The organism is Massilia sp. Leaf139 (assembly GCF_001424165.1).
Taxonomy (GTDB): Bacteria; Pseudomonadota; Gammaproteobacteria; order Burkholderiales; family Burkholderiaceae_D; genus Telluria.
On sequence record NZ_LMOJ01000023.1, the window covers coordinates 1 to 57,458 of the forward strand.

51 protein-coding genes and 1 tRNA gene (1 of these 52 running past the window's edge) are annotated in these 57,458 nt (G+C 64.3%); 28 read left to right on the forward strand and 24 right to left on the reverse strand.

Features of this window, described 5'->3' with window-relative positions:
- Positions 1-527: 527 nt before the first annotated feature.
- Positions 528-603, reverse strand: a tRNA-Arg gene (locus ASF77_RS14115).
- 232 nt (positions 604-835) lie between these two features.
- Between ASF77_RS14115 and ASF77_RS14120 the strand changes: the two genes are divergently transcribed.
- Both ASF77_RS14120 and ASF77_RS14125 read left to right on the forward strand, forming a co-directional pair.
- Positions 836-1,786, forward strand: coding sequence for a cytochrome c5 family protein (locus ASF77_RS14120; RefSeq protein WP_056340503.1), 951 nt, complete (start codon positions 836-838; stop codon positions 1,784-1,786).
- 290 nt (positions 1,787-2,076) lie between these two features.
- The gene (locus tag ASF77_RS14125) at positions 2,077-4,395 is read left to right on the forward strand and encodes a hypothetical protein (RefSeq protein WP_229445449.1); all 2,319 of its coding nucleotides are present in this window, start codon (positions 2,077-2,079) and stop codon (positions 4,393-4,395) included.
- 147 nt (positions 4,396-4,542) lie between these two features.
- Here the strand turns inward: ASF77_RS14125 and ASF77_RS14130 are convergent, their stop codons facing one another.
- Both ASF77_RS14130 and ASF77_RS14135 read right to left on the reverse strand, forming a co-directional pair.
- Positions 4,543-6,609: a M13 family metallopeptidase gene (locus ASF77_RS14130; protein WP_056340508.1), complete on the reverse strand. Its 2,067-nt coding sequence runs from the start codon at positions 6,607-6,609 to the stop codon at positions 4,543-4,545.
- A gap of 154 nt (positions 6,610-6,763) precedes the next feature.
- Positions 6,764-8,848, reverse strand: a complete 2,085-nt coding sequence (locus ASF77_RS14135) for a M13 family metallopeptidase (protein ID WP_056340510.1) — start codon at positions 8,846-8,848, stop codon at positions 6,764-6,766.
- Positions 8,849-9,370: 522 nt separating this feature from the next.
- Between ASF77_RS14135 and ASF77_RS14140 the strand changes: the two genes are divergently transcribed.
- The 3 genes from ASF77_RS14140 to ASF77_RS14150 all read left to right on the forward strand — a co-directional run bounded on the left by ASF77_RS14140 (position 9,371) and on the right by ASF77_RS14150 (position 12,954).
- Positions 9,371-10,807, forward strand: a complete 1,437-nt coding sequence (locus ASF77_RS14140) for a S41 family peptidase (RefSeq protein ID WP_056340513.1) — start codon at positions 9,371-9,373, stop codon at positions 10,805-10,807.
- A gap of 95 nt (positions 10,808-10,902) precedes the next feature.
- A complete protein-coding gene (locus ASF77_RS14145; RefSeq protein WP_056340515.1) occupies positions 10,903-12,024 on the forward strand; it encodes a beta-ketoacyl-ACP synthase III in 1,122 nt (373 codons plus the stop codon).
- A 171-nt stretch (positions 12,025-12,195) separates the two neighbouring features.
- Positions 12,196-12,954, forward strand: coding sequence for a hypothetical protein (locus tag ASF77_RS14150; protein WP_056340519.1), 759 nt, complete (start codon positions 12,196-12,198; stop codon positions 12,952-12,954).
- Between the two features lie 7 nt (positions 12,955-12,961).
- On the opposite strand, the gene ASF77_RS14155 is transcribed toward ASF77_RS14150, so the two are convergent.
- From ASF77_RS14155 to ASF77_RS14190, 8 genes are all read right to left on the reverse strand, one after another.
- Entirely contained in the window at positions 12,962-14,992 is a 2,031-nt protein-coding gene (locus tag ASF77_RS14155; RefSeq protein ID WP_056340522.1) for an NADPH-dependent 2,4-dienoyl-CoA reductase, read from the reverse strand.
- Between the two features lie 115 nt (positions 14,993-15,107).
- Entirely contained in the window at positions 15,108-15,563 is a 456-nt protein-coding gene (locus tag ASF77_RS14160) for a hypothetical protein (RefSeq protein WP_056340525.1), read from the reverse strand.
- A gap of 25 nt (positions 15,564-15,588) precedes the next feature.
- Complete coding sequence (locus ASF77_RS14165) at positions 15,589-16,047, reverse strand: DUF2721 domain-containing protein (RefSeq protein WP_056340528.1); 459 nt, start codon at positions 16,045-16,047, stop codon at positions 15,589-15,591.
- A 74-nt stretch (positions 16,048-16,121) separates the two neighbouring features.
- Positions 16,122-17,078, reverse strand: coding sequence for a prolyl aminopeptidase (gene pip, locus ASF77_RS14170; protein ID WP_056340532.1), 957 nt, complete (start codon positions 17,076-17,078; stop codon positions 16,122-16,124).
- Positions 17,079-17,128: 50 nt separating this feature from the next.
- The gene (locus tag ASF77_RS14175) at positions 17,129-18,445 is read right to left on the reverse strand and encodes an amino acid deaminase (protein WP_056340534.1); all 1,317 of its coding nucleotides are present in this window, start codon (positions 18,443-18,445) and stop codon (positions 17,129-17,131) included.
- Between the two features lie 33 nt (positions 18,446-18,478).
- Positions 18,479-18,883 (reverse strand): DUF2750 domain-containing protein, encoded by a 405-nt coding sequence (locus tag ASF77_RS14180; RefSeq protein ID WP_056340537.1) that lies wholly within the window; start codon positions 18,881-18,883, stop codon positions 18,479-18,481.
- 175 nt (positions 18,884-19,058) lie between these two features.
- The gene (phbB, locus tag ASF77_RS14185) at positions 19,059-19,799 is read right to left on the reverse strand and encodes an acetoacetyl-CoA reductase (RefSeq protein ID WP_056340541.1); all 741 of its coding nucleotides are present in this window, start codon (positions 19,797-19,799) and stop codon (positions 19,059-19,061) included.
- Between the two features lie 53 nt (positions 19,800-19,852).
- The gene (locus ASF77_RS14190; protein WP_056340544.1) at positions 19,853-21,031 is read right to left on the reverse strand and encodes an acetyl-CoA C-acetyltransferase; all 1,179 of its coding nucleotides are present in this window, start codon (positions 21,029-21,031) and stop codon (positions 19,853-19,855) included.
- Between the two features lie 359 nt (positions 21,032-21,390).
- Here ASF77_RS14190 and minC point away from each other — a divergent pair, with 359 nt between their 5' ends.
- The 12 genes from minC to ASF77_RS14250 all read left to right on the forward strand — a co-directional run bounded on the left by minC (position 21,391) and on the right by ASF77_RS14250 (position 33,869).
- The gene (minC, locus tag ASF77_RS14195) at positions 21,391-22,173 is read left to right on the forward strand and encodes a septum site-determining protein MinC (protein WP_056340547.1); all 783 of its coding nucleotides are present in this window, start codon (positions 21,391-21,393) and stop codon (positions 22,171-22,173) included.
- Between the two features lie 59 nt (positions 22,174-22,232).
- On the forward strand, positions 22,233-23,048 hold the full coding sequence (minD, locus tag ASF77_RS14200) for a septum site-determining protein MinD (RefSeq protein WP_056340551.1): 816 nt from the start codon (positions 22,233-22,235) through the stop codon (positions 23,046-23,048).
- Between the two features lies 1 nt (position 23,049).
- The gene (gene minE, locus ASF77_RS14205) at positions 23,050-23,301 is read left to right on the forward strand and encodes a cell division topological specificity factor MinE (RefSeq protein ID WP_056340553.1); all 252 of its coding nucleotides are present in this window, start codon (positions 23,050-23,052) and stop codon (positions 23,299-23,301) included.
- Between the two features lie 400 nt (positions 23,302-23,701).
- Positions 23,702-24,394: a response regulator transcription factor gene (locus tag ASF77_RS14210; RefSeq protein WP_056340556.1), complete on the forward strand. Its 693-nt coding sequence runs from the start codon at positions 23,702-23,704 to the stop codon at positions 24,392-24,394.
- 214 nt (positions 24,395-24,608) lie between these two features.
- Positions 24,609-25,892 (forward strand): glutamyl-tRNA reductase, encoded by a 1,284-nt coding sequence (hemA, locus tag ASF77_RS14215; protein ID WP_056340560.1) that lies wholly within the window; start codon positions 24,609-24,611, stop codon positions 25,890-25,892.
- Positions 25,893-25,981: 89 nt separating this feature from the next.
- On the forward strand, positions 25,982-27,058 hold the full coding sequence (gene prfA, locus ASF77_RS14220; RefSeq protein ID WP_056340562.1) for a peptide chain release factor 1: 1,077 nt from the start codon (positions 25,982-25,984) through the stop codon (positions 27,056-27,058).
- 139 nt (positions 27,059-27,197) lie between these two features.
- Positions 27,198-27,674, forward strand: coding sequence for a disulfide bond formation protein B (locus tag ASF77_RS14225; RefSeq protein WP_056340565.1), 477 nt, complete (start codon positions 27,198-27,200; stop codon positions 27,672-27,674).
- A complete protein-coding gene (gene prmC, locus ASF77_RS14230) occupies positions 27,671-28,492 on the forward strand; it encodes a peptide chain release factor N(5)-glutamine methyltransferase (RefSeq protein WP_056340570.1) in 822 nt (273 codons plus the stop codon). The genes ASF77_RS14225 and prmC overlap by 4 nt, the downstream gene beginning before the upstream one ends.
- A 72-nt stretch (positions 28,493-28,564) precedes the next feature.
- Entirely contained in the window at positions 28,565-30,571 is a 2,007-nt protein-coding gene (locus ASF77_RS14235) for a DUF885 family protein (RefSeq protein WP_082493785.1), read from the forward strand.
- Positions 30,572-30,732: 161 nt separating this feature from the next.
- Positions 30,733-32,331, forward strand: a complete 1,599-nt coding sequence (gene gshA / locus ASF77_RS14240) for a glutamate--cysteine ligase (protein ID WP_056340573.1) — start codon at positions 30,733-30,735, stop codon at positions 32,329-32,331.
- A gap of 13 nt (positions 32,332-32,344) precedes the next feature.
- Entirely contained in the window at positions 32,345-33,400 is a 1,056-nt protein-coding gene (locus ASF77_RS14245) for a histone deacetylase family protein (protein ID WP_056340576.1), read from the forward strand.
- Between the two features lie 16 nt (positions 33,401-33,416).
- Positions 33,417-33,869, forward strand: coding sequence for a GNAT family N-acetyltransferase (locus ASF77_RS14250; RefSeq protein ID WP_056340579.1), 453 nt, complete (start codon positions 33,417-33,419; stop codon positions 33,867-33,869).
- Positions 33,870-33,901: 32 nt separating this feature from the next.
- Here ASF77_RS14250 and ASF77_RS14255 read toward each other — a convergent pair whose 3' ends face one another.
- The 3 genes from ASF77_RS14255 to ASF77_RS14265 all read right to left on the reverse strand — a co-directional run bounded on the left by ASF77_RS14255 (position 33,902) and on the right by ASF77_RS14265 (position 37,527).
- On the reverse strand, positions 33,902-35,014 hold the full coding sequence (locus tag ASF77_RS14255) for an HAF repeat-containing protein (protein ID WP_056340582.1): 1,113 nt from the start codon (positions 35,012-35,014) through the stop codon (positions 33,902-33,904).
- Between the two features lie 100 nt (positions 35,015-35,114).
- On the reverse strand, positions 35,115-35,564 hold the full coding sequence (locus ASF77_RS14260; protein ID WP_056340585.1) for an FKBP-type peptidyl-prolyl cis-trans isomerase: 450 nt from the start codon (positions 35,562-35,564) through the stop codon (positions 35,115-35,117).
- An 85-nt stretch (positions 35,565-35,649) separates the two neighbouring features.
- On the reverse strand, positions 35,650-37,527 hold the full coding sequence (locus ASF77_RS14265) for a potassium transporter Kup (protein ID WP_056340586.1): 1,878 nt from the start codon (positions 37,525-37,527) through the stop codon (positions 35,650-35,652).
- Positions 37,528-37,693: 166 nt separating this feature from the next.
- On the opposite strand from ASF77_RS14265, the gene rarD reads away from it, so the two are divergent.
- The 3 genes from rarD (at position 37,694) to ASF77_RS14280 (ending at position 41,046) form a co-directional block, all read left to right on the forward strand.
- A complete protein-coding gene (gene rarD, locus ASF77_RS14270) occupies positions 37,694-38,584 on the forward strand; it encodes an EamA family transporter RarD (RefSeq protein WP_056340589.1) in 891 nt (296 codons plus the stop codon).
- A gap of 65 nt (positions 38,585-38,649) precedes the next feature.
- Positions 38,650-40,317 carry an energy-dependent translational throttle protein EttA gene (ettA, locus tag ASF77_RS14275; protein WP_056340592.1) on the forward strand — a complete coding sequence of 556 codons (1,668 nt, stop codon included), beginning with the start codon at positions 38,650-38,652 and terminating at the stop codon, positions 40,315-40,317.
- Positions 40,318-40,467: 150 nt separating this feature from the next.
- On the forward strand, positions 40,468-41,046 hold the full coding sequence (locus ASF77_RS14280; RefSeq protein WP_056340595.1) for a transposase: 579 nt from the start codon (positions 40,468-40,470) through the stop codon (positions 41,044-41,046).
- A gap of 46 nt (positions 41,047-41,092) precedes the next feature.
- Here the strand turns inward: ASF77_RS14280 and ASF77_RS14285 are convergent, their stop codons facing one another.
- On the reverse strand, positions 41,093-41,668 hold the full coding sequence (locus ASF77_RS14285) for an outer membrane beta-barrel protein (RefSeq protein WP_056340597.1): 576 nt from the start codon (positions 41,666-41,668) through the stop codon (positions 41,093-41,095).
- Positions 41,669-41,849: 181 nt separating this feature from the next.
- Entirely contained in the window at positions 41,850-42,446 is a 597-nt protein-coding gene (locus ASF77_RS14290; protein ID WP_056340601.1) for an alpha-ketoglutarate-dependent dioxygenase AlkB, read from the reverse strand.
- 51 nt (positions 42,447-42,497) lie between these two features.
- On the opposite strand from ASF77_RS14290, the gene ASF77_RS14295 reads away from it, so the two are divergent.
- Entirely contained in the window at positions 42,498-43,076 is a 579-nt protein-coding gene (locus ASF77_RS14295) for a hypothetical protein (RefSeq protein ID WP_056340604.1), read from the forward strand.
- A gap of 45 nt (positions 43,077-43,121) precedes the next feature.
- Here the strand turns inward: ASF77_RS14295 and ASF77_RS14300 are convergent, their stop codons facing one another.
- From ASF77_RS14300 to ASF77_RS14330, 7 genes are all read right to left on the reverse strand, one after another.
- Positions 43,122-43,484, reverse strand: a complete 363-nt coding sequence (locus tag ASF77_RS14300) for a hypothetical protein (RefSeq protein ID WP_056340607.1) — start codon at positions 43,482-43,484, stop codon at positions 43,122-43,124.
- Positions 43,485-43,607: 123 nt separating this feature from the next.
- On the reverse strand, positions 43,608-43,985 hold the full coding sequence (locus ASF77_RS14305; RefSeq protein ID WP_056340610.1) for an MAPEG family protein: 378 nt from the start codon (positions 43,983-43,985) through the stop codon (positions 43,608-43,610).
- Positions 43,986-44,010: 25 nt separating this feature from the next.
- Positions 44,011-44,844: a Rossmann-like and DUF2520 domain-containing protein gene (locus ASF77_RS14310; protein WP_056340614.1), complete on the reverse strand. Its 834-nt coding sequence runs from the start codon at positions 44,842-44,844 to the stop codon at positions 44,011-44,013.
- Positions 44,844-45,425, reverse strand: coding sequence for a DUF924 family protein (locus ASF77_RS14315; protein WP_056340617.1), 582 nt, complete (start codon positions 45,423-45,425; stop codon positions 44,844-44,846). The genes ASF77_RS14310 and ASF77_RS14315 overlap by 1 nt, the downstream gene beginning before the upstream one ends.
- A 31-nt stretch (positions 45,426-45,456) precedes the next feature.
- Entirely contained in the window at positions 45,457-46,200 is a 744-nt protein-coding gene (locus tag ASF77_RS14320; RefSeq protein WP_056340619.1) for an MgtC/SapB family protein, read from the reverse strand.
- Positions 46,201-46,227: 27 nt separating this feature from the next.
- Positions 46,228-46,491, reverse strand: a complete 264-nt coding sequence (locus ASF77_RS14325; protein WP_056340622.1) for a hypothetical protein — start codon at positions 46,489-46,491, stop codon at positions 46,228-46,230.
- The gene (locus ASF77_RS14330; RefSeq protein ID WP_056340626.1) at positions 46,491-48,308 is read right to left on the reverse strand and encodes an aminopeptidase P family protein; all 1,818 of its coding nucleotides are present in this window, start codon (positions 48,306-48,308) and stop codon (positions 46,491-46,493) included. The genes ASF77_RS14325 and ASF77_RS14330 overlap by 1 nt, the downstream gene beginning before the upstream one ends.
- Positions 48,309-48,581: 273 nt before the next feature.
- Here ASF77_RS14330 and ASF77_RS14335 point away from each other — a divergent pair, with 273 nt between their 5' ends.
- Positions 48,582-49,718, forward strand: coding sequence for an IS481 family transposase (locus ASF77_RS14335; protein ID WP_056340628.1), 1,137 nt, complete (start codon positions 48,582-48,584; stop codon positions 49,716-49,718).
- A gap of 79 nt (positions 49,719-49,797) precedes the next feature.
- On the opposite strand, the gene ASF77_RS14340 is transcribed toward ASF77_RS14335, so the two are convergent.
- Positions 49,798-50,478: a Crp/Fnr family transcriptional regulator gene (locus ASF77_RS14340; RefSeq protein ID WP_056340632.1), complete on the reverse strand. Its 681-nt coding sequence runs from the start codon at positions 50,476-50,478 to the stop codon at positions 49,798-49,800.
- 164 nt (positions 50,479-50,642) lie between these two features.
- On the opposite strand from ASF77_RS14340, the gene ASF77_RS14345 reads away from it, so the two are divergent.
- The 6 genes in view from ASF77_RS14345 to ASF77_RS14370 are tightly spaced (at most 50 nt apart) and all read left to right on the forward strand, a layout consistent with a single transcriptional unit that may run on beyond the window.
- A complete protein-coding gene (locus ASF77_RS14345) occupies positions 50,643-52,607 on the forward strand; it encodes a long-chain fatty acid--CoA ligase (protein ID WP_056340636.1) in 1,965 nt (654 codons plus the stop codon).
- Complete coding sequence (locus ASF77_RS14350) at positions 52,607-53,437, forward strand: ABC transporter ATP-binding protein (RefSeq protein ID WP_056340640.1); 831 nt, start codon at positions 52,607-52,609, stop codon at positions 53,435-53,437. Before ASF77_RS14345 ends, ASF77_RS14350 begins: the two co-directional genes overlap by 1 nt.
- Entirely contained in the window at positions 53,434-54,330 is an 897-nt protein-coding gene (locus ASF77_RS14355) for a branched-chain amino acid ABC transporter permease (protein ID WP_056340643.1), read from the forward strand. Before ASF77_RS14350 ends, ASF77_RS14355 begins: the two co-directional genes overlap by 4 nt.
- Positions 54,331-54,333: 3 nt before the next feature.
- Positions 54,334-55,392, forward strand: a complete 1,059-nt coding sequence (locus ASF77_RS14360) for a branched-chain amino acid ABC transporter permease (protein WP_056340646.1) — start codon at positions 54,334-54,336, stop codon at positions 55,390-55,392.
- Positions 55,393-55,434: 42 nt separating this feature from the next.
- Positions 55,435-56,736, forward strand: coding sequence for an ABC transporter substrate-binding protein (locus ASF77_RS14365; protein WP_056340648.1), 1,302 nt, complete (start codon positions 55,435-55,437; stop codon positions 56,734-56,736).
- Between the two features lie 50 nt (positions 56,737-56,786).
- Positions 56,787-57,458: the 5' portion of an ABC transporter ATP-binding protein gene (locus ASF77_RS14370; RefSeq protein ID WP_056340651.1), read on the forward strand. The gene runs 168 nt beyond the window's last position; 672 of the gene's 840 nt are visible here — the first part of the coding sequence; it begins with the start codon at positions 56,787-56,789; its stop codon lies off the right edge, out of view.

A 57,458-nucleotide genomic window follows, 5' to 3' on the forward strand; every position in this document is an offset into this window, starting at 1 on the left:
AAGCGCCGGCACAGCTTCAGCAATGACATGTCGCCGGCCGAGTATGAAAAGCAGTATTTTCAGCGGCTCTCGAGTGTCTAGAAAAGCCGTGGCGATTCATCCTGTACCTAAACTCTAGGCTCACACCCGCCGGCAAGGGCGCTATAGACGGACTTGTGTTACACAGCTGAACGTCCGCAGTCGATAGCGGATGTACACGTCCACTGTCGCGCATTAAGATGGCGGCGGGCCGAAACTTGGCTGATCGTGGCAAGCTTTGCTGCAGACACCATGTGCTGAGATAAGGTGGGCTGCCTTTAGTGCCCGGACCCCAAGCGCGGAAGTGCACGCTTCACGGCGGCTGATACCGCTCGCAGAGTCGATCCCAGCCTTTAAAGGGAGGTCAGGCCGGGTACGCAAACGTCATGCCGCTACACAGGCGAAGTTAAATTGGCTGAATCGGGGTACACGGTGGGTACACCGAGCAATAGTAGTGATGAACTTCAAGAAGCCTACGCTTGGAAAATCACGTAACCTTTTGATTTTAATGGTGCGGCTGGCTGGGATCGAACCAGCGACCCTTGGCTTCGGAGGCCAATACTCTATCCACTGAGCTACAGCCGCACGGGAGGCGCGTCAGAAGTGTCGCGTGAAAAAAGCTGCGCGATAACGCCTGAGCGATGCGAAGGATACATTCTTTCGCGCCCCCCGTCCATGGAAAGTAGAAGTTGCAAACGAGGCATGTGCCATGCGGCATCTTTTGAGACTATAATCGCCGATTGGCGGCCTTTGCAAAAAGTCATGCAGGAAGAACAAACGCCGGATAGCAGGTTTTTTTAATCGTATTAAGGAAATCATGAGCGACGCACACAATGAACAATCGTTTATCCGGACACCCAAGCAGCTGATCGGGGTGGTCGCAGGCTTCTTCCTGGTAATCGTTATCGGCATCATCCTGCTGGTCTCCTTCGTCACCAACGACAAGCTGGAAGGCGCCGGCACCAACAGCCTCGGCCCGGAAGCGGTTGCGCAGCGCCTGCGCCCGGTTGCGGAAGAAGGTTTTATTCTGCGTGACGCGAACGCGCCGAAGGTGTTGCAGGCCGGTGGCGCCGTATACACCGCCGTCTGCGCCGCCTGCCACGCCAGCGGCGCCGCGGGCGCACCGAAAACCGGCGTCGCCGGCGACTGGACGGCGCGCCTGGCGCAGGGCTACGACACGCTCGTAAAACATGCGATCGAAGGCATCCGCGCCATGCCAGCCAAGGGCGGCAATCCGGATCTGGACAATGTGGAAGTCGAGCGCGCCGTGGTCTACATGGCCAATCAGAGCGGCGCCAAGTTCAAGGAACCGGCCGTTCCCGCGCCTGCCGCCCCGGTCGCCGCTGCCGCTGCCGCCGCCGGTACCGAAACGGCTGCTGCGCCGGTCGCTGCGAACGCCGCCACCGCAGCGCCCGTCGCCGGCACCCCGGCCAGCGCCGCCCCGGCTGCCGCGCCTGCCGCCGCTACCACCCCTGCCCCGGCTGCCGCGCCAGCAGCTGCGCCCGCCGTTGCCAATGCCGACGCCGGCAAGGCTTTATATAACAGCGCCTGTATCGCCTGCCACGGCGCCGGGATTGCCGGTGCGCCGAAACTGGCGGACAAGGCGAACTGGGCGCCGCGCATCAAGCAGGGCAATGCAGTGCTGTACGAGCATGCGATCAAAGGTTTTCAAGGCAAGGCCGGCGTGATGCCGCCGAAAGGCGGCTCGACTGCGCCGGATGCCGATGTCAAGGCCGCGGTCGACTTCATGGTGGCCTCTGCGCGTTGAGTGAACGCAGCAAACGGCAATGGAAACCGCCCATTGGGCGGTTTTTTTATTGCGTAAGAAAGAGAAAAGGGCAATATAAATACACAAGTTGCGATTTATAAGCGAATAATATTCGTAAATGAATCGACAATGTTGTGTTGTATTTGGACGAAATGTTGAACAGCAGGGCTGATTTTGCTGTTAGAGAGTTTTGCTTTGGCGTAACCTTTAGAAATTCCACGGGGCAATAATTTATTCCCCAAAGTAACTTCTGAAGATCTGCCATGACTCTCCCACTCCAAAATTTTGCAATGCGAATTGCCGCAATCGCGGCATTCGGCACCACGCTCGTGGCCTGCGGCGGCGGCGGTGGTTCCAGCTCGACGGCCAGTGTGGCAACGAGTTCGACGGCGGCGCCGGTGGCGCCAGCGGCCGCACCCGTGACGGCAGCGCCAGCCCCGGTGGCGGCGCCCGATGCCAGCGCGCCAGTCGCGAATACGACGGCCGTGCCGGCCGAAACCAGCCTCGCGGCGCTGGCTGCGGCAACCCCGGCCGCACCGGCGGCCGCGCCCGTGTCGGCCAGCGTCGCTCCAGCGAACACGACCACCGCGGCGACGACGACCGCGTATAGCGTCTTCAACATGGTGACCGACGTGCGCGTCCAGAACACCAGCGCTACGGCGCAGGCGGCCCTGCCGGTCACCTTCGGCCAGGTATTCGCCGTCGGCGACCTGCTGCCGAGCGACTCGCTGGTCGGCCGTTTCGACAATGGTAGCACGATCTCCCTGCAGCTCGACGTCAAGGCCACCCATCCTGACGGTTCGGTGCGTCACGCCGTTGTTTCCGGTATGGTCGAAAACATGGCCGCGAACGAAACGCGCACCCTGTCGCTAATGAAGTCGAACGCCCCCCACAGCACCGGCATGGGCCCGAAGACGCTGCTGATCAACGGTTTCAGCTCGTCCGTGCACGCCACCATCAACGGCGTGCGCTACAACGCCTCGGCCGACGACATCATCAAGAAGGGCGGCGCCTACCAGACCTGGCTCGCCGGCGCCGTCGCCAACGAATGGCATGTGTCGGCACCGCTGACCACCGCCGACGGCGTGGCCCACCCGCACCTGACGGCGCGCTTCGCGATCCGCTGGTACGACGCCATCAAGAAGGCCCGTGTCGACGTCACCGTCGAAAACGCCTGGGCCTACGAGGCCAATCCGCAGAATTTCACCTATGACGCCGAAGTCATGGTGCGCGGCGAGGTCGTGTACTCGAAGTCGGCCATGACCCAGTACCACCACACCCGCTGGCGCAAGACCTTCTGGTGGGGCGGCGACGCTTCCCAGGCCTACGTCAAGCACAACACCGGCTACCTGATCGCCAGCCGCGCGCTGCCGAACTACGACCAGAGCGTGGTCGTGCCGGAATCGACGTTCACCGAACTGAAGTCGAAGTGGACGGGCGCCGCCATCGAACCGATGGGCGTCGGCCTGGCCAACCCGTACATGCCGAGCACCGGCGGACGCAACGAGATCGGCCTGCTGCCCGGTTGGGCGGCCACCTACCTGCTGTCGATGGACAAACGCGCCAAGGACATCACCCTCGGCAGCGGCGACCTGGCGGGCAGCTGGTCGACGCACTACCGCGACAAGAACACCGGCCGTCCGGTCAGCCTGATGGACTATCCATACATGACCATCCTCGGCATCACGACCGATACCCGCAATCCGACCACCAAGCAGCTCGAAGCCTTCCCAAAGTGCGCGGTCGGCGCCAGTTGCAGCACGCCGAATACCCACGACACCTCGCACCAGCCAGGCTTCGCCTATCTGCCTTACCTCGTGACCGGCGACTACTACTACCTGGAAGAGCTGCAGTTCTGGGCCATGTACGACGTGTTCGCCTCGAACCCGGGCTACCGCAAGAACATCCTGGGCCTGCTGGAGCCGGATCAGGTGCGCGGCCAGGCGTGGAGCCTGCGCACGCTGGCGCAAGCGGCCTATATCACGCCGGACGACGACCGCCTGAAGTCGCACTTCGCCCGTGTCCTGACGAGCAACCTCGACTGGTACAACACCGAGTACACCGATAACCCGGCGGCCAACGTCTTCGGCGTCATCGCCACCAAGAGCGCGGTCATCTACAACAACCGGCGCGGCATCGCTCCGTGGCAGGACGACTTCTTCACCGCGGCGATCGGCCACGCGGCCGAACTCGGTTTCGCCGGCGCCAAGAAGCTGCTGACCTGGAAAGCCAAGGCACCGGTGATCCGCATGGCCGATCCGGGCAACTGCTGGATCGACGGCGCGCTGTACTCGATGAACATCCGTGACTCAGAGACCAGCCCGTACTACACGACCATGGCCGAAGCCTCGAAGGCCAGCCAGACGGCGACCTTCCAGTCGCTCGCCTGCGGCAGCGCCGAAATGGCGGCCTTCCTCAAGCTGAAGGTCGGCGAAATGACGGGCTACTCGTCGAGCATCGCCGGTTATCCGTCGAACATGCAGCCGGCCCTGGCGTATTCGGTCGATGCCCGCCTGCCGAACGGCAGCAAGGCCTGGGCCCAGTTCATGGCCCGTACCGTCAAGCCGAACTATGGCCTGAGCCCGCAGTTCGCGATCGTGCCGCGCTAAGCCCTGCCGCTGCACCCCTAGACGCCCCAGCCGCCGCCAGGCCGCTGGGGTTTTTTCATGGCCGCGTTTTTTCATTAAAACCAGGGCGAAAAAAACACCGCCGGGCGCGGGGCCGGGCGGTGTCGTTCGCTTGAAACTACCAGCAGCTTACCAGATGATCACGCGGTCTTTCGGCGCCAGGTACATCTTGTCGCCCTGCTTGACCTTGAAGGTTTCATAGAAACCTGGCTGGTTCATCAGGGTGCCGTTGGCGCGGAACTGGCCCGGCGAGTGCGGGTCGGTTTTCACCTGGGCGATACGGGCCGGCTCGCGCATCTTTTCGCGCCAGACCTGCGCCCAGCCCATGTACAGGCGCTGTTCGCCGCTGAGGCCGTCGATGACCGGGGCTTTTTTCCCGTTCAGCGAGATTTTATAAGCCTTCGCCGCGATCGCCAGACCCGAGTTGTCGGCGATGTTCTCGCCGAGGGTCAGTTCGCCGTTGACGTTATAGCCCGGCAGCGGGCTGTAGCCGTTGTACTGCTTGACCAGCTGGGCGGCCTTGGCCTTGAAGTTCTTGTGATCCGACGGGCTCCACCAATCGCGCAGGTTGCCGTCGCCGTCGTACTGGGCGCCCTGGTCGTCGAAGCCGTGGCTGATCTCGTGGCCGATGACGGCGCCGATGCCGCCGTAGTTGACCGCGTCGTCCGCGTTGGCGTCGAAGAACGGCGGCTGCAGGATCGCGGCCGGGAACACGATCTCGTTCATCTCCGGGTTGTAGTAGGCGTTGATCGTCTGCGGCGTCATGCCCCACTCTTCGCGGTCGATCGGCTTACCGAGCTTGTTGATCTCGCGGTCGGCTTCGACCACGCGCGAACGCATCACATTGCCGACCAGGTCGTCACGCTTGACGACGAGGGCCGAATAATCCTTCCACTTGTTCGGGTAGCCGATCTTCGGGGTGAACTTGGCCAGCTTGGCTTGCGCTTCCTTCTTGGTCGCCGGGCTCATCCAGTCGAGCTTGTCGATGCTCTGTTTATAGGCCGCCAGCAGGTTCGCCACCAGCTTTTCCATGCGCGCCTTGTGCTCGGCCGGGAAGTATTCGGCCACGTACAGCTTGCCGACCGCTTCGCCCTGCGCACGCTCGACGGCGCCCACGCCGCGCTTCCAGCGCGGTTCCATCTGCGTCACGCCCGACAGGGTCTTGCCGTAGAAATCGAAGCGCTCGTCGACGAAATTCTTCGACAGGAAGCTGCCGTAGGATTCGATCAGGTGCAGCGACAGGTAGGCCTTCCAGGTGTCGAGCGGGGTCTTGTTCGAGACGTCGACGAAGGCCTTCAGGTAGGTCGGCTGGCTGACGATGACATAGCTGGCCTTGCCCGACAGGCCGGCGGCGTCGAACCAGCTCTTCCAGTCGTAGCCTGGCGCGACCTTGTCCATCTCGGCGACGTTGACCTTGTTGTAGGCTTTCACCGGATCGCGCAGCTCGACCTTGGTCCACTGCACTTTCGCGATCTCGGTTTCGAAGTCGACGATGGCTTTCGCATTCGCGGCGGCGTTCTTGTCGCCGGCCAGCGCCAGCATCTTCTCGGCGTGCTGCTGGTACTTGGCGCGGGTCTCGGCCAGCTTCTTGTCGTCGGCCTTCAGGTAGTAGTCGCGGTCGGGCATGCCCAGGCCGCCCTGCATGATGTCGGCGACGTACTTGGTCGAATCCTTGTTGTCCTGGTGGATGGCGAAGTCGAAGGGAACGCCGACGCCGATTTTACCCAGGCGCGCCAGCATGGCCGGCAGTTCCGACTTGTCCTTCAGTGCGGCGATCTTGTCCAGTTCGGCCTTCAGCGGCGTCACGCCCAGCTGTTCCAGGCGCGCTTCATCCATGAAGCTGGCGTAGAAGTCGCCGATGCGCTGGGCATCGGTGGCGGCAGCCGGGTTGCTCGCGGCCGATTTTTCGATGATGCCGCGCAGGCGCGGCAGGGTGTTGTCGCGCAGCTGCATGAACGAACCCCAGCTCGCCTTGTCGGCCGGGATCTCGGTGTTTTTCAGCCACTTGCCGTTCAGATATTCAAAGAAATCGTCCTGCGGACGCACCGACGGTTCGATGTATTCGGTGGCGATGCCCGAGGCCAGCACCGGTGCCTTGGTACTCTTGGCCGTCGCGGCGGCGCCGGATGCGGTCTCGGCCTGGGCGACGCTGGCGACCAGCGCCAGCGTCAATGCGCTCAGCAAATGTTGTTTCATATGTCTCTCTTTTTTGTCTTGGTGTGGGATAGGTACCAGGTCAATCCGGCCCGGCGCTCGTGGCGCGGGCCGGTCTTGTCATGCAACGGCGGAAAATATGCATGCCATGCATACGCGAGGTAGGCATGGCATGCGGTTGCGCCGATCGACGACTTTACCAGATAGTGACGCGATCCTTCGGCGCCAGGTACATCTTGTCGCCTTCCTTCACGCCGAAGGCTTCATAGAAGGCCGGGTGGTTCATGACGGTGCCGTTGGCGCGGAACTGGCCCGGCGAGTGCGGGTCGGTTTTCACCTGCACGATCTGCTGCGCCTCGCGCATCTTGCTGCGCCATACCTGGCCGAAGCCCATGAAGAAGCGCTGGTCGCCGGTGAAGCCGTCGATCACCGGCGCCGGCTTGCCCTTCAGCGAGATCTTGTAGGCCTTGTAGGCAATGGCCAGACCCGAGTTGTCGCCGATGTTCTCGCCCAGGGTCAGTTCGCCGTTGACCGGGTAGCCCGGCAGCGGGCTGTAGTTGCCGTACTGTTTGACCAGCATGTCGGCGCGGGCCTGGAAGGCGGCGCGGTCTTCCTTCGTCCACCAGTCGCGCAGGTTGCCTTCGCCATCGGACTGGCTGCCCTTGTCGTCGAAGCCGTGGCCGATTTCGTGGCCGATCACGGCGCCGATGGCGCCGTAGTTGACGGCGTCGTCGGCGCGCATGTCGAAGAACGGCGGCTGCAGGATCGCGGCCGGGAACACGATCTCGTTCATCGAGCTGCTGTAATAGGCGTTCACCGTCTGCGGCGTCATGCCCCACTCTTCGCGGTCGATCGGTTTACCCAGTTTCGTGATGTTGCGGTTGTAGCCGAATTCGGCCGCGCGCTTGACGTTGCCGACCAGGTCGTCGGCGCGGATCGTCAGCTTCGAATAGTCGCGCCACTTGTTCGGGTAGCCGACCTTCGGCACGAACTTGGCCAGCTTGGCTTGCGCTTCCTTCTTGGTCGCCGGGGTCATCCAGTCGAGGGTGTCGATGCTCTGGCCGTAGGCGGCGGTGACGTTTTTCACCAGTTCTTCCATGCGCGCCTTGCGTTCGGCCGGGAAGTATTTATTCACATACTGGCGGCCGGCGGCTTCGCCTAGCGCGCCTTCGACGACCGAGACGCCGATCTTCCAGCGCGGACGGTTTTCGGTGACGCCGGTCAGCGCGGTGCCGTAGAAGGCGAAGTTGGCGTCGACGAAGGCTTTCGACAGGTAAGGCGAGTATTCGCGCAGCAGCTGCCACTCGAAGTACGACTTCAGGGTGGCGAGATCGGTCTTGGCCAGCACTTCGTTGAAGCCGCTCAGGTAGCTCGGCTGGGCGACGATGATGTAGTCCAGCTTGTTGCCGACGCCGGCGGCGGCCAGCGCCGCGTTCCAGTCGTAGCCCGGGGTCAGCGCGCCCAGTTCGGCCACGCTCATCTTGTTATAGCGTTTCACCGGGTCGCGGTTCTCGACCTTGGTCCACTGCACCTTGGCCAGTTCGGTCTCGAAGGCGACGATGGCCTTGGCTTGTTCGGCGGCGTTCTTTTCGCCGGCCAGGGTCAGGATCTGCGCCACGTGCGCCTCGTACTTGGTACGGGCGTCGAGCATGCGCTTGTCGTCGAGCTTCAGGTAGTAGTCGCGGTCGGGCATGCCCAGGCCGCTCTGGCCGATGTAGGTCGCGTACTTGGTGGAAGCGCGCGCATCCTGGCCGACGCGGATGCCGTAAGGAGTAGCGACACCGATTTTCGACAGGTGGGCGATCAGGTTCGGCAGGCCCTTCTTGTCCTTCAGGGTGCGGATGCGCTGCAGCTCGCCCGCCAGCGGCTTGGTGCCCAGGGTTTCCAGGCGCGCTTCGTCCATGAAGCTGGCGTACAGGTCGCCGATCTTCTGGACGTCGGTGCCGGCCTTTTTGTTCTTGTCCTTCTGCGCCGTTTCGATGATCTCGCGCAGGTGCGCCTGGCTGTCGTCGCGCAGCTGCATGAAAGTGCCCCAGCTGGCCTTGTCGGCCGGGATCTCGGTTTCTTTCAGCCACTTGCCGTTCAGGTAGGTGAAGAAGTCATCCTGCGGGCGCACCGAGCTGTCGATGAACTGGGTGTCGATGCCCGAGATCAGGGTGCTGGGCGCGCTTGCCGTGGCGACCGCCGCGGCGGGCGTGGCGGTGGACTTGGCGGCGTCGCCGGCGTGGGCGAAGGTGGCCAGCACGGACAGGGTCAGGGTGCTCAGAAGGGTACGTTTCAAGGGAAGTCCTCGTTTGCCGAAAAAGTTTGCCGAATAGGTAAGCCGAACAGGGTTGTGACGCACCCCGCTGCGCGGCGACAGCTGTCGTTACACGACGTCGCCTGGATACCGCGGCATGGGGCATCTTGCAAGAATGCCCGATCCGGCCCCATCCGTCGAGAGGGAATGTGGCAAAAATGACGAGACCGGGGCTCCCGGCGCATTCGGCGGGAAGCCTGTATTGACGGGCGCTATGGCGAACCGGACAAAAAAACGCCCGCGCCGGGGGAGCGCGGGCAAAACCACCTTGGCGGTGGAGAGAGAAAAACTGGAATCGACTATAGGACGCGGCCGCGGCCGCCGTGACCACTCTTACAATTACTTACTGGAAGCACAACTTCCTTTACAACTGGCCCGTGCGTCCTTGCGCCCCTTTGCGCGGGCGCACCCCGAACCGGGCCCGATTCGGGTTTATACTGGGGGCGCGCTATCTCATGCGTGCCGGGCTCACCCTGCGTCACCACCGCCTCACCACCAACAGCTATGGGCTCCACTCTCAAGAATTCCGGCCTGATCGTCGTCGGCGTCGCTGCCGGCGTCGCCGTCACCATGCAGTTTTCCGCGCTCGCCTACAAACCGGTGGAGCCGAGCATGCCGCTCGACCAGCTGCAGCAGCTGGCCAAGGTGGTGGAAGTGATCCACTCCGATTACGTCGAACCGGTCGAAGGCGGCAAGCTGCTCACCAGCGCCATCTCCGGCATGGTCGACGCGCTCGACCCGCATTCGGCCTATCTCGATCCGGCCGCCTTCCGCGAGCTGCGTGAAGGAACCGAAGGCAAGTTCGTGGGCCTCGGCATCGAGATCGGCGAGAGCGACGAGGGCTATGTCGAAATCGTCGCGCCGATCGAGGATTCGCCAGCCGAACGGGCCGGCATCCAGGCGGGCGACCTGATCACCCGCATCGACGGCGCCGATGTGCGCGGCCTGGGCCTGGAAGAAGCGGTCAAGCGCATGCGCGGTACGCCCGGCACCCGCGTCACGCTCACCATTGCGCGCGCCAGCACGCCGCAGCCGCTGGTGCTCACCGTCGAACGCCAGGAAATCGTGCAGAAAAGCGTCAAGGCGAAGATCGTCGAGCCGGGCTACGGCTGGCTGCGCATCGCCCAGTTCCAGGAGCCGACGCTCGACGACATGGTGAGTAAGCTGGCCGAGCTCGCGCGCAAGGAACCGCATTTGAAAGGGCTCGTGCTCGATCTGCGCAACGACCCCGGCGGCCTGCTGCAAGGGGCGATCGGCGTGGCCGCCGCGTTTTTGCCGGAAGGCGCGGAAATCGTTTCCACCAATGGGCAACTGGCCGAATCGCGCCAGCGCTTTTATGGCCAGCCCGAACACTACATGCTCAGGAGCGGGCGCGATCCATTGCTCGGCATCCCGGCCGTCTATAAAACGCTGCCGCTGGTGGTGCTGGTGAATACCGGTTCGGCCTCGGCGTCGGAAATCGTCGCCGGCGCGCTGCAGGATCACAAGCGCGCGGCCATCGTCGGCACCCCGACCTTCGGCAAGGGCTCGGTGCAGACGATCCGCCCGATCGGGCGCGACGCCGCCGTGAAACTCACCACGGCGCGCTATTTCACGCCCAGCGGCCGCTCGATCCAAGCGCGCGGCATCGTGCCCGATTTCGCCGTCGACGAAAATGCGGACAACGACGGCCTGAACGCGCTGCGCCTGCGCGAAGCCGACCTGCAGCACCACCTCGCGGGCGACGGCGGCCAGGAGCAGAAGACCCGTCCCGACGACATCGAAGAACAGATGGCGCTGCTCGATGCGGCGCGCGACCGCCAGCCGCTGGCCTATGGCAGCGCCACCGATTTCCAGCTGGCGCAGGCCGTCAAGCACCTGAAAGGCGAGCCGATGCAGTTGTCGAAGCGGCCAGTGCCCCCTACCCTGGCGCGCCACCAGGCGCCGCAGCTGGGCCGGTGATGGCCTTCCCGACAATTCCCAGGCGTGAGCCGATTGTGTAGAATCGCCCTCATTCACGCGGGAATCCCCCGTTATCTCCTTTGAAAGTCCCCACCATGAAACCTGTCGTCATCAGCGGCACCGGCCTGTTTACGCCTCCGTATTCCATCTCGAACGACGAGCTGGTGACGGCGTTCAATGCCTACGTCGAGCTGCACAATGCCGAGAATGCCGCCGCCATCGCCGAGGGCAGCGTCACCGCGCTGGAACCCTCGAGCAGCGGTTTTATTGAAAAAGCCTCCGGCATCAAGTCGCGCTACGTGATGGAAAAAGAGGGCATCCTCGACCCAAGCCGCATGACTTCGCGCATCGCCGAGCGCGGCGACGACGAACTGTCGCTGCAGGCCGAGATGTGCGTGGCCGCCGCCAACGATGCGCTCAAACGCGCCGGCCGCGTCGCCGCCGACATCGACATGGTGCTGGTCGCCGCCTCCAACATGCAGCGCGCCTACCCGGCGATGGCGGTCGAAGTCCAGGAAGCGCTCGGCATCGAGGGCTATGGCTTCGACATGAACGTGGCCTGTTCCTCGGCCACCTTCGGCATCCAGACCGCGATGGCGGCCGTGCAGACCGGCCAGGCGCGCGCCGTGCTGGTCTTGAATCCGGAAATCACCAGCGGCCACCTGAACTTCCGCGACCGCGACAGCCATTTTATTTTCGGCGACGCCTGCACCGCGATGATCATCGAAGCGGCCGACACCGCCGTCGGCGAACACCAGTTCGAGATCCTCGAGTCGAAGCTGAAAACGAAATTCTCGAACAACATCCGCAACAACTTCGGCTTCATGAACCGGTTCGACGAAGCCGGTGTCGGTAAAGCGGATAAACTGTTCCGCCAGCAGGGCCGCAAGGTGTTCAAGGAAGTGTGCCCGATGGCCGCCGAGATGATCCGCGAAACGGTGGAGACGGCCGGCCTGCAGATCCCGCAGGTGTCGCGCTACTGGCTGCACCAGGCGAATTTGAATATGAACCTGCTGATCGCGCGCACCCTGCTCGGGCGCGACGCGGAACCGAACGAGGCGCCGGTGATTCTCGACACCTATGCCAACACCTCGTCGGCCGGTTCCATCATCGCCTTCCACAAATACCAGGACGACCTGCCGCAGGGCGCGCATGGCGTGATCTGCTCGTTCGGCGCCGGTTATTCGATCGGCTGCGTCGTCGTGCGCAAGAAGTAAGTCCCCTCCTCCGCTCGTCCTCCCCGGGCTGCGCCACCTGGCGCAGCCTGTCTCGATTGCCCCCTGTCGCAAGTCCGCAACCCCACCCGCGCACTGCTGAAATTCCGTTGCAATAATATATATTGTTTCTGCTAAGATCAGTTTCAATAATAATCACAACCGGAGATTGGCATGGGAGAGATGCTGGAGAATCAGGCGCTACGCGCCGACACCCGCCTGCTTGTCGTCGCGCCGGGCGACCTGTTCGGCGTTCACCGCAAGCTGGTCGCCGTCGCCTTGCTGCTGTTGCTGGCCCACACCGGCGCCATGGCGCTCAAATACTACGCCGGCAACGACACCGCCTTCGGCCTGGTGCCGCTCTTCGATTTCTATGAAGAGCGCAACGTGCCCACCTATTTTTCGTCGCTGAACCTGCTGCTGACGGCAGCCCTGCTGTATGCGATCGCGCGCCTGGCGGCCCAGGGCGGCAAGCACCAGGGCCACGCCTGGCGCATCCTGGCCGGCGGCTTCCTGTTCATGTCGATCGACGAGTGCGCTGATCTGCGTATGATCCTGAGCAAGCTGGCCAAGTCCGTCGCCGGCGCCCAGCTCGAAGCCGTGCCGCTGCTGACGGTGGCGTGGACGGTGCCGGTGGCGCTGCTGCTGCTGGTGCTGGCGGCGTATTTCATTCCCTTCCTGCTGCGCCTGAAGCCGGTCTACATGGTGCACTTCACCCTGGCTGGCGCCGCCTTCGTGTTCGCCGCCATCGGTTTCGAAACCATCGAGGGCCGCCACGTCGCGCTGACCCATGGCGTGCGCGATGTCGCCTTCATGCTGATGGTCACCGCCGAGGAAACGCTGGAAATCTTCTCGATCCTGTATTTCCAGTATTTCCTGCTACGTTATCTCAACGAATACCACCGCAACGTCTACCTGCGCCTCAGTTACTAGCACGCGACTAGAGCCGCGCCGCCAGCTGCGCGCCTTCACGGATCGCGCGCTTGGCGTCGAGCTCGGCGGCCAGCACGGCACCGCCGATTTTGTGGAAGGCGGTGGCGGCATGCGGCTCCCCCGCGCTCAGTTCGTCCAGGCTTTCCTGGCCGGCGCAGATCACGACGTTGTCGACCTCGAGCACACGCTTTTCGCCGCCGACGCTGATGTGCAGGCCGGCGTCGTCGATGCGCTCGTACTGCACGCCGGCCAGCATCTGCACCCCGCCGCGCGTCAGCGCCGCACGGTGCACCCAGCCCGAGGTTTTACCGAGGCCCGCCCCGGGGCGCGTGGTTTTCCGCTGCAGCAGATACAGCTGGCGATAAGGATGGGCCGGCACCGGTTTCACCAGGCCCCCCTCCACCGTCGCATTCAGGTCGACGCCCCATTCGCCCGTCCAGGTCGGAATCGGCTGCGGCAGCGGGTGCGCCGGATCGTGCAGCAGGAATTCGCCCGTATCGAAACCGATGCCGCCGGCGCCGATGATGGCGACGCGCTTGCCGACCGGCGCCTTGTCGCGCAAGACCTGCAGGTACGACAGCACTTTCGGGTGCTCGATGCCGGGAATGGCCGGCATGCGCATGCGCACGCCGGTGGCGACGATGACGTCGTCGAAACCGGCCGCCAGCAGTTCCGCGCGCGTCACGCGGCGGTTCAGCTGCACGTCGACACCGGTCGTTTGCAGCTTGCGCGCGAAATAGCGCACGGTCTCCGTGAACTCTTCCTTGCCCGGAATCTGCATGGCGACGTTGAACTGGCCGCCGACCCGGTCCGAGGCTTCGAACAGCGTGACCGCGTGGCCGCGCTCGGCGGCGACGGTCGCCGCCGACAGCCCGGCCGGCCCGGCGCCGACCACGGCAATCCGGTGTGGTTGATCGGTCTTCGCGTAGACCAGCTCCGTCTCATGGCAGGCGCGCGGATTGACCAGGCAGCTGGCGCGTTTACTTGAAAACGTGTGATCCAGGCAGGCCTGGTTGCAGCCGATGCAGGTGTTGATCTCATCGACGCGGCCGCTGGCCGCTTTCAGCACGAAGGCGGCGTCGGCCAGGAAGGGACGCGCCATCGACACCATGTCCGCGTCGCCGCGCGCCAGGATGTTCTCGGCATCCTGCGGCATGTTGATGCGGTTCGAGGCGACCACGGGAATCGACACCTCACGCCGCAGGCGCCCGGCCACGCTGGCAAAGGCGGCGCGCGGCACCGAGGTGACGATGGTCGGCACGCGCGCCTCGTGCCAGCCGTAGCCGGTATTCAGGATGGTGACGCCGGCATCCTGCAGCGCACGCGCCACGGTCACCACTTCGTCCCAGGTATTGCCGCCTTCGACCAGGTCGAGCACGGAATGGCGGTACATCAGGATGAACTCCGGCCCCACGGCCTGGCGGATGCGGCGCACGACTTCGACGGCGAGGCGCATGCGGTTCTCGATCGGCCCGCCCCAGCGGTCGGTACGGCCGTTGACGCGCGCGCACAGGAACTGGTTCAGCAGATAACCCTCGCTGCCCATCACCTCGACGCCATCGTAGCCGGCCAGCTTGGCCAGCTTGGCGCAGCGGACATAGGCGCGGATGATGGCCTCGATGCCGCGCTCGCTCAGTTCCTTCGGCTTGAATGGCGAGATCGGCGATTTAATGGCGGAGGCGGAGACGACGAAGGGTTGATAGCCATAGCGGCCCGCGTGCAGGATCTGCATCAGGATCTTGCCGCCCTCTTCGTGCACGGCGCGCGTCACGCGGCGGTGGTTCGGCACGTCGCCCAGCATGTTCAGGGTGCCGCCCAGCGGCAGCAGCCAGCCCTGGCGGTTCGGAGAGATGCCGCCGGTGACGATCAACCCGACGCCGCCGGCCGCGCGTTCGCGGTAAAAGGCGGCCAGCTTGCCGTAGTTATAAAAACGGTCTTCGAGGCCGGTGTGCATCGAGCCCATGATGACGCGGTTCTTCAGGGTCGTGAAGCCGAGGTCGAGCGGGGCGAGGAGATGGGGGTAGGCGGAATTTATCATCCCGGCATTAAATCGCGAATCCGTGGAGCCGGGGTTCTAAACGTATGAAGGCACGTAGGGTGGCCGGCTCCACCCGGACGGCGGATCGGCTGCCGGCGGCGACGCCGCCCGCGTTTTAAACGAGATGGCTTTCCGGCGCGCGCAATTCCGCGAACTGTTCGATGCTGCCGATCCGCACGGTGACCGGATTCAGGCTGGCATTCGGCGACAGCGAGCGCCAGGCGAACTTCCATTCCTGTTCCTGCGCGTGGGCGCCGCTCTTGGTAAACGCTGCGCCCAGCGGCGAGCGGCCGCCGTATTCGACGGCGCCGTCGATGCCGGCCCAGTTCGGCAAGGCACGCTGCACGGCGCGGTGCAGGCGTTCGCCGAATTCCTCGCTGTTGTGGATGACGAGGCAGCAGTCGGCCGGCCCCAGCACCTCGAACAGGGATTTACTCCAGGCGCGCGAGAACGAGACCGTCAGGAAGCCGTTGGCCGGCAGCAGCCGGAACTGGCCGGCCTTCAAGGCCTGCTCCAGCTCGTCGCGCATGCCGTAGCGGTGCAGGGTGGGTGGGCGCTGGTAGTCGTGCATGTGGTACTCGATTCGAAGTAGAAAATTATTGGGTGCGGCGCTCGCCGGTCGCCAGGCTGGCGTCGTGGCGCATGCGCATGAAGCGCGACGAAATGAAAATCTCGCGCAGGAAAAATACGAAGCTGAAGATCAGGCCGCACATCGCCAGCACGAAGGAGGCGGCGATGTACTGGTCGAGCTTGATGTTGGCGCTGTCGCCCAGGAACAGCATCGCGATCACCAGGCAGACCAGGAAACCGCAGGCCGTGCTCGAGGTGATCGCATAGTTGATCAGGTGCGAGCGCACGTACAGGGTTTCGAGTTCTTCGGTGTAGTCGTCGTTGGCGCCGATCTGCAGGCGGTCTTCCAGCACCCGGGTGCGGTCGATGATGCGCGCCAGCCGGTTGGTCAGCACGGTCAGCTTGGTCGCCACGCCCGTCAGCAGGAAAACGGGGGCGATCGCCAGCTGGATCATGTGGCCGATGTCGCTAATCTGGATATTCATGGAAACACGTTCATGGTGGGTGCGTCATTCGTCAGTGTAGCAGCCGCGCTCGCGGCCACTGCCTCGGGCCCGGCTCAATCGAAGCGGCCGTGGCGCTTGAACTGTTCGGTCGCGGCGACCAGCGCACGGGCAATGCCGATCTCGAGGGCGCCATGGCCCGCATCCGGAATCATGCGCATGTTCGCGCCCGGCCAGGCCGCGTGCAGGCGGTGCGCCGACAGCGGCGGGCAGATCACGTCGTAGCGGCCTTGCACGATGACGGCCGGCAGGTGGGATATGCGGCCGATGTCGCGCACCAGCTGGTCTTCTTCGAGGAAGGCGCCGTTCGCCATGTAATGCGCTTCCAGGCGGCCGACGCCGAGATCGAGCGTGTCGGAGGCCTGCTCTTCTTCCTGCGGCAGCAGGAACACGCGGCGCCCTTCGAAGCGGCTCCAGGCGCGCGCCGCCGGCCAGTACAGGGCCGGATCGTCGCACAACAGGCGGCGCGCATAGGCGCCGAGCAGATCGCCGCGTTCCTCGAGCGGGATCGGAGCGATGAATTCCTCGTAGAGCTCCGGATAAAACCACTGCACGCCGTGCAGGAACCAGTCGACTTCCGCCTTCGTGCAGAGGAAGATCCCGCGCAGCACGAAGCCGAGGCAGCGCTCGGGGTGAGTCTGGCCATAGGCCAGCGCCAGCGTCGAACCCCAGGAGCCGCCGAACACCAGCCAGCGTGAAATGCCGAACATCAGGCGCAGGCGCTCGATGTCCTCGATCAGCAGTTCGGTCGTGTTGTTCCTCCACTCGCCCAGCGGCGTGGACTTGCCGGCGCCGCGCTGGTCGAACAGGATCACGCGGTAGGCATGTGGATCGAAAAAGCGGCGGTGCTGGGGAGAGAGGCCGGCGCCCGGGCCGCCGTGCAGGAACAGTACCGGGATGCCGTTCGGATTGCCCACCTCCTCCCAGTAGATCGCGTGCAGCGCGTCGACGGCGAGCATGCCATGGCGGGTCGGTTGGATCGGCGGGAACAGCAACGGCGGGGTGAGGGGCATGGCGGCTCTCTTGAAGTTCGAGAGAGAATTGTAGCCTACCCAGTCACCCATCAGAAGAGCGTGTTATAGGCGCCGCGCACGTGATAGTCGTCGTCGACGGCGAGCAGCAGCGGCCATTTGTCGAAGGTGGTGCACGGGTGCGAGATGCCGCAGCCGACCAGGTCGCCGACCGCCAGTTCCGTGCACAGCGGATGGCCTTCGGGCAGGCGCAGATAGGCGTGCTGGTCGTTCAGCTTGTCGATGCGGCAGCCGGGCGGCAGCGGGTGCGGCGCGCCGGGGCCGGGGCGGTGGTACAGCAGCGGCAGCGGCAGGTCGGCGTCGTGGGAGGCGTCGCGCTTGCCCATGCTCAGGATCGCCAGATCCGGTTCCGGGCGCGACTGCACCATCGACCAGACCTCGAGGGCGGGCCGCAGTCCGTCGCGCTCCTCTTCGCGCGCGTTCAATTCGCCGATCATGCGCTCATAGGTGCCGTGGTCGCTCGTCAGGTAGCAGCCGCTGCGCAGCAGCGCGCGCACGGGACGCGACAGCCCGGAGACGGCGCCGAAGCCGCGTGCGACCAGGTCGAAATAGGCGGAGCCGCCGGCCGACAGCAGGATCTCGGCGCCGACAAATAAACCCTCGTCGTCGGCGCTGCGCACCAGTTCGACCAGCCGGGCGAGGAAGGCGTCGACCTGCGCCAGGTCGTGCGCGCGATCCTCGCTCACCAGCAGCCCCTCGTACCCTTCGAACCCAGCCAGCAGCAGTCCTGGCGCGCCGGCGATCGCGCGCGCCACGGTGAGCGCCGCCTCCGGTGTGCGGCAGCCGGCGCGCTTACCCGCCAGCCCCAGCTCGACCAGCACCAGGAGCGGCCGCGCCAGCGGGTGTAAAGCGACCGCCTCGGCCAGGCGCGCCACGCCGGCCAGCGAATCGGCCAGTACGACGCATTCGAAACCGGCGTCGCCGCGCAGCAGCGCGAGGATGGATCGAATGTCGCTCGGCGCCACCAGCTGGTTCGCCAGCAGCACGCGCCGTACGCCGAAGCGGTAAGCCGCCTGCACCTGCGTGGCGTTGGCGAGGGTGATGCCCCAGGCGCCATTGGCGAGCTGGGCGCCGAAGAGCTGCGGACTCATGGTCGTCTTGCCGTGCGGCGCCAGCGCCACCCGGTGGCGTTCGCAAAAGCGCCGCATCCAGTCCAGGTTATGGCGCAGGGCCGGTGTTTTCAGCACGGCGACGGGGAAACTGGTATCGGCATGCAGCACGTTCCACCCCTGCACGCCGATCGCGCCCTGGCGCAGTGGCTCGAGGATCGGCAAGCCCTTGGTGCCGGGGTAAAGGAGCTGTTCGTCGAGGGCGCCCAGCGCCAGGCCGTCGTACGGGAGGGGGTGCATGGCTAGCCTATTCAGCAGGATGATTCAGCGGGATTACTCTGCGGGATTGCGCTTCTCCGCCGGGCGCTGGCGCAGGCGCGCCTGCAGGTCGGCGCGCAGCTGCGCATGCGCGGGCGTCAGCCCGTATTCGTCGGGCGTGTAGGTGATGCCGGGCAGGATGCCGTCGGATTCGATCTGCGGCAGCAGTTCGTCCAGCAATTCCTGCAGGCTGAACTGCTGCGGCAGGTAGCCCGTCCATTCGAGGACGGCGCATTGTTCGGCCAGTTCGCGTGTCGGCCAGAGCGGGAACACGAGCGCGCCATCGTCGGTCTTGCCGATGGCCCAGCCGTCCTGCACCAGCCCCCAGACGACGCCGCTGTCGGCGACGCGGCGAATGAAATGTTCGTAGCGCAGCTGCTTGGGAAGGGTTACGACGGAAGAGGTTTCGCTGGCGTCCATGGGATTCGCTTATCGGGTAGTTAGTAGGCAGGATACAAAAAATGGCGCAATCGGGCCGCGCCTTTGGGTGCGCCGGCGCGGCAGCGTCCGCACGCGGCCAGGCATAAAAAAACACCGCCGGGCTGGCGCCGCGGCGGTGTTTCGGAGCGTGCTGCGCTCTGGCGCGGGACGCCGCTCAGGACATGTGCTGGCCGCCGTTGATGGCGATGTTGGCGCCGGTGACGAAGGCCGCTTCGTCCGACGACAGGTAAGCGACCAGGCCGGCGACTTCTTCGGGTTTACCGAGGCGGCCCATCGGGATTTGCGGGATGATCTTGCTCTCCAGCACCTCCGACGGGATGTCCATCACCATCTTGGTGCCGATATAGCCCGGCGAGATGGTGTTCACGGTCACGCCCTTGCGCGCCACTTCCAGCGCCAGCGCCTTGGTGAAGCCGTGCATGCCGGCTTTGGCGGCCGAGTAGTTGGTCTGGCCGAAGGCGCCCTTCTGGCCGTTGACGGACGAAATGTTGATGATGCGGCCCCAGCCGCGTTCGACCATGCCGTCGCAGACCGGCTTGGTCATGTTGAACACGGAATCGAGGTTGGTCTTGATGACCGCGTCCCAGTTGACCTTGTCCATCTTTTTAAACGTCATGTCGCGCGTGATGCCGGCGTTGTTCACCAGCACGTCGATCGGGCCGACTTCCTGCTCGACCTGTTTTACGCAGGCCTGGGCCGAATCGTAGTCGGCCACGTCGCACGGATAGGCCTTGAAACTGAAACCCTGGTCGCGCATCGAGGCCAGCCAGCCTTCGGCCTTGGTGTTGCCCGGCGAGTGGGTCGTGACGACCGTATAGCCGAGCGCCGCCAGCTTGATGCATACCGCCTCGCCCAGGCCGCCCATACCACCTGTTACCAATGCCACTCGTGCCATTTGTCTTCTCCTGTGTTTTTATCCGTCTGAACTTGAGGAACTGCTGCTTGTGCTTAGTCGCGTTCGACCGCCAGCGCCACGCCCATGCCGCCGCCGATGCACAGGCTGGCCAGGCCGCGCTTGGCGTCGCGCCGGATCATTTCGTGCAGCAGGGTCACCAGCACGCGCGCGCCGGAGGCGCCGATCGGGTGGCCGAGGGCGATGGCGCCGCCGTTGACGTTGATCTTCGACGTATCCCAGCCCATTTCCTTGTTGACGGCCACCGCCTGTGCGGCAAAGGCTTCGTTGATTTCCATGAGGTCGACCTGGTCGTGCGTCCAGCCCGCCTTTTGCAGGCACAGGCGAGAAGCCGAGACCGGGCCCATGCCCATGATGGTCGGATCCAGGCCCGAGGACGAATACGCCTTGATGCGCGCCAGCGGGCTCAAGCCCAGCTCGCGCGCCTTGGAGGCGCTCATCATGATGACGGCGGCGGCGCCGTCGTTCAGGCCGGAGGCGTTGCCGGCGGTGACCGTCCCCTCCTTGTTAAAGGCCGGGCGCAGGCTGGCCAGCGCTTCGATGGTGCTGCCCGCTTTCGGATACTCGTCGGTGTCGAACACGACGCTGCCCTTTTTGGAAGGGATCTCGATCGGCAGGATCTCGTCCTTGAATTTACCGGCCGCTTGCGCCGCCTCGGCCTTCAGCTGCGAATTGAGTGCGAACTCGTCCTGCTCGGCGCGCGAGATCTCGTACTTGCGTGCGACGTTCTCGGCCGTGACGCCCATGTGGTACTGGTTGTAGACGTCCCACAGGCCGTCGACGATCATGGTGTCGACCAGCTTGGCGTCGCCCATGCGGAAGCCGTCGCGCGAGCCGTTCAGCACGTGCGGCGAAGCGCTCATGTTTTCCTGGCCGCCGGCGATGACGATATTCGCGTCGCCGCAGCGGATCGCCTGGGTCGCCAAGTGCGTGGCCTTCAGGCCGCTGCCGCAGACTTTGTTGATGGTGTAGGCCGGCACCATGTCGGGCAAGCCGCCCTTCAATGCGGCCTGGCGCGCCGGGTTCTGGCCGGCGCCGGCGGTGAGCACCTGGCCCATGATGACTTCGCTGACGGTGGCCGGGTCGATACCGGTTTTCGCCAGCAGCTGGCGGATCACCTGGGCGCCGAGTTCGGCGGCGGGAATCTTGGCGAGCGACCCGCCGAATTTGCCGACCGCGGTGCGGCCGGCGGCTACGATGACGACGTCTTCCATTGTTATCTCTCCAGTTCTGGCTTGGCCAGGATTGCGGGGGCAGCGATACGCTCGGTGCGCTCTGTGGCGATGGCGTGTGCGCCCGGGTAGGCGCAGGATCGCCGATTCGGCCCGGCGGAAACCCCGAATGGTAGGTTTCGCGCCTGCGTTTACGTTTGAGCAAAGTCAATCTTATCAGCTTATCCACGGAAAACAACCAGTAAAGCCGCTAGGTAGATAAGGGGTTTCCACAGGCTGATTTCCGGCAAAATACGGAACGCTCTTGCACCCTCCGTTGCCCTCTGGAATGATAGGGAAATGCTGCCCTTTTCAGCACATTTCACAGTAGAATGCACGGGCTAATCCAACCTGAACCGTTTATGTCGAAAAGCCCGTCCAGCCTGCCCATCGAAATCAAGATTTCCACGGTCGTCGCCATCTCGGCGATCCTGCACTCGGTTGACCCGATTGCCATCGATGCGGCCCTGAAGCAGATGACTGGCGGCGTCTCGGACTTTTTCGAAGATGAATTCGCGGTGATCGATGTCGGCGCCATTGCCGCCGACACCGCCTATATCGACTGGCGCGCGCTGGTCGACCTGCTGAAAAAATACCGCCTGAACGCGGTCGCCGTGCGCGGTGCCACGCCGGAAATGGCCGAGGCCATCAAGGCGCACGGCCTGGCGCTGGACGACGGCGCCGCCGGCGCCGAGCGCGCGCGCGAGGATGTGGCTGCTGCGACCGCCGCCAGCGCGGCCGTCACGATCGCTCCTACGCCGGCACCGGCGCCAGTTCCGGCACCGGCGCCGCAGACTGTGGCGCTGCCGGCGATGATCGTCGACACCCCGGTGCGTGCCGGCCAGCGCGTGTATGCGCGCGGCTGCGACCTGATCGTCACGGCCTCCGTCAACAACGGCGCCGAGATCATCGCCGACGGCAGCATCCACGTGTACGCGCCGATGCACGGACGCGCATTGGCCGGCGCCTCGGGCAATGCCGAGTCGCGCATCTTCGGCCTGTCGCTGCAGCCGGAACTGGTGTCGATCGCCGGCGTGTACCGCACTTTCGACGACGGCTTCCCGGCCGAGCTGGCACGCCAGCCGGCACAAATTCGCCTGGTCGGCGACCGGATCGATATATCATCTATGACTGCGCATCGCTGACTCCGGCATCGTCGCACGCATAAGCGGGCTACCACCCAGATACTGTAAAGGACACTTTTGTGGCAAGAATTATTGTTGTGACGTCCGGCAAGGGCGGCGTGGGCAAAACCACCTCCAGCGCAAGCTTCTCCACCGGCCTGGCATTGCGCGGTCACAAGACCGCCGTGCTGGACTTCGACGTCGGCCTGCGTAACCTCGACCTGATCATGGGCTGCGAACGCCGCGTGGTGTACGACCTGGTCAACGTGATCAATGGTGAGGCGACGCTGAACCAGGCCCTGATCAAGGACAAGCACTGCGACAACCTGTTCATCCTGCCGGCTTCGCAGACGCGCGACAAGGATGCCCTGTCGGAAGACGGCGTCGAGCGCGTGCTCAACGAACTGGTCAAGATGGACTTCGAGTTCATCATCTGCGATTCCCCGGCCGGCATCGAGCACGGCGCGCTGATGGCGCTGACCTTCGCCGACGAGGCGCTGATCGTGACCAATCCGGAAGTGTCGTCAGTGCGCGATTCGGACCGCATCCTGGGCATCATCCAGGCCAAGTCGCGCCGCGCCCAGACCGGCGGCGAGCCGGTCAAGGAACACCTCTTGATCACCCGTTATTCGCCGAAGCGCGTCGAAAATGACGAAATGCTTTCTTACCAGGACGTGCAGGAAATCCTGCGCATTCCGCTGATCGGCATCATCCCGGAATCGGAATCGGTGCTGCACGCATCGAACCAGGGCAATCCGGCCATCCACTTCAAGGGCACCGACGTGGCCGAGGCATACGAGGACGTGGTCGCCCGCTTCCTGGGCGAAGAACGCCCGCTGCGCTTCACCACCTACGAAAAGCCGGGCTTGTTGCAGCGCATCTTTGGGACAAAGTGATATGGCCCTGCTCTCATTCCTGTTCCCCGAAAAGAAGAAGAGCGCGAACGCGGCCAAGGAACGGCTGCAGATCATCATCGCCCGCGAGCGCACCAACCGCACCGGTCCGGATTTCCTGCCGGCGCTACACCGCGAACTGATCGAAGTGATTTCGAAGTACACCAAGGTCAACGCGGACGACATCAAGATTTCGCTCGACCGCCAGGGCAACCTGGAAGTGCTCGACGTCAACGTGGTGCTGCCCGACGCTTAAGCGTCGCACTCCCGTCCCAGCAGGCGCCCGGTTTACCGCCGGGCGCCTTTTTCATTTCCGCTTCCCGTACGGCAGCGTCGCAGTCTTCTCCCCCTACATCAGGTAGCTCTTCCTTTTCACCCGCAAGTTGGTAAAATTCATGAAACACTGTTGTTTTTTGACCATTGATGTTGCTTTTCTGCGGCAAGGAGGCTGGCTAGGAGTACCCTCGTAAAACTGTCGGAATTGAGCGCTTTCATAGGAAGGCATGCTCGAAATACGACACTTCCCTCGGTCACTTACCCTCTTTCGATAAAAAATGGAAGTTTACGATTAGCATTATTTTGTCAAAGTCTGCTATAGTCGGTTTAACGTTGTAGGACTCATCCTACAGTACGAATTTGACAAATAATGTGCCGCCATGAGAATAGCCGTTCTTGATAATGACCGTAGTCAGGCAGACCTGGTTTGCCAGGTGCTCAGTGCAGCTGGCCATAGCTGCCAATTTTTTGACAGCGGCAAGGACATGCTGGCGCAAATGCGCAAGGACAGCACCGACCTGCTGATCATGGACTGGCCGGCCGGCGACCTGGAAGCGGCCGACATCCTGCGCCGCGCCAAGGAAAAGATGGCGCCCGACGCGCCTGCGATGTTCCTGATCAACGGCAGTGCCGAAGACGACATCGTGGCCGGCATGGCGGCCGGCGCCGACGACTACCTGGTCAAACCGCTGCGCCGCGGCGAGCTGGTGGCCCGCGTCTCCGCTCTGCTGCGCCGCGCCTATCCGGCCCAGACCGGCACCGAACAGCTGCAGTTCGGCTCCTACGTGTTCGAGACGCGCCCGGGCCGCCTGCTGAAGGACGGCAGCGTCATCGACGTCACCCAGAAAGAGTTTTATCTGGCGCTGCTGTTCTTCCGTAACATCGGCCGCCCGCTGTCGCGCGCCTATATCCACGAAGCCGTCTGGGTACGCGAAACGGCCGTCCCTTCGCGCACCATGGACACCCATGTTTCGCGCGTGCGTAACAAGCTCAGCCTGCGCCCGGAAAACGGTTTTCGATTGGTGCCGGTGTACAGCTACGGCTATCGGCTGGAAAAGCTGGGCGCTGCGTAAATGGCGGCCTAAGCGGCGGCCCTAAGCGGCGGCCCGTTGGCGGCACCCCGATTCCCTTGCGCGCGTCGAGCGTGTTAAAAAATCGTCAGGGCAAGGCGCATGGTCGAAAACAGTACGAAAGTACGGCGAGACGATGCAACGCAGCCATGGCGATTTTTTTACACGCTCATAGGGGTATAATGGCTGTCACCGCTTCTCCTCCATTCACCCCAGCATGCAACTGCTCGCCGTTGGCCTGAACCACACGACCGCACCGGTCTCGCTGCGCGAGCAGCTGGCGCTCGGGCCCGAGCAGTTGGGCAGAGCCGTGCACTCGGCACGCGAATGGTTCGGCCGTTTCAAGGGCGGCGATGGGGCCGGCGGCGACGAAGCGGCCATTCTCTCCACCTGCAACCGCACCGAACTGTACGCCGCCAGCGGCGTCCCCAACCCGCTCGACGCCTCGGCCCAGTTCCTGGCCCACTACCACGCCCTGAATTTCGCCGAACTGCGCCCGCACCTGTACATGCTGCCGCAGGGCGACGCCGTGCGCCATGCCTTCCGCGTCGCCTCCGGGCTCGATTCGATGGTGCTGGGCGAACCGCAGATCCTCGGCCAGATGAAGGACGCGGTGCGCACGGCCGAGGAAGCCGGCGGCCTCGGCACCTACCTGCACCAGCTGTTCCAGCGCAGCTTCGCGGTGGCGAAAGAAGTGCGCACCACTACCGAGATCGGCGCCCACAGCGTCTCGATGGCGGCGGCCTGCGTGCGCCTGTCGCAGCGCATCTTCGACAGCATCGCCGACCAGCACGTGCTGTTCATCGGCGCCGGCGAGATGATCGAACTGTGCGCCGCCCACTTCGCCGCGCACAACCCGAAATCGATCACGATCGCGAACCGCACCATGGAACGCGGCGAATCGCTCGCCACGCGCCTGAATGCGCGCGCGATTCGCCTGGCCGACCTGCCGCAGCAGTTGCACGGGTTCGACATCGTCGTCTCCTGCACCGCCTCCACGCTGCCCCTGCTCGGCCTCGGCCTGGTCGAACGCGCGATCAAGGCGCGGCGCCACCGTCCGATCTTCATGGCCGACCTGGCCGTGCCGCGCGATATCGAGCCGGAAGTGGCGCGATTGGACGACGTGTTCCTGTACACGGTCGACGACCTGGCCCAGGTGGTACAAACAGGCATGGAAAGCCGCCAGGCGGCCGTGGCCCAAGCGGAGGCCATCATCGAGACCCGGGTCGCCTCCTTCATGCACTGGATCGGCGACCGCGCCGTGGTGCCGGTGATCCAGCAGCTGCATGAGTCGAGCGAGGCGCTGCGCCTGGCCGAACTGGAACGCGCCCGTAAACTGCTGGCGCGCGGCGAGGATGTCGATGCCGTGCTGGAGGCCTTGTCAAAAGGCCTGACCGCCAAATTCCTGCACGGCCCGCAGCAAGCGCTGCACCGCGCCGAAGGCGACGAGCGCGCGCGCCTGGCGAACCTGCTCCCGCAGCTGTTCCGCGGCCGCCGTTAGCGTTTTTTACTTTCTGCCTTGCGCCTCGCTGGCGCACCATGGCGTTCGCGCGCCGCCCTGTCATCTCTTCTGTTCTTCCAAAAAAAACTATGAAACCATCGATGCTGGCCAAGCTCGACCAACTTGCGAACCGCCTGGTCGAACTCGACGAATTGCTGACCCATGAAGGCGCCACCGCCAACATGGACACCTACCGCAAGATGACGAAGGAGCATGCCGAGATCGGCCCGCTGGTCGCGCTGTATCGCCAGTACCAGGAAGCGAATGGCGACATCGCCGCCGCCCAGGACATGCTGGCCGACCCGGAGATGAAGGAATTCGCCCAGGAGGAAATCGAAGCGGCCAAAGCGCGCCTGGCCGCCCTCGACCTCGACCTGCAGAAAATGCTGCTGCCGAAAGACGCCAACGACGAGCGCAACATTTTTCTCGAGATCCGCGCCGGTACCGGCGGCGACGAATCGGCCCTGTTCGCAGGAGATTTACTGCGCATGTACACCCGCTTCGCCGAACGCAACCGCTGGCAGATCGAGATGGTCTCCGAATCGGCCTCGGATCTGGGCGGCTACCGCGAAGTCATCGTGCGCGTGATCGGCAATGGGGTGTATTCGAAACTGAAGTTCGAGTCGGGCGGCCACCGCGTGCAGCGCGTGCCGGCCACCGAAACGCAAGGCCGCATCCACACCTCGGCCTGCACGGTCGCCGTGATGCCCGAGGCGGACGAGGTCGAGGATGTCTACATCAACCCGGCCGACCTGCGCATCGATACCTACCGCGCCTCCGGCGCCGGCGGCCAGCACATCAATAAAACGGATTCGGCGGTGCGCATCACCCACCTGCCGACCAACATCGTGGTCGAATGCCAGGACGACCGCAGCCAGCATAAAAACAAGGCGCAGGCGATGAAGGTATTGGCCGCGCGTATCAAGGACGTGCAGCTGCGCGAGCAGCAGTCGAAAGAGGCGGCCACCCGTAAAAGCCTGATCGGTTCCGGCGACCGCAGCGAACGCATCCGCACCTACAACTTCCCGCAGGGGCGCTTGACGGATCACCGCATCAACCTGACCTTATATAAACTCGATTTCATCATGGACGGCGACCTGGCCGAACTGACCAATGCCCTGGCCGCCGAGCACCAGGCCGAACTGCTGGCGGCGCTGGGGGATTAAGCAGGTGCCTGGTATGTGCTTGGTAGGTGCTCATTAAGTACGTACTAAGCCAATAAGATCTTGCAAATGTGAAAATGCGGCGGCGATACGCGCCTGTGCGAAAATCGCGCCACTCCTTGATCACGAAAGCCCATCCGCGATGCCACGTTCCCGCTCCGTCCTTCTCGCCATTGCCCTCGTCAGCTTCGCGCTGGTCGCCGTCGCCGTCTACCTGCAGCTGGCGCACGACATGCTGCCCTGCCCGTTGTGCGTGATCCAGCGCTATGCCTTCCTCGGCATCGGCTTCGCCGCCCTGATCGGCGCGCTGAGCGACAGGATCCGCGTCGGCGCCGGCGTCGCCCTGCTGGCCGCGCTCGGCGGCCTGGCGACGGTCGGCAAGCACCTGTATGTGCTGGCCAATCCAGGCTTTTCCTGCGGCATCGATCCGATGGAAACGATGCTGAACAAAATCCCGACGGCGACCCTGATGCCCTGGCTGTTCCAGGCCGACGGCCTGTGCGAGAACGCCACCGACGGCTTGTTCGGCCTGTCGATCCCGCAATGGTCGGCGGTCTGGTTCGTGCTGCTGACGCTGGCGCTGGTCTGGGTGCTGGCTTCAAGCCGCCGCGCACGATGAAGATTACCGCCGGCACCACCGTCCAAGCGCTGCAGGCCGGCCTGCCGCTCGATCCGCTGGAAAACCGCATCCTGCTCTGCCACGCTTTGCGCTTGACCCGCGTCGGGCTGATCACGAACGCCGAGCGCGCGCTCACGCGCGAGGAGGCGGCATTGCTCGACGCCCTCGTTGCGCGCCGCCAGGCGGGCGAGCCGATCGCGTATATCGTCGGCCAGCGCGAATTCTTCGGCCTGCCCTTCCAGGTCGGCCCGGCCGTGCTGATTCCCCGTCCCGACACCGAACTGATCGTCGAACTGGCGCTGGAGCGCCTGGCGCCGGCCGCGCGCATGCTCGACATGGGCACCGGCAGCGGCGCGATCGCGGTGGCGGTGGCCCACACGCGGCCAGATGCCGTCGTGACGGCGCTCGACCTCAGCGACGACGCTTTACACGTGGCGCGCGCGAATGCCAGCGCGAATAGGGCGAACGTCCGCTTCCTGCGCAGCGACTGGTTCGCGGCGCTCGGCACGGATCAATTCGACCTGATCGCCTCCAACCCGCCGTATATCGCGTCCGGCGACGAACACCTGGCGCAGGGTGACTTGCGCTTCGAGCCGAGCGGCGCACTGACCGATTTCGCCGACGGCTTGTCGGCGCTGCACACGATCATCGAAGGCGCGCCCGCGCACCTGGTGGCGGGCGGCTGGCTGCTGCTCGAGCATGGCTACGACCAGGCCGCCGCAGTGCGCGACGCCCTGCTCGATGCCGGTTATACGGAAGTGCAGAGCTGGCGCGACCTGGGCGGGATCGAGCGTGTCAGCGGCGGGCGGCGCGGCTAAGCCACCAGCGCCCGGTGCGCGGCCTTCTCGCAGGTGTTGTTACAATGCCTACACCCCCACCTCGCCTCCCCGATGCGCCGCCTAATTACGCTTCTCGTCCTGCTGACTACCCTGTTCCACGGCGCCGCACGCAGCGCGCCGGGAGCGGCGGCGGCGCTGTTCGAGCGCGACTGGCAGTGGCAGCTGGAACAGCATCCGGAATACGCGACCTCGCTCGGCGAGCACCGCTATAACGATCGTTTGTCCGACCAGTCGCCGGCGGCCGCGCGTGCCCGGCGTGACCAGATCCGCAGCGCGCTGGAAGAGGCACGCGCCATCGACCGTGCCGGCTTGAATCCGCAGGAACGCCTCTCGCTCGACCTGTTCATCTTCGGCAAAGAGCGCGAGCTGGCCACGCGCGCGTTTACGCTGGTCGATCCGCAGCTGCTGACGGCCTGGGACGGCCTGCACGTGCGCCTGCCGCGCCTGGTCGCGCAGACGCCCTTCGCCACCGAGGCCGACTACCGCAATTACATCGCGCGCCTGAACGCGCTGCCCGGCCACGTCGACGGCCTGATCGAGCAGCTGCGCGAAGGCATGCGCACCGGCTGGACGGCGCCGAAAAGCAGCGTGCAGGCGGTGCCCGAGCTGCTGCGCGCCCTGCGCAAAGGCCTGGACGAGGGGCCGCTGGCGGCGCCGCTGCAGCGCATTCCCGGCACCATCGACAGCGAAGTGCGCGAGCAATTGCTGGCCGCCGGCATGGCCGCCCTGAACGAGCGCGCCGCGCCCGCGCTGCGCCGTCTGGAAGACTTCATGCGCAGCGATTACGTGCCGGCCGCGCGCGACACGCTGGGCGCGGCCAGCCTGCCCGGCGGCCCCGGTTATTACGCTTTCCTCGCCCGCAAGGCCAGCGGCGGAGAATCGACCCCGCTCGAGCTGCATGCGCTCGGCCTGAAGGAAGTGGCGCGCATCCGCGCCGCAATGGAACGCACGGTCGGCCACACGGGCTTTCGCGGCAACCTGCCCCAGTTCCTCGCCTTTGCGCGCAGCGACAAGCGCCTGTTCGCACGCGATCCCGAGGCCTTGCTGGCGCGCTACCGGCGCGTGATCGAACGCGCAACGGCGCGCCTGCCGGCCCTGTTCGGCACCATTCCTGCCGATGCCGTCGGCGTCAAGCGCCTCGGCCAGGCCGGCGCCGGCGCCCAAGTCGCGGCCTATTATGAAACCGGCACCGCGGAGCGCAGCGCGGCGCTGGTGGTCAATACCGAGCGCCTGGGCAGCCAGCCGCTGTGGGAAGTCGAGACGCTGGCGCTGCACGAAGCCGTGCCCGGTCACCACCTGCAGGTGGCGCGCGCCCGCGCCCTGCGCGAGCTGCCGGCCTTCCGGCGCCACGCCTGGGACGACGCGTTTGGCGAAGGCTGGGCCACCTATGCCGAGAGCCTGGGCGCCGAACTCGGTTTTTTCCGCGATCCGTTTTCGCGCTTCGGCCACCAGAACGACGCCCTGTTCCGCGCCGCGCGCCTGGTAGTCGACACGGGCATCCACGCCCTCGGCTGGTCGCGCCAGCAGGCGCTCGACTACCTGAACGCGAACACGGCCAACGCGCTGCAGGACAACGAAGTCGAGGTCGACCGCTACATCGCCCAGCCGGCCCAGGCGCTCAGTTATACAACAGGGCGGTTGCGCATCGCCGCCCTGCGCGAGAAAGCGCAGGCCGCGCTCGGCCCGCGTTTCGACCTGCGCCGCTTTCATGACGCCCTGCTCGGCAACGGCGTGCTGCCGCTGCCCCTGCTCGAGCGCGAGATGAACAAGTGGCTGACCACGCAGCTGAACGCGCCGCTGAACGGGTCAGATACGCCCGCGGCTGCCACGCCCGCCCCGGCTGTCGGCAAGCCGCCCGCCGAAGGCGCCGTGTCTCCCGCGGCCGCGCCGGCCGAGAGCGCACCCGCGGCGCCGGCGCCCGCACCTGCCAAGCCACCTGCCAAGCCACCTGCCAAGCCACCGGCCACCGTGCCCGCGAGCACGCCAGCGAAGGCGCCCGACAAGCGTCCGGGCGAGGCGCCGCAAGCCGAAAGCACGCCGGCGCCGGTGTCCGAATGAGCGGCGCCGGCAGCGGCCGCAAACGCCCTTGGAAATCGACCGGCTACCGACGCGCTGCCCGATTTTCGGTTACTCTCTGCACCAATCGCTAAGAGCGCCTAAGGAACCGAGCAAGCGCGTTCGTCGGGCGCTCCAAAGGCAGTACAAGAAAGGAAATACCTGTGTCGAACCAACTGACCCGCCGCCTGGCCTTGCTGGACGACGATGCCCACCGCGGCCTGCTCGGACAGGGCTTGCGCGGCATCGAACGCGAAACCCTGCGCGTCGACCCGCACGGCCAGCTCGCGCGCACGCCCCATCCAGTGCAGCTCGGCTCGGCGCTGACCCATACGCAGATCACGACCGATTACGCCGAAGCCCTGCTCGAATTCATCACCCCGGCCGAGCACGACATCGGCCTGGCGCTGCACCGGCTCGACGCCATCCACCGCTTCGCCTATTCGAAGCTGGGCGAGGAAATGCTGTGGAGCTCGTCGATGCCGGGCGAACTGCCGCCCGACGAAGAGATCGAGATCGGCTGGTACGGCACCTCCAACATCGGCATGCTGAAGCACGTGTACCGGCGCGGCCTGGCGCTGCGCTACGGGAAAGCCATGCAGTGCATCGCCGGCATCCACTACAACTATTCGCTGCCCGAACAGCTGTGGAAGCTGATCCTGGCCAGCGACGGCATTCCCGAGGAACGGCGCAACGCCCTGCGCGACTTCCAGTCCGAAAGCTATATCGCCACCATCCGCAACTTCCGCCGCTACAGCTGGCTGCTGATGTACCTGTTCGGCGCTTCGCCGGCGCTGACCACCAGCTTCCTGCGCGGCCGTCCGCATTCGCTGGATACGCTGTCCGAGGACACGCTGTACCTGCCCTATGCGACCAGCCTGCGCATGAGCGACCTGGGTTACCAGAACGATGCCCAGTCGGGCCTGCGTCCGCACGAGAACAGCCTGGAAAGCTATGTCACGAGCCTGATGGATGCGGTCAACCGCCCCTACGCGCCCTATGCCGAAGTCGGCACCAAGAAGGACGGCGAATGGATCCAGCTGTCGACCAATGTGCTGCAGATCGAGAATGAATACTATTCGACGATCCGCCCGAAACGTGTGATCCGTACCGGCGAGCGCCCGGTGCAGGCGCTGTGCAACCGCGGCGTGCAGTACATCGAGGTGCGCTGCCTGGACGTCGACCCGTTCGAGCCGATCGGCATCGCCATCGAGACCGGGCGCTTCCTCGACACCTTTTTACTTTTCTGTACGCTGGAAGAGAGCCCGATGATCAGCGCCGCCGAAGGCCAGATCCACGCCCGCAACTTCGCGCTCACCGTCAAGGAAGGGCGCCGTCCCGGCCTGACCCTGCAGCGCGACGGCGACGAGGTGCCGCTGCAGCAGTGGGCCGACGAGCTGCTCGAACGCATCCGGCCGCTGGCGCGCCTGCTCGACGAAGAGCACAACGAGAGCGGCGTGCACGAAGCCTCGCTGGCGCAGCAAAAGGCGAAGGTGGCCGATCCGAACAAGACGCCGTCGGCGCGGGTGCTGGAAGAAGTGCGCAAACTCGGCTCGGCTGCCGCCTTCGGCCTGCAGCAAAGCGCCCTGCACGCGGCCTATTTCCGCGACAGCCCGCTGATGCCGGCCGAGGAAGCGGCATTCGACGAGATGGCGGCCGCCTCGCTGGCCGAACAGGCGCAGGTGGAAAGCCAGGACACGGGCAGCTTCGACGATTTCGTGGCGGCCTATAACAGCAGTACACTGTGCGGGAACCACCAATAACATTGGGATCCCCTTGCTCACTTTTTATAACGAACACCATGCCCAGCACCGTGCGCAATCGACGCCGGCCGCCGGGCAGCCCGGTGCGTTTGAAAAGCCCGAGCGCATCGAGCTGGTGTTAAAAGAGCTGCAGCGGCGCGGGCTGGGCGAGATCGTCACCCCGCACCGCGCGCCGCTGGTCTCGCTCGAACGCATCCACAGCCCGCCTTACCTGCACTTCCTGCGCAGCGCCTGGAGCGAGTGGAGCGCGCTCGATCCAGCCAATCACGAGCGCGACGTGCAGGCGGCATATTGGCCCGTGCGCGGCCTGCGCAGCGACATCGAGCCCGACAGTTTCAGCGGCTGCCTCGGCCTGTATGCGATGGACACCACGCCGCTGACCGCCGGCACCTGGAACGCGGCCAAGACCGGCGCCGACTGCGCCATCAACGCCGCCCACGCGCTGCGCCTGGGCCGGCGCGGCAGCTTCGCCCTGACCCGGCCCCCCGGCCACCATGCAGGCGCCGATTATTTCGGCGGCGGCTGCTTTCTGAACAACGCGGCACTGGCCGCCCAGCATTTGCTCGACGACGGCCTGGCGCGCGTGGCCATCCTCGATATCGACTACCACCACGGCAGCGGCATCCAAGGCATTTTCTATGGCCGCGGCGACGTGCTGACCGTTTCGATCCACGCCGATCCACGCCGCGATTTTCCCTTCTACCTCGGCCATGCCGACGAAACGGGGAGCGGCGCAGGCAGCGGCGCCAACATGAATCTGCCCTTGCCGCGCGGCGCCGGCGCCGCCCAATGGCTGGCGGCGCTGGAAACGGCCTGCCTGAAGCTGGGCATGTTCGCGCCCGAAGCGCTGGTGGTGGCGCTCGGCGTCGGCCCGCGCGGCGGCGACCCCGATGCGGGGGCGCAGGCCGGATTCCTTTTGCAGGGCGCCGACTACCTGCGCATTGGCGAACGCATTGCCTGGCTCGGCTTGCCGACCGCCTTCGTGTTCGAAGGGGGGCAGGCGCAGGCCGAACTCGGCATCCACACGGTCAACGTGCTCGAAGGCTTCGAGACGGCGGCCACCCTTTAATTTACGGACTTAATCAATGATCGAATGGCAATGGTGCGCTTTCGCCGACCTCTCGGGCGCGCAACTGTATGAAGTGCTGGCCCAGCGCCAGCAGGTGTTCATCCTCGAGCAGACCTGCCTGTATCCGGACATCGACGGCTACGACCTCGACGCCCACCATTTGCTCGGCTGGCGCGACATCGGCGGACGCCGGGTGCTGGTTGCCTACCTGCGCTGCCTGGCGCCGGGCGCGAAATACGACGAGATGTCGCTGGGCCGCATCCTGACCACCAATGACGTGCGCGGCAGCGGCGCCGGACGCGAGCTGGTCGCGCACGGCATCCAGTATGCCGAACGCCTGCACCCGGGCCACCGCATCCGCATCGGCGCCCAGCAGCGCCTGGAAAAGTTTTACCAGGGCTTCGGTTTCGACACCATCTCCGCGCCCTACGACGAAGACGGGATCATGCACATCGACATGCTGCGCTGATGGTGCGGCGGTTTTACATGACTGTTTAATAGTTAAGCAGTTCGTCGTCGGCGGCGCTCTCTGCGCCGTAAGCTCCCGGCCAGTCCCAGGCCCGCCAGGCCGGCCAGCCACAGCGCCGCCGGCTGCGGCGTGGGTACCGGTGGAATCGGATCGAGCCGCACCGCGCGGCAGTCGCCGAATTCGGTACAGGCCAGGGCCGCGATCTGGCCGGCGTCGTTGATGCCGACCGCGTCGAGCACCGTCCACAGGCCGGGACGCTCGGTGATGAGGTTCAGGTCGAACATCAGGCCGTCTCGATACACAAAACCACTGGAAAAATCGACGCCGGGCACGTCCTCGGCGGTGGTCGACAAGCCCACCACCTGCCCCGCCGCGTTCAGGCCGCGCGCCTCCGTAAAGGCGCCGCCGAGCGAGCCGATGTCCTGCATCAGGCCGTCGCTGTAGAGAAAGGCATGCTGGATGTCGTCGTCGATGAAGCTGGAGCCGGCGATTTGCCCGGCATCGTTGATGGCGGCGGCGGCGCTGGCCGGGCCGCCCAGGGTGCCGAGGTCGCGCATGACGCCGTCGCGGTAGAGAAAGGCGTGGACGGCGGCGAAGTCGGCGATGAAGGAGGAGCCGACCACGTCACCGGCCGCGTTGATGCCGGTGGCGCGCGCGGAATTGGCGCCCAGGTTGCCGATGTCGCGCGCCACACCGCCGCTGTAGAGGAAGGCGTGGTTTTCGCCCTCTGCGTCGACCCAGGTGCCGGCCACCTGACCCTTGGCATTCACGCCGGCGCCGCTGCTCGACACGCCGAGCTGGCCGATGTCGAGTGGAGAAGCACCCCGGTAGAGGAAGGCGGCGCTGCTGCCATCGGCCCGGTCGGCGCTGCCCGTAATCAGCCCGTTGCTGCTCAGGCCAAAGGCCGCGCTGCCGGGGCCGCCGAGGGTGCCGATGTCGAGGACGGTGTTGCCATCCCAGACGAAGGCGCGCCCGGCCAGCTGGCCGGCAATGCGGCCGCTGTTGTCGATCGCCGCGGGCGTCGAATTTTCCGGGCCGAACACGAGCGCATAGCTCGGCTGCGCCAGCGCAGGGATGGGCAGGCAAAAAAGTAAAAGCAGCAGCAGCCAGCGCCAGGCCGGCGTCGATCGATTACGCGACCACATGATGGGCTCCGAACTCCTTGGCATACCTCAAGGATGGCCGAAACCCATGCACATCATCTGCGCTAGCGCAGGGGTGCGCGCCGAACACTTTCAGTGGATTTTATTCCACCTTGGTCAGCTCGACTTCGAAATGCAGTCCGGCATTCGGCGGAATCGGGCCGCGGCCGCTGCTGCCATAGGCCAGGGTCGACGGAATCGACAAGCTGCGCTTGCCACCGACGCGCATCCCCGCCAGTCCCTGATCCCAGCCGGCGATGACGGCGCCGGCGCCGAGCGTGAAGCGGTGGGTGCCGGTCTCGAACTGGGCGCCCTTGCGGTCGGCCGCGCTGGCGCTGTAGTACCAGCCGGTGTAGTTCACGGTGAGCGTTTTGCCATTGGTGGCCAGTGCGCCGCTGCCGGTTGCGATATCGGTCACGACCAGGGTGGCGGGGTTGCTGACGGCGATCGGCGCAGCGGCGTTGGTATCGCCGCCGCTGCCACCGCAGGCGCTCAGGGTCAGGCTCAGGACGGCGGCGCAGCAGGCGCCCAGGCGGGAAAGAGAGAAGGGCATCGGAAAGGTATGTATAGCAGTGGAAACACTGCACCTTACCCGAGCCCCGTATGGCGGACTGTCCGCTTTTTGTCGAACTTTTGTATCAGATCTCGACTTGCGTGCCGAGCTCGATGACGCGGTTGGGCGGAATCTGGTAATAGTCGGCCGCGCCGCGCGCATTGCGCGACATTGCCACAAACAGATGTTCGCGCCACGGCATCATGCCGCCGCCCGGGGCCGAAATCACGGTCTGGCGTGCGATGAAGAAGGAGGTTTCCATCATCTCGAAGGGCAGGCCCAGTGTGGCGCAATGGCGCATGATGCCCGGGATGTCCGGCTCGTCCTTGAAACCGTAACGGATGTTGAGCTGGTAGCAGTTATGGCCCAGTTCCACCACCTGCGCCTGCTCGTCCGCAGCCACCCAGGGTTCTTCCAGAATGTGTACGGTCAGGAATACGACGCGCTCGTGCAGCACCTTGTTGTGCAGCAGGTTGTGCAGCAGCGCATGGGGCACGCCATCGGTCTCGCCGCGCAGGAAGATCGCGGTGCCGGGCACCCGCGTCGGCGGCCCGACGAACAAGGACTGCAGGAAGGCGTCGAGCGGAATCGCATGCTTTTCCAGGTTCTCGAACACCAGTTCACGCCCGCGCTTCCAGGTCAGCATGCCGGTCAACAAGACCGAACCGAGCAGCAGCGGGAACCAGCCGCCATGGAACAGTTTTAAGGTGGTCGACGAGAACAGCATGATGTCGATCACCAGGAAGAAGCCGGTGGCGCCGATGCACAGCGCCAGCGGCAGATGCCAGCGGTAGCGGGTGACGAAAAAGGTGAGGATGGTCGTCGCCATCATCGTCGCCGTCACGGCAATCCCGTAGGCGCCGGCCAGTTCTTCCGAGGAACCGAAACCGATCACGGCAATCAGGACGACGCCCAGTTGCAGCCAGTTCACGGCCGGAATATAGATCTGGCCGATCTGGCTTTCCGAGGTGTGCAGGATGCGCATGCGCGGCAGCAGGCCGAGCGCGATCGCCTGCTTGGTCATCGAATAGGTGCCGGAAATCGTCGCCTGGGACGCGATCACCGCCGCCATGGTGGAGAGGATCACCAGCGGAATCACGCTCCAGCTGCCGAGCTGGTGGAAGAAGGGATTGTCGACCGCGGTCGGGTCGGCGATCAGCAGGCCGCCCTGGCCGAGGTAGTTCAGGGTCAGGGCCGGGAAAGCGATCATGAACCAGGCCATGCGGATCGGCTTCTTGCCGAAATGGCCCATGTCGGCATACAGGGCTTCGGCGCCGGTGATGGCCAGCACCACGGCGCCAAGGGCGACAAAGGCGAGGAATTCGTTTTCCAGCATGAAGCGCAGCGCGTGCCAGGGATTCAGGGCGTTCAGAATCACGGGGGAGGCGATGATGTTGACGATGCCCATTGCCGCCAGGCTGAGGAACCAGACCAGCATCACCGGCCCGAAGAAGCGGCCGATGCCGGCCGTGCCATGGCGCTGCACGCTGTACAGGGCGACCAGCACGACGATGGTCAGCGGCACCACGTAATGCGACATGCCCGGCGCCGCCACTTCCAGCCCCTCGATCGCGCCCAACACCGAGATCGCCGGCGTGATGACGCTGTCGCCATAGAACATGGTGGCGCCCAGCACGCCGATCACGAGCAGCGGGAAATGCCATTTCGAATGGCGGGTCACGGAATTCAGGGTCAGCGCCATCAGCGCCATGATGCCACCCTCCCCGCGGTTGTTCGCACGCAGCACCAGGGTGACGTATTTGAGCGAGACGATGATCGTCAGGCTCCAGAAAATCAGGGAAATGATGCCGAGGATGTTAGGCGTGGTCAGCGGCAAGCCGTGCTCGGGGTCGAAGATCGCACGCAGGGTGTACAAGGGGCTGGTACCGATGTCGCCGTAGACGATGCCGATGGCGGCCAGGGTCAGCGCCGCGACGCTGCTCTTCTTATTTTCAGACGTCAAAATTGCACCATGTGTTCTGTTCTGGTGCGGCGCACCATAAAATATCGACAAGAAAATTGCAAGAACATTTCGTCAGGCATCATACACCGCCCTAAAAATGGGCAGCGCCTGCAGGGTTCCTCCCTATCGGAGATAATGTCATCCCTGCAATCCCCCTCATTTCTCCATGCGTACCGGCATCCTTTCCGCCGCCCTGGCCTTCCTGTGCTGGGGCCTGTTCCCGCTGTATTTCCATGCCCTGGGCGAGGTGCCGGCGCTGCAGATCCTCGCCCACCGCATGCTGTGGTCGCTTGCCTTTCTCCTGATCGTACTGACCCTGCGTAAGCAATGGCGCTGGCTGGAGCAGGTGCGGCAACCGCGCGTGTTCTGGAGTTTCGTCGCCTCGGCCGTCCTGTTGGCGGGGAACTGGCTGCTGTATATCTGGGCCGTCAACAATGGCCACGTGATCGATGCCAGCCTGGGCTATTTCATTACGCCGCTATTCAACATCATGCTCGGGTTCCTGATCCTCAAGGAACGCCTGCGCCCGCTGCAGTGGGCCGTGATCGGCATCGCCGCCCTTGGCGTGGCCTGGCTGACCCTGCATGCGGGCAACGTGCCGTGGATCGCCCTCGGGCTGGCGGCGTCCTTCGGCGGCTATGGTTTGCTGCGCAAGACGGCGGCCCTGGGCGCGCTCGAGGGCCTCTCCTTTGAGACCATGGTGCTGTTCCCGGTCGCCGCCGTGTATCTCGGCTGGCTCACCCTGCACGGCGACAACGCGTTCATCAACACCGCGTCCGATACCACGCGCTGGCTGCTGGTGGCCGCCGGCCCGATCACGGCCATTCCGCTGCTGCTGTTCGCCAACGGCGCCCGTCGAATTCCGCTGTCGATCCTCGGCCTGCTGCAATACCTGGGGCCAACCATCCAGTTCCTGCTCGGCGTGCTGCTGTTCAAGGAAGCCTTCACCAGCGAGCGCCTGGTCGGCTTCGCCCTGATCTGGGGTGCGCTCGTCCTGTTCGCCGGCGAGGGTTTGTTCCAGCGCGGACGGGATGCGGCGGCAGCGAAAGTTTCATGACAGGGGTGCCCCCCGGGGCGCTTCTATCGTATCCTTTGCACCTTGATTTTCTGAAGAATTAAAAAATGGCCAATTACGTCTATACCATGAACCGCGTGGGCAAAATCGTCCCGCCGAAACGCCAGATCCTCAAGGACATCTCGCTGTCCTTCTTCCCGGGCGCGAAGATCGGCGTGCTGGGCCTGAACGGCTCCGGCAAGTCGACCCTGCTGAAAATCATGGCAGGCATCGATACCGACATCCAGGGCGAAGCGCGTCCGATGCCGGGTTTAAATATCGGCTACCTGCCGCAGGAGCCACAGCTCGATCCAGAAAAAACCGTGCGCCAGGAAGTCGAATCGGGCCTGGGCGAAGCCTTCGAAGCGCAAGCCAAGCTGGAAGCCGTGTATGCCGCGTATGCGGAAGAAGACGCGGATTTCGACGCCCTGGCCAAGGAACAGGAACGCCTGGAATCGATCATTGCCGCGGCCGACGGCGGCAACCTGAACCTGCAAATGGAAATGGCAGCCGATGCACTGCGCCTGCCGCCCTGGGACGCGAAGATCGGCGTGCTGTCGGGCGGCGAGAAGCGCCGTGTGGCACTCTGCAAACTGCTGCTCTCCAAGCCGGACATGCTGCTGCTCGACGAACCCACCAACCACCTGGACGCGGAATCGGTCGAGTGGCTCGAACAATTCCTGCTGCGCTTCCCAGGCACCGTGGTCGGCATCACCCACGACCGCTACTTCCTCGACAACGCCGCCGAATGGATCCTGGAACTGGATCGCGGTTCGGGCATCCCGTGGAAGGGCAATTACAGCTCCTGGCTGGATCAGAAGCAGGCCCGTCTGAAACAGGAAGAAGCGACCGAATCGGCACGCCAGAAGGCGCTGGCGAAGGAACTCGAGTGGGCGCGCCAGAATCCGAAGGCACGCCAGGCCAAGTCGAAGGCGCGCCTGGCCCGCTTCAACGAACTGTCCGAATTCGAATACCAGAAGCGCAACGAAACCCAGGAAATCTTCATTCCTGTGGCCGAACGCCTGGGCAACGAAGTCATCGAGTTCAAGAACGTCAGCAAAGCCTTCGGCGACCGCCTCTTGATCGACAACCTGTCGTTCACGGTGCCGCCGGGCGCGATCGTCGGCATCATCGGCCCGAACGGCGCCGGTAAGTCGACCCTGTTCAAGATGATCGCCGGCAAAGAGCAGCCGGACAGCGGCGAAGTCGTGATCGGCCAAACGGCCAAGGTGTCGCTGGTCGACCAGCACCGCGACGAGCTGGCCAACAACAAGTCGGTGTTCGAAGACGTCACCGGCGGCGCCGACATGCTCAGCGTGGGCCGCTTCGAGATGCCTTCGCGCGCCTACCTCGGCCGTTTCAATTTCAAAGGTTCGGATCAGCAAAAGATCGTCGGCAACCTGTCGGGTGGCGAACGCGGCCGCCTGCACCTGGCGAAGACCCTGTTGCAAGGCGGCAACGTCCTGCTGCTGGACGAACCGTCGAACGACCTCGACGTGGAGACCCTGCGCGCGCTGGAAGACGCCCTGCTTGAATTCGCCGGCAGCGTGATGGTGATCTCGCACGATCGCTGGTTCCTGGATCGCATCGCGACGCACATCCTGGCCTTCGAAGGCAATTCGCAAGTCACCTTCTTCGACGGTAACTACCAGGAATACGAAGCCGACAAGAAGAAGCGTCTGGGCGAAGAAGGCGCCAAGCCGAAGCGGATCCGCTACAAGCCGCTGACGACCTGATCGTCCCCGCAGCACAGAAGCCCGGCCACGCCGGGCTTTTTTTTCGCCTGGAATTTATGAGCGGAAACGGAACGCGGCTGCAGGCCAGGGTGTGTAGAATCGGTCGCCGATGAGGCATTTAGTTCCTGCTTCCCCTTTGCGCCAATCGACATGGCGACCATTCTCGATTGGCACACTTTGCCCATGACTGACTACCGCGATAACCGGGTTCCTGGTGGAACTTTTTTCTTCACGGTTCGCTTGCTTGACCGTGGCAGCAGCTTGTTGACGGATCACATCTCCGCGTTCGGCGACGCCATCCGCCAGGCGCGTGTCCGTAAACCCTTCCATGTGGACGGCTGGGTGGTGTTGCCCGATCATGCCCATGCGATGTGGACGCTGCCGCCGGGCGACCACGACTGTTCCAGCCGCTGGCGCGCCGTCAAGATCGCCTTTTCCAAAGCCTTGCGCAAGTCGCTGACCGCGGCCCAGGCCGACGGCGCGATCTGGGCACGGCAATACCAGGAATTCCGGGTGGCGAGCGATGCCGAATATGCCTCGCTGATCGATTACATGCACACCAATCCGGTACGCCACGGCCTGTGCGCCTGCGCGCACGACTGGCCCTGGTCGTCGGTGCACCGTTTCATTTCCGAGGGATTCAGTGCGCCGCAGGGGCAGATGCCGCCTGTGATGCCGCCCTGGGCAAGCCGGCACGCTGGCGGACTCGGAACCGCACCGGTGTTGTAACGCAAAAAAGGGCCCGCAGGCCCTTTTTTATTGGCGACGCCTCAACTTAAAAAGCGTATTTCGCGCCGATGGTGATGACGTCCGGACGGGCGCCGAAGTCGGCTTTCTTGCCGTAGCGTTCGTATTCGGCGATCACCGACACATTGTCGTTGATGGCGTGCTGGACACCGACACCGGCATACACGCCGTTGTCGCTGACTTTACGGGAGATGCCTGGGGTGTTGGCGTTCATCTCGTGCTTGGTGTGGGCCACGCCCAGCTTGCCGTAGACGCCAGTCTTTTCGTTGATCGGCATGGTGGCCTTGCCGGCGAGGTAGGCGCCGTAGCCTTCGGTCTCGGCAGTGCCGTTGATACCGTTCACCGCGTAGTTGGTACGCGAGGTGCGGAAGTCGGTGTAGCCGGCTTCGACACCGAAGCGCTGATCGATGTCCACGCCGCCGAATACTTTACCCGAGGTTTTGTAGCTGCTGTCCTCGACGCCGGTGGCGCCCGGGATGCGGTGTTCGTTCTCGACGGTGGCGAGGCCGGCGCCCACATAGCCGCGTGGGGTGGTGGTGGTCTGGGCCTGGGCGGCGGTCATGACGGCGGAACCTGCGATCAGTGCAAAGATGAGCTTTTTCATACGTAAATCCTTTTCACATTTGTAGTCTGGCTCGCAATTCATCATGAATCGCGATGTGTCCAAGATAGCATCGTGAAAAGCGCACGACAGTGCGAATTAGGTAAGAACTGTAATCAAATGTAACATAACTGACTAATGGTTCAGTTATTTTGACATCAAAATGCCTTGTGAAGCCAGCAAATTAGACGACGTACCTGAAGGTTAAATTAATTCGTTCTCCGAGGGGAAGCGCCGACTTATTGATGCCGTGGAGCCAGTACCTCTGCAGTTGGCCGCGCATCAGGAGCAGGCTGCCATCCTCCAAGGGTAAGCGTAGACTTTGTCTGTTGTTTTTATGCTTCAAAATAAAAGTGCGGGTGGCGCCAAAACTGAGCGAGGCGATGGCGGGCTCCTCTCCCAGTTCCGGCTCGTTATCGCTGTGCATGCCCATGCTGTCGCGCCCGTTGCGGTAGCGGTTCAGGAGTACGCTATTGAAAGCTTCGCCGCAGGCGGCCTCGACGGCGGCGCGGATTTCCATCAATAAGGGCGTCCAGGGCAGCGGTTCCAGGCGCAGGCCGGAATAGGTGTAACTGGCATCGCCATACCAGGCCGTCAGGCGCGGCTGCAGATGGCGTTTGCCGAAGACGATCACGCTTTCTTCGCGCCATGGCGTCTCGTGCAGCAGGCGTTCGAAAACCTCGGCGTTCGACAGCGGCAAGGGTAACCTGGACAGCAGCGCCAGCTCGCCGTCGTCGATGGGAATCGGCGTCAAGGCGCCGGGGGTGTCGAACAGATCCATGGAATCACCAACCGTTTATCATGGGCGATTCCCATGACGGAGCATTGTCGCATGAACAAACGTGACTTCCTGGGCACGGCGCTGGCGGCCGCTAGCCTGCCGGCGGCAGCCGCGCCGGCGCCGGCCAAGTCCAAGGGCCCCACCTTGCTGACGATCAGCGGCAGTATCCAACGCCCGAACCGCGGCGCCCTCGATCCGGCCTTGGATCAGATGATGGCCAAGCACAAGCTGGCATTCACGCAGGCCCATGCGCTCGACTTTGCGGCATTGATGCGGCTGCCGGCACGGACGATCCATCCGACGCTCGAGTACGACCATCGCGCCCACCAGTTGCGCGGCCCGCTGCTGCTGGATGTGCTGGCCCTGGCCGGTGCGCCGGCGAACGACGCAACGCGCATCACCTTGCGCGCGGTCGATGGCTATGGCGCGACGATCACCCGTCAGCAGGCACGGACGCAGGGATTCATCGTCGCCACCCACCTCGACGGGGCGCCGATGGCACTCGGTGGATTGGGCCCTTTATGGGCAGTGTTCGATGCCGACCGGGTATCGGAACTGGCGGCGCAGCCGGTCACGGCGCGCTTCGGCGCCTGCCCGTGGGCCTTGTACCACATCGACGTTCAGGGATAAGCAGGGAACCGACACCGGCGCGCGGTGTCGGTGGTGAACCACAACTCAGGCGTAGGCTTCGGCCATGCTCATCACGCGCTTGGTGACGCTGACGCCGATGTTGCCGAACAGGCTGTCGAGAGCGGCCAGGTTGGCGCTGCATTCCTCGGTCTTCCAGCCTTTGAATAAATCGGTACCGTCCTTTTCGAAGTGCAGGTCGAGCACGCGGCCGCCGTCGCGGTGCGTATAACTCTTCTGGTAGCTGCCCTTGAAGCCGAGCTCGCCTAAGGCGGCCAGCACCGCCTGCGGCGGATTGTCGGGATCGGTGGCCAGGTAGACGCCATAGGTTTTGCCGGGCGGCTTGGCAGCGATATCGACTTCGTAAATGCCCGGCGCCTTCATCAGGGCGGTACTCTTCAAAAACAGCATGTTGCCTCCTACGCATCGAACCAGCCGGGCGCGACGCGCACCAGTCACCGGTATGACGGATTCAACAGCCAAGCTTATTGCCGATCGGGAACTTTGTCGATTCCCTGATACAAGTATTTTGCTCTAGTGCATCAATAAACCAACGACAGTGCCGCCAATCAGCAACGCACTTGCCACCATGCCAACGATAAAACCGATTTCGCGCTGCGTCGGGTCGCGGTAATAGCCGAGTGCATAGGCGATGCGGCCGCCGCACCACAGCAAGCCGCCGGCCGCGGCCCACAGGTCGCCCAGGTACAGCGCGCACAGCCACATGGGCACGAGCACGATCGGCAACTGTTCCAGCGTATTGACCTGTACCCGCTGCGCGCTCTGGAAGGCGGTGGGCCCTTCCATGCTGGGCGCCGGCACCTTGTATTTGACGCGTGCATAGCCGGCCATGACGCCCGTCCAGAAGTACACGCCGAGAACGGCCAGCATGGCCCAGGCAGTAAAGAACATCGGTAATCCTTGGTTGATGAATGGTTCAGGGTGCGCCGCGCTGCTTGCGCTCGGCCAGGGGCAGCGTCGCCGCGACCAGGGCCTCATACAGCTGGGCAGTGGGCGCGTCCCAGTCCTGCAGGGCGACGTGCTGGCGGGCGACAGTTGCCATGTCGCCGCGCGCCACCGGGCCGCTCAGCGCCGCGGGTGCGCCGAGGCGGAACACGTTGGCCAGGGTTTCGCTGGCCAGCGGTTGCGCCAGTTCGCGCGCCACTTGCGGCGGCACACCGGCCGCGGCATAGGCGCGCAAGGCGGCGTCGAGCACCGTCACCAGGTAATTGGCGGCGAACACCGAGGCGGCGTGGTACACCGTCTTGGCGGCGGCGTCGATCGGCACCAGGCGCGCACCGATGCCTGTAAAAGCAGGCGCCAGCAGCGCCAGCGCCGTTTCGTCCCCTTCGACCCCGCACCAGGTGCCGGTAAACGCGGCAGCGACCGCGGCCGGATCGGCGAAGCTGCGCACCGGGTGGATGCTGGCGACGCCTGCGCCGGCCGCGCTGGCGGCCGCCAGTTCGTTCGATCCCTTGGCGCCGCTGCAGTGGAAGACGGTGGCGTCGTCCAGCAGACCGGCAGTGGCCAGCGCCACGCACACAGGGGCGATGGCGTCGTCGCCGACGGCCAGCATCCAGACCGGAGCCGGGCGCATATTGGAAGCCTGCGCCAGCGCGCGGCCGGCGCCGATAAAGGCGACGGCATCCAATGCGCTGGCCTCCGAACGGGTCAGCACATCCTGGATCTCGAAGACGCCGTGCGCATGGAACAGGCGCCCCAGCGTGCGTCCGACATGGCCGGCGCCGACGATGTTCAGCGCCAGCGCCATCAGAAGCCGGCGCCGGGTTGGCTCAGGTAGTGCAGCTCGTCGGCGGTGGAGGCGCGGCCGAGGATCGGGTTACGGTGCGGGAAGCGGCCGAAACGCGCGATCACGCCGCGGTGGCGGTGCGCATAGTCGAGCATTTCGGTAAATCCTTCGTGCTCGGCCGCCAGGCGCGCGAACAGGTCGACGGCACACTGCTGCATGCGCGCGTCTTCGGCGTGCTCGTAGGGCATGTAGACGAAAGCGCGCTGGAACGGCGGCAACGCGCGGTCGGCGCCGCTGTCGACCAGGGCCTGCGCCGCCATCAAGGCCAGGCTGTCGCCGGCGAAAGCTTCCGGCGTCTCGCGGTGCGCGTTGCGGGTGAACTGATCGAGCACCAGGATACGCGCCAGCGTCCCTGGCGCGCCCTCGTCCAGATCCCATTCGCGCAGGCCGCCGGCGACCGCTTGCGCGATCAGGCTGCCGAAGCGGTTGCGGATCTCCGCGTCAAAGGCGGAATCCTTGCGAAACCACTCAGGCCGTGCCTTGCCGTAGTCCGCATGATCGGCCGGCAGGAACCAGAAATCGAGAACGTCTTGCGCTTTCATTACCATCCCAATTGTTTTGATTTTATTTAGTTTAATTACGGGCGTGCGAGAGTTGAAACCCTTCGACGCCTTCGGAGGCCGCCAGTTCGGCGGCCAGTTCGGTCAAGGTGGCGCGGTTGTGGCGCGACAGGGCGATGGCGACGAAGCGCCATTCCTGGCGCCCGTTGCTGCTGGCGATCGTCAGCGAGCTGCCGGCGATCGTATAGCCGCGCTCGAGCGCCGCTTCGCGCAGGGCGTCCTCGCGCGGCAGGTAGTCTTCGCGAAAACGCAGCATCACGGCCACCGCGCGGCGCGAGGGCAGCACCGCCTCCACCCGGTTCAGATAAATCATGATCATGGCCGAGAAAAAGGCCAGTCCCATCGCGGCCAGATAAAAGCCGACGCCGACCAGAATGCCGATGACCGACGAGCTCCAGATCGAGGCGGCCGTGGTCAGCCCGCTGATATTGAAACCTTCGCGCATGATGACGCCGGCGCCGAGGAAGCCGATGCCGGTGACCACGCCCTGCATCACCCGGGTCGGGTCGACCACACCGATGGCGCCGGTCTGGCCGCCGAACCACATCTCGGGGTAGCCGCTGACGATGGTCAGCGCGCAGGACGCCATGCAAACTAAACCATAGGTGCGCATGCCGGCCGCGCGCCCGTGATACGAGCGCTCGTAGCCCACCAGCAGGCCCAGGAATAGCGAGCCGGCCAGGTGCAGCAGGATCACCGCATTGGTCGCGATTTCGGAGGGCGACCAATAGGGTGACAGGAAATCGACGTTCGTCATGCCGCGCTTTCAGTGCTGCTTCAGGGACTATTCAGGCTTCTTCTTGACCAGCTGCTTTTCGAACGCGATGTCGTTCTTGGTCAGGCGCTTGACTTCCTGCGGCCCAAGGCCATTCACGAAGGCGACGAACTCGTCGAGTTCGAGCGGCTCGCACAGCGGCGGCGAACCGGGCATCTCGGACAAATAAAAGCCGCCGCTGGCGGTACGGGCCATCGAATAGCCGGTGTGGCCGGTGCGGCGTTTCAGGCGCTCGATGGCGGAACTGGCGCGGGTGGAGCGGGAAGAAGCCATCAGATCGCCCTCGTGCGCAGTTCGAGCCACTCGCGCGCGCTGCCGGCCACGTGCGGCAGCAGGCGTTCGCGTACCTGCGCGTGGTAGTCGTTGAGCCACTTCACTTCATGCGGCTGCAGCAGCGCCAGATCCAGGCAGCGGGTGTCGATCGGGCACAGGGTCAGCGTCTCGAAGCGCAGGAATTCGCCGAATTCCCCCGCCCCGGCAGGCACGTTGAGTACCAGGTTTTCGATGCGGATGCCCCAGCGGCCCGGTTTATAAATACCCGGTTCGATCGAGGTGATCATGCCCGGCTCCATCGCCGTGTGCGGGTCGGGCGCGGCGGTCGGGGAGATGACTTGCGGGCCTTCGTGCACGTTCATGAAGTAGCCGACACCGTGGCCGGTGCCATGGCCGTAGTCGACGCCGGCGGCCCAGATCGGGGCGCGCGCGATCGCGTCCAGCATCGGCGAGCGGGTGCCGCGCGGGAAGTGCGCGTTCGACAGCGCCATCATCCCCTTCAGCACGAGCGTGAAATCGCGGCGGTGGTCGGCCGTGATCCGGCCAACCGGCACCACGCGCGTGATGTCGGTGGTGCCGCCCAGGTACTGGCCGCCCGAATCGATCAGCAGCAGGCCGTCGCCCTCGATCAGCGCATGCGACTCTTTCGAGGCGCGGTAGTGCATGATCGCGCCGTTGGCATTGAAACCGGCGATCGTGTTGAAGCTGGCGCTGACGAAGTGCGGGCGGCGCGCACGCGCGGCCGTGATCTGTTCGTCGATGGTCAGTTCGGTCAGCGGCGCGCGCTGCGGATTGGCCAGCTCGGCCTCCAGCCAGGCAAAGAATTCGCACAGGGCGGCGCCATCCTGTTCCATCGTGGCGCGCACGTGCACCGCTTCGGCCTCGGTCTTGCGCGACTTGGCGAAGGTGGTCGGGTTGATCGCCTCGACGATGTTAACCCCATCCGGCACGGCGGCGCGCATGCCGGCCGTGATGCGGCGCGGGTCGACCAGCAGGGTACTCCCCGCCGGCAGCGCCGCCAGCGCCTCGGCCGCGGCGGCATAGGGCGCAAGGCGCACGCCGTCTTCGCGCAGGCGCGCCTGCAGTTGATCGGATGCCTTGCCGTCGGCGACGAACAGGGTGGCGCCGTCCTGCTCGAGCAGCGCGTGGGCGACGAAGACGGGATTGAAACTGACGTCGGCGCCGCGCAGGTTGAACAGGTAGGCGATGTCGTCCAGGGTCGACATGAAATGGCGCTCGGCGCCGAGCGCCGCCATCGCGCTGCGGGTGGCGGCCAGTTTAGCGGCGCGCGTCATGGTCGCGTGCGGCGGCAGGTGTTCGTAGAGCGCGTCCGGCGGCAGGCCGGGGCGCTCGCTCCAGATGTCGTCGAGCAGATCGATGTCGGTGCGCAGCAGGATGCCGCGTGCGCTTAGAGCGTCTCCCAGCAGGCGCGCCACGGCCAGGCCCAGCACGCGGGCGTCGACGGCGACGGTCTGGCCAGGCTGCAGGTTGGCCGCCAGCCAGTCGATGTGCAGCAGGCTGGCGCCCGAGGGGATCTTCATCAGGGCGATGGAGCTGCCGGCCAGTTCGGTCTCGGCCTGCGTGTAGTAGCGGCCATCCGTCCAGACGCCGGCGAAATCGGCGGTGGCGATGAAGGTGCCGACCGAACCCGTAAAACCCGACAGCCATTCGCGGCCCTGCCAGCGGCGCGGCAGGTATTCGGACAGGTGGGGGTCGCTCGACGGGACGATGTAGGCATCGATGCCGTGACGTTTCATCGCGGCGCGCAGGGCCTGCAGGCGCTCGGCGCGTGGGGAGGAAGTAGATGGATTAGACATGTGCTTATCATACCCCCAACGCTACATCGCGCGCGAGCCGATGACGGTTGTGCACCGTAGGGTGGGCATGCCCACGCGTACGTGCGGTTAAATGCCGTAATGTGTGGGAAAACGAGCGCGCATGTACCGTGGTGCTTCGCATGACGTTTCGATTTGCATGCGTCCGACCGCGTGGGCACAAGTGTGTTTAGCACAGGGACATCCTAAACACTTGGCTAGGGACATAGGTAGCACCTTTTATGATCATTGCACTGCTGACTTTGGGAGCGTGCGATGCCTTGGAAGGAGAGTTCCAAAATGTCCTCTCGTCTTGAATTCGTGCTGTTGGCGGCAGCGCCGGGAGCCAATGTGCGGGCGTTGTGCCGTGCTTTCGGTGTTAGTCCGAAGACGGCTTACACGTGGATGGAGCGCTACAGGCAGGAAGGCCAGGCTGGCTTGAGTGATCGCTCGCGCCAGCCGCTGACGTCGCCGAATCGAAGCAATGCCGAACTCGAAGCGCAAGTGCTGGCATTGCATGACCAGTATCCGTGCTGGGGTGGACGCAAGCTGGCCGCGTTGCTCCCCGACGGGATAGCCAAGCCGCACCACAACACGATCGCTGCAATCTTGCGGCGTAATGGGCGTCGTTTAGTTCCCCACATCGATGCTGCAGAGCGAACCCATCTTCGCTTCGAACATGAAGCGCCCAATTTGCTGTGGCAGATGGATTTCAAGGGTCACATTGCATTGACCAACAAGCTGGCAGGACGTTGCCATCCGTTGACGGTGTTGGACGATCACTCCCGCTTCGCCCTGTGCTTGGCTGCTTGTTCAGGAGAAGACGGTGTCCAGGTACGAGCAGCCTTGACGCAGGCGTTTCTCACCTACGGCCTGCCGCAAAGGATCACCTGCGACAACGGCCCTCCTTGGGGTACATCGGGGCATGGCACGCTCTCAAAGCTGGAAATATGGCTGACCCGCTTGGGCATCCGCGTCAGCCACAGCCGCCCTTATCATCCCCAAACGCAGGGCAAGGACGAACGCTTCCACCGTACGCTCAAACGCGAATTGCTCGACCGCTCCGGCTTCAACACCATCGACTCGTGTCAGAGCGCGTTCAACCGCTGGCGCGACCAATACAATCTCATCCGTCCACACGAGGCACTGGGACAACGGCCACCGGTAACGCGCTATGCGCCCAGCGCCAGGCCCTTTCCGGCTGACTTGCCGCCCGTTGAATACGACGAGGGCGACGAGGTGCGCAAAGTCCGCCGGCACGGCCAGCTGTACTTCCGGGGATGCGACTATTTTGTCGGTGAGGGGCTGCTCGACGAACTGGTCGCTATCCGTCCTACGGCTGAAGACGGCGTCTTCAAGGTGTTTTTCTGCGACCGAGAATTACGAACCATCGACCTGCGAAACCCAGGCTAGAATGACACCACATGTGTTACCTATGTCCCTAGCCAGGTGTTACCTATGTCCCTGTGCTAAACAAAGTGCCCACCCTACATCAGGCTTGAAAGTTGCGCAGCCCTTCCAGATCCAAGACCCGAATCCCACCATAGTCCAGCCGTAACAGCCCCGCCTTCTCCAGCAGCTGCAGCGCCCCATTCACCCGCTGGCGCGAGGCCCCCGACAAATAGCCGATCTCTTCCTGCGACAGCTGCACCAGTGCTTCGAAGCCCGGATACAGGTGGTCGTTGAACATCGCCGCCAGGCAGCGCGCGACGCGGGTGTCGACGTCGAGCATGCGGTCGGTTTCAACTTGCCCGATGAACTGGCCCAGGCGCTCGTTCAGCTGCATCAGCAAAAAGCGGTTGAAGGGCAGGCTGTGCTCGAGCAGCCATTCGAAGGTGGCGCGCGGCATGCGCGCCACGCGGGTGTCGCGCAGCGCCATCACGTCGTACTTCCTGAACGCGTCTTTCAGTAACGACCCCTCGCCGAACCAGCCGCCGGCGGTCACGCCCGTAAACGTCACGCTCTTCCCCGAGGGCGAAAAGTTGTTGATTTTTACCAGACCGTCGATGATGCCGACCCAGTTTTCCAGCGCTTCTCCCTTGCGGCAGACAAAGCCGCCCTTCGGGACGAACTGCTCGAAGCAGACGGCCTCGACCCGCGCCATCTCTTCAGGCGTGAGGACGCGGCCCCAGATGGTGGCGCGCAGGTGTTCCACGAGTGTCGGTGTCGGCATTTTAATTTGTGCAACGCGTCATCGAAAGTCGGGCCAATTGTCATTCAGATGACAACTTCCCTGTCCAACGCAAAGTACTATCTTCACATAAAAATTTCGCCGGTGACAGAAGCCTTTCAGCAATCTGTGCCGAGCCGGGATGTTCCTTATTGGAGGAGACAGCGATGGAAACATCGGAGCGCCTGCCTTTGCAGACTTTTCCGCGGCGCCTGCTCGCCCATGCACGCGAGCGCGGGACGCGTCCCGCCTTCCGCGAAAAATACCTGGGCATCTGGCAGACCTGGAACTGGGAACAAGTGAACGCCGAGGTGCGGGCGCTGGCCTGCGGGCTGGCATCCATCGGCTTCGAACGCGGCATGAACCTGGCCATCATCGGCGACAACCGGCCGCGCCTGTACTGGGCGATGCTGGCGGCGCAGTGCCTGGGCGGCGTCCCCGTGCCGCTCTACCAGGATGCACCCAGCGCCGACATGGCCCACGTGCTGAACGACGCCGACATCGAGTTCGCCGTCGTCGAAGACCAGGAGCAGGTCGATAAACTGCTCGAACTGCAGACCGCATGCCCGCGCGTGCGCCGCATCGTGTTCGAGGACGAACGCGGCATGCGCCACTATCAACACGCTGGCCTGCTGTCGTTTGCCGCGTTGCAGGAACTGGGCCGCGCCTGGGATGCCCAGCATCCGGGCGCCTTCGATGCCGCGCTCGAGGCCGGCCAGGGCAGCGACACCGCGATCATCCTCTACACCTCGGGCACCACCGGCAAACCGAAGGGCGTAATGCAGTCGCACGCGGCCCTGATCGCGGCCGGCAGCGGCGGAGTCGGCTTCGACAAGCTGAGCGACCGCGACGACGTCCTCTCGTACCTGCCGATGGCCTGGGTCGGCGACTGCCTGTTCTCATTCGCCCAGGCGATGGTGGCCGGCTTCACGGTGAACTGCCCGGAATCGAGCGACACGGTCTTGACCGACCTGCGCGAGATCGGCCCCACCTATTATTTTGCGCCGCCGCGTGTGTTCGAGAACATGCTCACCACCGTCATGATCCGGATGGAAGACGCCAGCCCGCTGAAACGGCGCATGTTCGACCATTGCATGGCGGTCGCGCGCCGCAGCGGCGCCGACATCCTGGACGGAAGAAAGGTGAGTACGCTCGACCGTGTGAAGTATGCGCTGGGGCGGATCCTCGTCTACGGCCCGCTGAAAAACGTGCTCGGCCTGTCGCGCGTGCGCGTGGCCTACACGGCGGGCGCGGCGATCGGCCCGGATCTCTTCCGTTTCTACCGCTCGATCGGGGTCAATTTAAAACAGTTATATGGCTCGACCGAGACCTGCGCCTATGTCTGCCTGCAGCCGGACGGGAACATCAAGTTCGATAGCGTCGGCATTCCGGCGCCCGGGGTCGAGGTGCGCCTGGCCGAGAACGGCGAAGTGCTGGTAAAAGGCGTGTCGAACATGGACGGCTATTTCAAGCGCCCCGACGCGACGGCCGAGGTGATCGACAGCGAGGGATACTTTCATACGGGCGACGCCGGCATGTTCGACAGCGACGGCCATTTAAAGATCATCGACCGCGCGGCCGATGTCGGCAAGATGAACAACGGCGCGATCTTCGCGCCCAACTACATCGAGAACAAGCTGAAGTTCTTCCCCTTTATAAAAGAGGCGGTCACCTTCGGCAATGGGCGCGACCAGGTCTGCGCTTTTCTCAACATCGACATGGAAGCCGTCGGCAACTGGGCCGAACGGAGGAATCTCGCCTATTCCGGCTACACGGATCTGGCGGCGCACCCGCAGGTGCTGGAACTGATGCGCGACTGCGTGCAGAAGGTGAATGCGGATCTCGCCGGCGAGGCGTTGATGGGCCACACGCAGATCCACCGCTTCCTGGTGCTGCACAAGGAACTCGATCCCGACGACGACGAGCTGACCCGTACGCGCAAGGTGCGCCGTAAATTCGTCGCCGAAAAATACGCCGTGCTGATCGAGGCGCTGTATGCGGGCAAGACCTCGCAATTCATCAGCACGCAGGTGAAATTCGAGGATGGCCGCACGGGCCTTGTGAGCGCCGACCTGCGTATCGTCGACGCCGCGACCTATCCGACCATGTCGAGCATGCAGGAGGCAGCGTAATGGAGATGGTGCAACCACCGAGCCAGTCTGGGGCCGGGCGCCGCATTGGCGACGTGATCCTCGATCTGAAAAACATCTCGCTCGCCTTTGGCGGCGTGAAGGCGTTGACCGATATCTCCTTCGACGTGCGCCAGCACGAGATCCGCGCCATCATCGGGCCGAACGGCGCCGGCAAAAGCTCGATGCTGAACGTGATTAACGGTGTGTACCGCCCGCAGCAGGGAGAGATCGTGCTGCGCGGCGCCAGCCGCACCAACATGGACTGCTACGGCGCGGCCAAGGCGGGCATCGCGCGCACATTTCAGAACATCGCGCTGTTCAAGGGGATGACGGTACTGGACAACATCATGACCGGGCGGAACCTCAAGATGAAGACGAATTTCTTGCAGCAGGCGTTTTATCTGGGCGCCGCCCGGCGCGAGGAAATCGCCCACCGCGAAAAGGCCGAAGCCATCATCGACTTCCTGGAGATCCAGGCGATCCGCAAGACGCCGGTGGGCAGATTACCTTACGGCCTGCAGAAGCGCGTGGAGCTGGGCCGGGCGCTGGCGGCCGAACCCGAGATCCTGCTGCTCGACGAGCCGATGGCCGGCATGAACGTCGAGGAAAAGCAGGACATGTGCCGCTTCATCCTCGACGTGAACGACCAGTTCGGCACGACGATCGTCCTGATCGAACACGACATGGGGGTGGTGATGGACATCTCGGACCGGGTGGTGGTGCTCGACTACGGCAAGAAGATCGGCGACGGCACGCCCGACGAGGTACGTAGCAACGAGAACGTCATCAAGGCCTATCTGGGCCAGGCCCACGGGGAGGCGGCACCATGAGCTTTTTCATCGAAGTGCTGCTCGGCGGCCTGCTGTCGGGCGTGATGTACGCGCTGGTGGCGATCGGCTTCGTCCTGATCTACAAAGCCTCGGGCGTGTTCAATTTCGCCCAAGGAGCGATGGTGTTTTTTGCCGCGCTCACCTGCGTCGGCATCATCGACAAATTCGGCGTGTCGCTCTGGGTCGCGATTCCGGCCACGATCCTGGTCATGATCGCGCTTGCCTTCGCGATCGAACGGGTGGTCTTGCGCCCGCTGGTGAACCAGCCGGAAATCACGCTGTTCATGGCCACCATCGGCCTGGCCTTTTTCATCGAGGGCCTGGCGCAGCTGGTCTGGGGCTCGCAGGTACGCAAGCTCGACCTGCCGATCGAGGACGTGCCCAACGAATACCTGATGGAACACTTCAATATCCTGGTCTCGCAGTTCGACATGACGGCGGCGATCGTGTGCGCCATCCTGGTGATCGCGCTGGCGCTGCTGTTCACGAAAACCCGGGTCGGGCGCGCGCTGCGTGCGGTGGCCGACGACCACCAGGCGGCGCTGGCCGTCGGCATTCCGCTGCAGCGGATCTGGGTGGTGGTCTGGTCGGTGGCAGGCCTGGTGGCGCTGGTGGCGGGCATGCTGTGGGGCGCCCGCAATGGCGTGCAGTTCGCGCTGACCTTCATTGCCTTGAAAGCCTTGCCGGTGCTGATCCTGGGCGGGTTCACCTCGATCCCCGGCGCCATTGTCGGCGGCCTGATCATCGGCGCCAGCGAGAAGCTGGCCGAAGTCTACATCGGGCCGATGGTGGGCGGCGGCATCGAGGGCTGGTTTCCATACGTGCTGGCCTTGGGCTTCCTGCTGGTGCGCCCTGAGGGGCTGTTCGGCGAAAAAATCATCCGGAGGATCTGAGACATGTTGTATCGCGAAGCCGGACAATTCAAGACCAGTTACCAATCCGACGGCCAGATTCTGCCGATCCGCCAGGATCGCATCGGCCTGTTCACCCTGCTGGCGATCGCCCTGGTCGTGGTGCCGCTGTTTGCCTCGCCCTACCTGCTGTCGGCGATCCTGATCCCGTTTTTGATTTTCGCGCTGGCGGCGCTGGGCTTGAACATCCTGACGGGCTATGCCGGCCAGCTCTCGCTCGGCACCGCCGCCTTCATGGCGGTCGGCGCCTATGGCGCTTTTAATTTTGTGGCACGGATTCCCGGTATTCCGCTGCTGCTTGCTTTTGTGCTGGGCGGCCTGAGCGCAGCCCTGGTCGGCATCGCTTTCGGTTTGCCATCGCTGCGCATCCGCGGTTTTTATCTGGCGGCGGCGACCCTGGCGACCCAGTTCTTCGTGATCTGGTGCTTGACCAAGATCCCGTATCTGACCAATTACAGCGCTTCGGGCGTGGTGACGGTGCAGACCATGCAGATCTTCGGCTACGCCTTCGTCACGCCGGCCTCGAAATACCTGCTGGTGCTGGCCATCGTGGCGCTGATGGCGCTGCTGGCCAAGAACATGATCCGCTCGAACGTGGGGCGCTCCTGGATGGCGATCCGCGACATGGACATGGCGGCCGAAGTGATCGGCTTCCGGCCGCTGCGCACGAAATTGCTGGCGTTCGCCGTCAGCTCGTTTTACTGCGGCGTGGCCGGCGCCCTGTACGCGTTTGCCTATCTCGGCACCGTCGAGCCGGAAGCCTACAGCCTGGATCTGTCCTTCCGCATCCTGTTCATGGTGATCATCGGCGGCGTCGGTTCGATTCTCGGCTCCTTTCTGGGCGCCGCCTTCATCGTGCTGCTGCCGATCTTCCTGAACATGCTGGCGCACTCGCTCGGCATCGCCACCAATTACGCCTCGAACCTGGAACTGATGGTGTTCGGCGGCTTGATCATCTTCTTCCTGATCGTGGAACCGCACGGGCTGGCGCGCCTGTGGCAGATCGGGAAAGAGAAGCTGCGTTTGTGGCCCTTCCCGCATTGAGACGGTCTTTCTATCCATCGTAGTTAAAACAAGGAGACACCCATGAAAGTCATCAAATCGATCATGCTCGCCGCAGCCCTTGCCGGCGCCGGCGGGCAGGTACTCGCCGCCGACCAGTTCGTCGCCCTGCCCTCCTACCGCGTCGGCCCGTATGGCGCCGGCGGTTCCGGCTTCTATGGCGGCATGATTGACTACTTTAATTTGATCAACGCGAACGGCGGCATCAATGGCGTCAAGATGACCTGGGAAGAGTGCGAGACCGAATACAACGCCTCGCGCGGGGTCGAGTGCTACGAGCGCATGAAGACGAAGAACGGCGGCGCCACCCTGGTCGACCCGCTCTCGACCGGCATCGCCTACGGCATCGTCGACCGCGTCGCGACCGATAAAATCCCGATGACCATGCTCGGCTACGGCCGCTCGGACGCCGCCAACGGTAAAGTGTTCCCCTACGTCTTCCCCCTGATTACCAGCTACTGGAACCAGGCCGCGGCGATGATCAAGTACCTGGGCGACAAGAACGGCGGCTACGCCAAGCTGCGCGGCAAGAAGATCGTCTACCTCTACCACGACTCGGCCTTCGGCAAGGAAGCCATGCCGGTGCTGGACGCGCAGGCCAAGCAGTACGGTTTTGAACTGATCAAGATCGCGGTGGCCCCACCGGGCAGCGAGCAGCAGTCGCAATGGCTGCAGATCCGCCAGGCCCGCCCCGACCACGTGATCCTGTGGGGCTGGGGGGTGATGAACTCGGTGGCGATCAAGACCGCACAGCGTAACGGCTTCCCGCGCGAGAAAATCCTCGGTGTCTGGTGGGCCGGTTCGGAAGAAGACACGATCCCGTCGGGCGAAGCGGCCAAGGGCTATACCTCGATGACCTTCAATACGCCGGGTAACTACCCGCTGCTGGACGAGATCCGTAAAAAAGTTTACGCGGGCGGCAAGGGTAACCTGGCCGACCAATCGCGCATTGGTTCCGTCTACCACATGCGCGGCGTGACCCTGGGCGTGCTGTGGGTCGAGGCGATCCGCACCGCGCAGGAAAAATTCGGCAAAGGGAAAACCATGACCGGCGAGCAGGTGCGCTGGGGCCTGGAAAACCTGAACGTCGACGCGGCGCGCCAGAAGGCGATCGGTGCCTTCGGCATGTTCCCGACCGTGAAGACGAGCTGTGACGACCACGAGGGTTCCGGCGCGGTGAAGGTGCAGCAATGGGATGGCAAGAAGTGGGTCGCGATCACGCCGAACTGGGTGGTCGGCGACAAGGCCCTGACGCGCAGGCTGCTGGAAGAGTCGTCGCTGGCCTATGCCAAGGAAAAGAACATCACGCCTGCCTGCATGCAGTAATCGATGGACAGCCCCCGCCGCGTGGCGGGGGCATTCTGGAAGAGCGACCCATGACCAGCACGAGCACCAGCGCCAGCACCGGCGCCAGCGAAGCCTATCTGTCGGTGAACAACATCGAAGTCATCTACGACCATGTGATCCTGGTGTTAAAGGGCGTGTCGCTGCAGGTACCGAAGGGGAAGATCGTGGCCCTGCTGGGCGCGAACGGCGCCGGCAAGTCGACCACCCTCAAAACGATTTCAACCTTGTTGCGCGGCGAACGCGGCGACGTCACCAAGGGAGAGGTGCGCTTCCAGGGCGAGCGCATCGACCAGCTGACGCCGAACGAACTGGTGCGGCGCGGCCTGTCGCAAGTAATGGAGGGACGCCACTGCTTCGGCCACCTGACGATCGAAGAGAACCTGCTGACCGGCGCCTATACCCGCACCATCGGCCGCGCCGAACTGAAAACGGCGCTGGAATCGGTCTACCACTACTTCCCGCGTTTGAAAGAGCGCAGGAACAGCCAGGCCGGCTACACCTCGGGCGGCGAGCAGCAGATGTGTGCGATCGGCCGCGCGCTGATGGCGAATCCGTCGATGATCCTGCTCGACGAACCCTCGATGGGGATCGCGCCGCAGATCGTCGACGAGATCTTCGGCATCGTCAAGGATCTGAACCACAAGGAGGGCGTGTCCTTCCTGCTGGCCGAGCAGAACACCAACGTGGCCCTGCGCTACGCC

Bases quoted from the DNA above. Each gene is read 5' to 3' on its own strand.
- ASF77_RS14120 (WP_056340503.1), top strand. From the start codon at position 836: ATGAGCGACGCACACAATGAACAATCGTTTATCCGGACACCCAAGCAG.
- ASF77_RS14125 (WP_229445449.1), top strand. From the start codon at position 2,077: ATGCGAATTGCCGCAATCGCGGCATTCGGCACCACGCTCGTGGCCTGC.
- ASF77_RS14130 (WP_056340508.1), bottom strand. From the start codon at position 6,609: ATGAAACAACATTTGCTGAGCGCATTGACGCTGGCGCTGGTCGCCAGC.
- ASF77_RS14140 (WP_056340513.1), top strand. From the start codon at position 9,371: ATGGGCTCCACTCTCAAGAATTCCGGCCTGATCGTCGTCGGCGTCGCT.
- ASF77_RS14145 (WP_056340515.1), top strand. From the start codon at position 10,903: ATGAAACCTGTCGTCATCAGCGGCACCGGCCTGTTTACGCCTCCGTAT.
- ASF77_RS14150 (WP_056340519.1), top strand. From the start codon at position 12,196: ATGGGAGAGATGCTGGAGAATCAGGCGCTACGCGCCGACACCCGCCTG.
- ASF77_RS14155 (WP_056340522.1), bottom strand. From the start codon at position 14,992: ATGATAAATTCCGCCTACCCCCATCTCCTCGCCCCGCTCGACCTCGGC.
- ASF77_RS14160 (WP_056340525.1), bottom strand. From the start codon at position 15,563: ATGCACGACTACCAGCGCCCACCCACCCTGCACCGCTACGGCATGCGC.
- ASF77_RS14165 (WP_056340528.1), bottom strand. From the start codon at position 16,047: ATGAATATCCAGATTAGCGACATCGGCCACATGATCCAGCTGGCGATC.
- pip (WP_056340532.1), bottom strand. From the start codon at position 17,078: ATGCCCCTCACCCCGCCGTTGCTGTTCCCGCCGATCCAACCGACCCGC.
- ASF77_RS14175 (WP_056340534.1), bottom strand. From the start codon at position 18,445: ATGCACCCCCTCCCGTACGACGGCCTGGCGCTGGGCGCCCTCGACGAA.
- ASF77_RS14180 (WP_056340537.1), bottom strand. From the start codon at position 18,883: ATGGACGCCAGCGAAACCTCTTCCGTCGTAACCCTTCCCAAGCAGCTG.
- phbB (WP_056340541.1), bottom strand. From the start codon at position 19,799: ATGGCACGAGTGGCATTGGTAACAGGTGGTATGGGCGGCCTGGGCGAG.
- ASF77_RS14190 (WP_056340544.1), bottom strand. From the start codon at position 21,031: ATGGAAGACGTCGTCATCGTAGCCGCCGGCCGCACCGCGGTCGGCAAA.
- minC (WP_056340547.1), top strand. From the start codon at position 21,391: ATGTCGAAAAGCCCGTCCAGCCTGCCCATCGAAATCAAGATTTCCACG.
- minE (WP_056340553.1), top strand. From the start codon at position 23,050: ATGGCCCTGCTCTCATTCCTGTTCCCCGAAAAGAAGAAGAGCGCGAAC.
- ASF77_RS14210 (WP_056340556.1), top strand. From the start codon at position 23,702: ATGAGAATAGCCGTTCTTGATAATGACCGTAGTCAGGCAGACCTGGTT.
- hemA (WP_056340560.1), top strand. From the start codon at position 24,609: ATGCAACTGCTCGCCGTTGGCCTGAACCACACGACCGCACCGGTCTCG.
- prfA (WP_056340562.1), top strand. From the start codon at position 25,982: ATGAAACCATCGATGCTGGCCAAGCTCGACCAACTTGCGAACCGCCTG.
- ASF77_RS14225 (WP_056340565.1), top strand. From the start codon at position 27,198: ATGCCACGTTCCCGCTCCGTCCTTCTCGCCATTGCCCTCGTCAGCTTC.
- prmC (WP_056340570.1), top strand. From the start codon at position 27,671: ATGAAGATTACCGCCGGCACCACCGTCCAAGCGCTGCAGGCCGGCCTG.
- ASF77_RS14235 (WP_082493785.1), top strand. From the start codon at position 28,565: ATGCGCCGCCTAATTACGCTTCTCGTCCTGCTGACTACCCTGTTCCAC.
- ASF77_RS14250 (WP_056340579.1), top strand. From the start codon at position 33,417: ATGATCGAATGGCAATGGTGCGCTTTCGCCGACCTCTCGGGCGCGCAA.
- ASF77_RS14255 (WP_056340582.1), bottom strand. From the start codon at position 35,014: ATGTGGTCGCGTAATCGATCGACGCCGGCCTGGCGCTGGCTGCTGCTG.
- ASF77_RS14260 (WP_056340585.1), bottom strand. From the start codon at position 35,564: ATGCCCTTCTCTCTTTCCCGCCTGGGCGCCTGCTGCGCCGCCGTCCTG.
- rarD (WP_056340589.1), top strand. From the start codon at position 37,694: ATGCGTACCGGCATCCTTTCCGCCGCCCTGGCCTTCCTGTGCTGGGGC.
- ettA (WP_056340592.1), top strand. From the start codon at position 38,650: ATGGCCAATTACGTCTATACCATGAACCGCGTGGGCAAAATCGTCCCG.
- ASF77_RS14280 (WP_056340595.1), top strand. From the start codon at position 40,468: ATGGCGACCATTCTCGATTGGCACACTTTGCCCATGACTGACTACCGC.
- ASF77_RS14285 (WP_056340597.1), bottom strand. From the start codon at position 41,668: ATGAAAAAGCTCATCTTTGCACTGATCGCAGGTTCCGCCGTCATGACC.
- ASF77_RS14290 (WP_056340601.1), bottom strand. From the start codon at position 42,446: ATGGATCTGTTCGACACCCCCGGCGCCTTGACGCCGATTCCCATCGAC.
- ASF77_RS14295 (WP_056340604.1), top strand. From the start codon at position 42,498: ATGAACAAACGTGACTTCCTGGGCACGGCGCTGGCGGCCGCTAGCCTG.
- ASF77_RS14300 (WP_056340607.1), bottom strand. From the start codon at position 43,484: ATGCTGTTTTTGAAGAGTACCGCCCTGATGAAGGCGCCGGGCATTTAC.
- ASF77_RS14305 (WP_056340610.1), bottom strand. From the start codon at position 43,985: ATGTTCTTTACTGCCTGGGCCATGCTGGCCGTTCTCGGCGTGTACTTC.
- ASF77_RS14310 (WP_056340614.1), bottom strand. From the start codon at position 44,844: ATGGCGCTGGCGCTGAACATCGTCGGCGCCGGCCATGTCGGACGCACG.
- ASF77_RS14315 (WP_056340617.1), bottom strand. From the start codon at position 45,425: ATGAAAGCGCAAGACGTTCTCGATTTCTGGTTCCTGCCGGCCGATCAT.
- ASF77_RS14320 (WP_056340619.1), bottom strand. From the start codon at position 46,200: ATGACGAACGTCGATTTCCTGTCACCCTATTGGTCGCCCTCCGAAATC.
- ASF77_RS14325 (WP_056340622.1), bottom strand. From the start codon at position 46,491: ATGGCTTCTTCCCGCTCCACCCGCGCCAGTTCCGCCATCGAGCGCCTG.
- ASF77_RS14330 (WP_056340626.1), bottom strand. From the start codon at position 48,308: ATGTCTAATCCATCTACTTCCTCCCCACGCGCCGAGCGCCTGCAGGCC.
- ASF77_RS14335 (WP_056340628.1), top strand. From the start codon at position 48,582: ATGCCTTGGAAGGAGAGTTCCAAAATGTCCTCTCGTCTTGAATTCGTG.
- ASF77_RS14340 (WP_056340632.1), bottom strand. From the start codon at position 50,478: ATGCCGACACCGACACTCGTGGAACACCTGCGCGCCACCATCTGGGGC.
- ASF77_RS14345 (WP_056340636.1), top strand. From the start codon at position 50,643: ATGGAAACATCGGAGCGCCTGCCTTTGCAGACTTTTCCGCGGCGCCTG.
- ASF77_RS14350 (WP_056340640.1), top strand. From the start codon at position 52,607: ATGGAGATGGTGCAACCACCGAGCCAGTCTGGGGCCGGGCGCCGCATT.
- ASF77_RS14355 (WP_056340643.1), top strand. From the start codon at position 53,434: ATGAGCTTTTTCATCGAAGTGCTGCTCGGCGGCCTGCTGTCGGGCGTG.
- ASF77_RS14360 (WP_056340646.1), top strand. From the start codon at position 54,334: ATGTTGTATCGCGAAGCCGGACAATTCAAGACCAGTTACCAATCCGAC.
- ASF77_RS14365 (WP_056340648.1), top strand. From the start codon at position 55,435: ATGAAAGTCATCAAATCGATCATGCTCGCCGCAGCCCTTGCCGGCGCC.